This window comes from Nocardia sp. NPDC004722 (genome assembly GCF_053601505.1).
This window is the reverse complement of sequence record NZ_JBSGBY010000005.1, coordinates 1-47,791: the sequence shown is the minus strand read 5'-3', so window position 1 is coordinate 47,791 and position 47,791 is coordinate 1. Positions and strand designations below refer to the sequence as shown.

The window sequence follows — 47,791 nt, the reverse complement described above, 5'->3', positions numbered from 1 at the left end:
AGAAGCCGGCCCGGCGGCTACATGTCATCGAATGAGTTCCCGGGCGAGTCAGCTTCCCGATGTGTTGGTCGAGACCACGCCTGATTGAATATGACCATAGGGATATGCGCAATTAGGCATGAAATCCCTTGATTCGCCGGAAGGCCTCCGGAGAGCCGGGGACATCGGCAAGGTCGACGACCAAGCCCCGCGTGCTCGGAGGTCAAGTCCATAATGCCGGTGCCGCAACGACATCGATTGTCAGCTGACTTTGATCGAGGAAAGCCAGCCGCTGTTTCTCAGGTCGTGCCCGGAACGCCGGGGACGTCTGCGGTGAGCCGGTTAAGTCCAGAAAGGTCGTTTCGGCCTGACTGATCGTGCCAAATACCGGGAGTGGTGGCATGTTGCCTGGGTCATCCATAACAGGATGCCTGAGCAGCTTCCACAGGTAAGCGACCTGATCGGCTAGAAGTCATCACAGGAGATGCGCAATGCCAGATACGTCAGCAATCCTCATCGGCTCCGTCGTCGGGGGAGTCTTGGTCTGCGTCGCCTCCACGGGACTCGCACGAGCGGACTTCATCGACCCGACGCCGTTCGTCGACGTGAACGGTGTGGCGTGGTTCAACATGGCCGGAAACAACTGCACCATCGCTCCAAACGGCGTCGTAGGCTGCGACCTCCCGGCTGCGGCACCGATGATGTCCATTGCTATTCAGGGTGTGACGGCGAGATCGGGGTCCACTATGCCGGTGCCGTATGTGCCCGCGGTGGTCATCGACACCAGCGACGCGCCTGCGCATCCACAATGGAACTCCAACGGCTCGCACACCCAGGCTGGCGGTAACCCCGTGATCTCACCCAGCCCGGACAAATACTCGACCAGTGTGTCCGTCAACGGTGCGACATGTTCTGTCATGGTCCGCACGAGAGTGTTGTGCTCGAACATGTCTCACGCATTCGTGGTGGCCGAGGACGGGGTGAGCGGAGCATGATCTTCTTCACTCGGGGTCCGATGCGTTCCAACGGCCATCCTGGATCGGGTTGATTGGGATACCGGCGCATTCCGTCGACGAGATCGAGGCGCGCCTAGCCCTCGTACGGCCCGCAATTCCGAAGCGATCGCTGCCGGCTCGCCCACCCTCGCAGGTGCTCCAGCGGCTCGCCGCCGAGGCCCTCGAGATCCGCTCGGTTATTCGATGATGCGTTCCGGATCCACCGTGCACGGCAAGGGTATGTAGTCGTAGCCGTATTCCACCGCTGACGGCATCTTTGGGCTATTCAGGATGTTGGTGACTGCGGAGGCGGTGCCCCACACCATCGCGATCTCGGGCAGGGCCGTCGGCGTTGTCCAACGGGGCCTAAGCCGCAGAGGGTGATCATGGTGCGACATGACCTCGGAATCCACGGGCCCGCGCTGCCGGTGCACGACGAACACGGCCGAAGAATCGACGGCGCCAAGGCGCTGGTCCTGGGTGGTCGGGCACCATGGTTCGGGTGAGTGGGTGCAGGAGCGACTACGTCCGCGCGGGCGAGCGGCGGATAGTCTCAGGAGGTGGAGCGCGGCGGGGCTGGACTGTCGGCGCGGCAGAAGATCCTGCTACGCATCGTGGTCGCGGCGCGCAATGCTGGCGAAGCCGATGTGCCCGCCGCAGCCCTGGCGACCTTGGTTCACCGCCTTCGCGCGAGACGGTGGTCGCGGTGATCGAGATCCTCGACGCGGTGGGATTCCAGCGGGGTGAGCGGCGACCGCTGTCATCGCGCGGGTCGAGGCACTGCTCGCCGAGTAGCCGAGCTGGTGAGGGCATCGATTCGTTCGCAGGGCGCCGGGCCCGGCGGCTACCTCCCGGAGCCACCGGTCGGGCATCGTGAACGTTTGTCAGCCCTCCCATAGCGTGTTCAGGACCAGGATGCTCAACCCCAGCGCCGAGGCAAAGGCTCCTGCAGCGGGGATAACCGTTGCGCTCCAGCTGCTTCCGGCGCGATAGGTGAGGATCCCGGCGGTCAGGCCGACGATCACGCTGATGAGGGCGCAGATCGTCACCAGCAGGAACTTGATGAAACGAGCCTGCGACTTGGGCTCAGCGGGCGGGTTCGGATCGGTCATGGTGTGGTATCCCAATTCGGTTGTGACGGAGCCGAATCAAGGCATCCCCATGGGCGATGCTCCGACTCGGCTTGAGTGCTCCAGCACCGTACGAACCGCCTTCTCCACGTGTTGCAGTTGTTGAATCGCGCGTCAACTCGAGCGTGGACGGGTGCAGGCAGAGGTGGGCGGGAGAAGGAACTGCAACAGTTGGTGAACCGACGTGCTGGGCGCGGATCACCGCCGGGCCGACCGCAGGGCCGATCGGTCTCCGGCGGTGAACAACTCCGGAGACGGTGAGACGGCAACGGTACTGCCGCCGAGGCACGAACCCCGTCGCCGAGAATGCCTTCGCAGGGTGTGGTGACCAGCCGGTGGGTAGGTCTGGCACGGCGGGCCAGCAGCCACCAGTGCCAGGGAGTCGGTTCGGTCATGAGGAGAATCGGTTGCGCCACTTGGTCCTCCGGGTCCTGCGAATAGCTCGATCACGATGTCGCTCCCGGCGAGGCTGTGAATGCGCTCGAGATCCGCATCTCGGCCAGACCGCCGGAATAGCTGTTGCGAGATCGTATCCGCAGGTCAGGATAGTATTTTGAGGCCGAGTGCCGCCCCGCAGCCGCGTTGGCGGGGGGCGGTCACGATGCGCCACACATTGCCGGGAGCGACGTCGATGAGGGCACCGGTCGGGATATCGGGGTGGCCGATGTGGTCGGGGTCGACGTCGAATCCGACCCCGCCTTGCAGGGGGACCACGGCGCGCGGCCAGTAGATCATCTGCGGGGTGACCAGGCCGCCGACGCTGCCGATCAGCGGCAGCCCGCGATCGACGATGTTCTGGGCCAGCTCGTCGCTGATGTTCCAGACGGAGGTCATCGCGCGGGCGCGCTGATCGGGAGTGAGCCCGGCCGAATTGTGGTGGTCGTAGCCGGCGTGAGTGCGATAGATCGGCCAGGGCGGATCGCGATGGAAGGCCGGGCTATTGGCGTCCATCCCGATCAGTGAGACCCCGAGGTAGTCGAACCCGAGGGTGCGGTGAGGGTGGCGCAGCAGCAGCATCTCGAGCTCGACGGGGTCTATCCGGACGCGCTTGTTGGTGGAGTGGTTGGTCAGCAGACCGGCCGTGCACAGGGCGCGGATCCAGCGCGTGTGAGCCTTGACGCCGGTCCGGGCACGGATCTCGTCTGCGGCTTGCTGGCTGCTCAGAAACGGCGAGGGCATGACCCGAGTCTAGAATTAGAGACGTCACTACATGTCTTTATCCTTCGATCCCAGTTTCCCGAACTGGTTTAGGTTGCCTTCCTATAAGGCATATTAACGAACGCGAATCACGCCGAATCGCACGTCAATGGCATGATAAGGGGTACGATTTCCCGGGAACACCGACGATTGTCGGTGGATGCCGCTAGGGTACACCGCAAACGCGCCCACGCCCCGGGAATCGGCCGTCACGTGACGACGGTGGCCGTCCGTCGTCTCGGACCCACGGGATCGGGCCGCAGCAGGGAGGAAGATCGTGCGGACCGACGAAGAGGTGGGCGACTTCGCCCGGCAGGCGTTCCGCACGGCCGGGCAGGTCCGGATGCTGGTCGAGCGGATGGCCGCGCTCGGGTTCAACGTCGACGGCTACACCCACGCCGACATCGGCCTCCTTGCCGATTCCCTGCACGGCATGGCGATGCGCGCCGCGATGAGCACCGACAATCCCGACGCCCTGCTGTTCGAGCTGACCGGCCGCCAGGGCCGCCGACTCGACAGCGGCGACTGATTGCCACCCTTCCTACCGACCACGAGGGGAACCCGATGTCCACACCCGCCGAAGTCCTGCGCGTGCTGGTGCCCGACCATCCCGACCTGACCGGGCAGCTCGGCCGTGCCGTCGAGTTCGCCGCGGCCCTGCGTCACGCGAACGACGTCGAGGACCTCATCGACGGTGAGGAGCCGTGGCGGCTGCCGGAGCAGTTCGTCGCGCCGCAGTTGCAGGCGGCGCTGGAGGCGATCGTGTTGCACGACTGGCGATTCGAGGTGGGCAGCGATACCGCGCGCACCGAGATCGGGGTGAACCATGCCGGTGTCGAGCACATGGGCCTCTACATCGCGACCGCGACCACCGCGCAGCTGGCGCTGCTGCGCGGCGCGCTGGAGGCGATAACGCGGGCCGAGACCACCGCGGCCTCGCAGCGCGGAGCCGAGCAGCGCGAGCTCGCTGAATTCCTCGAGGTCTGGTCCGAGGTCGACGAGCGCCAGGATTCCGACGCCTCGCTGTCGGCGTGGCGCACCGTCGTGCGCGTGCTGACCCTCGCCACCGCCACGGCACCGACCGGGGCGCACGAGCGCCCCTCGCGGCTCTACAACGCCGAAGGACACCTGCTGCCCGTCGCCGACGTCGCCGGGTCGAGCCCGGCCGCCGACACCCGGACGCTGCTGGAGGCGATCGACTCTGGCCCGGGGGACTCGGTCGAGCTGGACAATGCCGAGTGGCGGGCCTGGCAGCGCCTGAGCGCCGAATGGCACGCCGCCGTCTACGGCCCCCGATCCGATGATCCGCACGCCCGCCTGAGCTCGTTCGCCTACTGAGAGAAGAGAACTCGATGCCCGAGCCCACGCGGCCCATCCACCCGGGCGACTGGTATTGCCAGGGGTTGGGCGAGCCTCCCGCCGCCAGCGGCGGATGGTGTTTCGTCGCCGCGCCCTACACCCGCACCTGCGCCGATCTCACCGAGTGCCGGGCGGCGATGGCAGGCGCGCGATCGGCCTCCTACCGGCGGGTGAGCGAGCTGGCCGCCGCCGGAGACCCGGACTGGGCCGCGGTCGCGCGCCAACTCGCCCGCCCCGACCAGTTCCACGGCGGCCCCGACTCCGGCGACCCCGCCGACCCCGACCGGTGAGCGAACCCTCGCCCACCGACGCCCCGGCCGGGACGGTACCGCGCCCGCGGCGGACCTCGCCACTGCTGCGGCTGGTCGGCGCGACCGGTGCCGAACTCGCCGACGACACCGCCGATGACCTGGTCGCGTACTACATGGCGGCCGCCGACGCCGACAACACCACCCGCACCTACGCCTCGGCCTGGCGCGGATTCGCCGCCTGGTGCGACGCCCACGGCCACACCGCGCTGCCCGCGACCCCGCGCACCGTCGCCCGCTACCTCGCCGTCAGCGCCGCCGACACCGACCGCAACCTGAGCAAGGACACCCTGACCGTGTGGCGGGCGGCCATCGCCCGCGTGCACGCCGATGCCGGACTGCCGGATCCGACCGCCGACGCCACCGTCGCCAAGGCACTGCGCGGCATTCGCCGTCTGCGCACCAAGGCAGGCGAGGCCCCCGACCAGGCCCCGCCGATGCTGCCCGACGCGCTCACCACCATCGTCACCCACATCCACGACACCGCCGAGACATCGAAGCGCTGGCGACACAAGGTCGCGGCGCGGCGCGACATCGCGCTGCTGGTGCTGCTCTACGCGGCCGCGCAACGTCGCGGCGAGGCCCTGGCCCTGCGCCTGGGCGACCTGGAGGTGGTCGCGGGCCCCGACCCCGACCGCCCGCGTCTGCGAATCCGGTTGCGCGGCAGCAAATCCAGCCAGACCGCCGTCGAGCACCTCTACCTCGAACGCGGCACCGGCGACGCCCTGGTGTGCCCGTGGTGCGCGCTGATCCGCTGGCAGGTCGTGCTGTCGGCCGCCGACGAAGCCCGCAGCAGTGCACACGCCCGGTTCCGAGCCGCCGGATACACCGACGACGAGATGGCCACCGGCGCGCTCGCCGAGCAGATCACCGACGCCGCCTCGATCGCTGTGCAGCGCCTGCTGCGCACCGACACCGCCGACCCGCACGTCCACCGCTGTCACGAGCCGTGGCCCGCCCCGCACCGTGCCCGTGCCCAGCTGTTCCGGGCCGTCTCCAACGGCGGCATCCCGCACGACATCGACCGTGCGCTCACCGGGCAAGCCGCCGCACGCATGATCAACGCCCGCTCGCTGGCCGCCGGAACCGGACCCGCCCGAGGGCATTCCCCACGCGCCGGCATGGCCACCTTCCTCTACGACAACGGCGCGACCGACGCCGAGGTCGGCGCCAAGCTGCGCCACGCCCGCCCCGAGACCTCCCGCCGCTACGACCGCCACGCCCAACAACGTGCGGCCGAGCTGGAGACCGGACTGTGACCGAATCCCTTGCCGCAGTACAGGTTCCGGGCCTGCGAGGTGACGCGGCGCGGGAGTGGCGGCAGTTCGCGCGCTGGGCCGCGGCCGCCGAGTATCCCGTGCTGCCCACCACCGCCGACGCGGTGCTGGCCTACCTCGCCGAGCACCCCGGCACCCCGGCCACGCAGCGCGGCCGCGTCAGTGCCCTCAACGCCGCCCACAAGGCCACCAAGCTGCCGATCCCCGGGGCCGCCGAAGCCGTGCGCCGGGCGCTGAATCCCGGCCGCGCGCACCGACTGTCGCCCCTGCGGGCCCACGCGGACACGATCATCGCGGGCCTGCCGGTCACCGGCTGGCCCGACGCCCTCACCGGCCGCCGCGACGCCGTCATCCTGCAACTGGCCACCGAAGGACTGTCCTGGCACCAGATCTCGGGCCTTCGCCAGGCCGAGATCACCCTCACCGAACTGGCCGTGACCGTGGGCGCGCAGCCCCTGCTCGTCCTGCCCGCCACCGGTACCGCGGCGTGCCCGGTGCGGGTGTTCTCCCGCTGGGCGACTGTCGTTACTCACGCTCCCGCCGCCACCGGCCATATTCGCCTCGAACAGCTCCTCACCGATGCTGACTCGACCGCGGCCGTCGTCGGCGCGGACAGCGGTGCAGCGGAAGTGTATGTGCCGCAGCAGTTTCCCGAACGATACGCAGAGCAGCCATTGCTGTGTACGTTCGATGAGCGCGGCATGGCCTGCGGCTACATCGACGAGCTCGAGCCGCTGAGCCCCGACGCCGTGGCCGATATCGCCACGGGCCATCTGCTGGCCCCGCCCGCGCCCGGCGCAGGTGGCGAGCTCGACAGCGACTGGTTCGAGCGCGGAATCGCCGCTCGCTGGAGATTCAAGGTGATCAGCGACGAGCTCGACGACCTGCTCGATCGCGTCGACGCGATCGCCGCTCGCTATGGCATCTGACGGCTCGCGCCGTCGGTCCGCGCGGCGTTCGACGCCCTGCGGGGTTCAGGGAGGTAGACGCCGCGGACGTGATCTAAATCACCGAAAATGACTGCCCGGTCTCGAAGCCCGCAAATGCAGAACATCCCAGCATTCGGCCAGAGGCATCCGCGGCAGTGTGGCAAATGGGCGGACCTGCCCCGAGTTCTATTGAAACTAAAGGATTTTGTTCTCCTGATCCGCCACCCTGGACGTGTTCCTGGCCAGGAGTCGGGCGGCGGATCGTATCGAGAGCACACGTATCCTAACGCGGTTCGGGTATTTGCCGCGACGCATATTAGGTGTGCTCCACGGCCCAAAAAGACGCGGAAGTGTGAGCTGATTCACATCGAGCGGGGCGGGGCCGTCGGGACGGCAGATCAAGATCGAAAGCGTTGGCGGACAAGACTCTTCGATTCCTTCGTGTCGTGTCCGGTGCCGGGCAGCATGTGCACCGTTCAGCCGTGCCCCGGACCCCTTTGGCCAGGAGTGGGGAGCGGCAGCACCTATCGAGAGACACGGAGTACTGCCTTATGTCCTTCAACCCGACGTTCGAAACCGGCGTCGTCGTCGACGCCCGATCGTTTCGAACCTCCATCCGACAGCACGGTGTCGGCACCGTGCTGTCCGCCGACGTGTTCGCCGTCAGCTTCTCGCACGGCACCGCTCATGGCGTGGCCGCCGGCGGCGCGGTAGTGCTGGCGGGCTTTCTGCTCGGCGACCGCGGCCTGTCGCTGGCCCGCACCATCGGCAAGAACTGGACCAAGCTGCGCTCGGACTGGCGTCAGCTCCGCGCCGACTGGGACAACGTGCGCGGTATGGCCCGCGACGGTGGGGTGTTCCTGCCCCACTCGTACCCGGAAGCACCCGGTCAGGATCCCGAAGACCGGCGATGACGACCGTCCCGGAGTCGAAGGACGCGACGTTCGGTGAGTTCTTCGACCGCAACGTCGCGTCCTTGCGGCGCGTTCTGCGTCGCCAGTTCTCGGCCGACGGCTATTTCTGGTGGCTGGCTGACGCCGACGTCGACGACATCGTGTCGGCGACCATGGAAGAGATGCTGGGCAGGTGGGACACCATCACCAGCCCCTCCTCCTACATGTTCACCGTCGGCTTGCGGTTGGCCAAGCAGTACGTGGCCAACCGCTACAGCCAGCCGGTCGACTTCTCCGCCGTCCCCGACTCGGTCGTCGACATGCTGGGCACCGCGGCCGCCGACCCTAGCGACGCCGCCACCGCCACCGACTACTTGTCGGTCGCGGTGACCACGATGTCCTTCGCCGAGAAGCAGGTGTTCCTGCGCAGGATCGCCGGATACAGCAACCAGGAGGTAGCCCAACAGCTTGGTTCGACCGTTGCGTCGGTCAAAGGCCGCTACCTGCGGGCTCTGGACAAGGCTCGCGACAACCTCGCCGCGACCGACCTGCGAAACCATCGGTGAGACAACAGGAATGGTCCCGCCACCGGCGGGGCCATCCCCTCATCAGCGGGTGCGATCAGTACGACATCGCTGAGGCCACGACCGTGGCAAGGAGCATGCCGATGGCCACGAGCAGCAGCCATGTGGCTTTCCGGAACTTGCGATACCGGTAGAGATGCAGGTGGGAAGCGCGCCATAGCTCATCGAGAGCGCCACGGAACTGTTGCTCGGCCGATTGCCCGACGACGGCCGCGTGGAAGTCCTCGAAGGTCGTCCATTTTCTGCTGATCAGCGAGGGGCTGTAGAGCGTCGAGGCATCGGTGCGTGGCTGAGTGAACCGCCGCTCGGTAGCCCGCAGCATCACCAGTGCCTGGGTCGCGTAGACAACCGATGCCCCGACCAGGACCAACGCACCGAACGCTGGCACGAACACCCAGATACTCAGCGGCTTCGTCCCTTTCAACGAGAAGGCCAGCGCCGTCCCGGCAACTACAAACGTGTTGGCACTCAAAACCGCGCCCGCGCGAGTGGACACCGCGCTTCGTTGGGCATCCTCACGGGCAAGGTGCCAATGAACGGCGTCCAGACTCAGACCACGACGATTACCGCTGGATCCCCCCACACTCATGCACCAATTCTTGCCGAAAACGACCGCCCACACCCGAGCGAGGCGGTGTCGTGTCAGTTCTGGGGTCCTCGTCGTTCTCGCTGCCGCCGCGCACGACGCTCGCGGCAGTTGTCGTGAGGCTCAGCCGGGGTTCGGTAGCCCCCATGGCGGCTCCACTCGGCATCGAGTTCGGCGGCGCTCAGGAACTCGGGATTCCTGAGCGCGAACCTCACCCCCAGGTCGGTAAGCGACACCTCGAGTTCCCCGCTGCTCCATGTCATGGCCGTCGCGACCAGCCCCTTGGCTTCCAAACCCCGGATGGCCCGCCTCCAAGACGACCGCTCGGCCTTGGTGCCAGGGTGGGTCCAGCAGAATCTTTTCCAAGCACCCAGATCCGAGAGGGTCTGCCACTCCGCCCGCTCCCGCATCAGTCCGGCCAGGACCGTCCGCTGAACGAGCCCAAGACCTCGTGACATCTACCCTCCGTGTCCGTGCGCATGCCCGAATTCGTCTGCTGCCGGTGACTCTAAGCGCATCCCCGAGTTACCAATTTTTTTCGCCTCTACCTGCAGAAATATCGAGAGTGTGGGGGTGGGTGGCTTCATACCATGGCGATTCTGCGTGCTCCAATGAAATCGCCTCCCACCCGGGCAAGGGGTGGGAGGCGAGAAGTACTCATCCAGCGTCTCATCCGGAGCGGAGCACAGAATGAGGGTAACCCCTCCTCGAAGTAGAGAACCCGGGTCCGATTCCTCGACCCACCCGCTGCTCGTGGTCGTACTGGCCACGGTCCTGGCCCTCGTGACCGGGGTTCTAGTGAACCCGGCCGCCGCCGTGACCGTCTTCGTCGCAGTCATCGGCCTATTCGCTGCCGCACGACACAGTCCCACCGACCAGTAGCAGACCACGGCGGGTGCGTCTGGATTCTCACCACAGCGCACCCGCCGTTCAGCTGATCACGATCGTACCGAACGTCCTGCTACGTGCGAGAAGATCGGTTGCGTCGCAACATCGTTGGATGGGTGACTACGACGAAATCAACGAGCGCAACGCCGAACGGGCCCGCGCTGCTGGATGGCCGGAACTGATCGGCACTCCCCGACAGGTCCCGTGGGCAACGACGGTCCGGCAGAACAGGATCGACGAGTTCGACGCCGCGCAGATCCCCGAAGCTCAGCGCAGTCAGATGCGGGAGGTCCTGTTGCGCGAGAAGCAGGCCGCGATGTGGATCAACAACCCATGGGCTGCGGTGTGGGTTACCAACCTCACCCCCGACGAACTCGAAGCCACCCAGAACCGGAGCCAGCCATGACCAGCCCCGCCGAGGAGTACGCCGAGATCGAGGCAATCCTCAAGCGCATGCGCGGAGTCCCGCGACGTGAGGATCTGCTGCCGATCTGGGAGCGCATCGAGCGTCTCGACGCGGGCCTGCCCGAGGTCGCAGATCGGGACCGGCATCTCGTCAACGCCAGCGAGCGCGCCCACGAGCACCTACGCGATGCCTGGCAGGAACTGGGCTTCACCTACGAGACTGCTCGGGCTGAGTACCGGGCCTGGGCGGCCGATCGCGAGCATCCGACGTGGCTGTCCACCCCGGACCGTCCGGCACCACAACTCCCGGACGCCCCCCGCCGGTCGGCGCTGGCGGACTATCAGCCGGATCGGTCGGCGCTGTCCGAACGCCCGATATGGGACGGGTTCGACCGGTGAGTTCTCTGCGCTGCTACCCACGCCAGGGATGGCCGGCATTTAACCCCGCCGGCTGGGGCTCAGCGACTCCGGCGGCGGTCGGGAGGCTCTCGTCCGTGATCTGGTCCGAGGACCGTGGGGTGTTCCAGGGCGTAGATGCGCCGTTCCAGCACATCGAAGGCATGCTGGCTGAGCTCGTCGAGCGCCTGGCGGCGGGCACCGGCAGGGATAGCGAGTCGGGCCCGGTCGAGGTCGGCCCATTCCTGGCGTAGCTTGTCGCGCTGCAGGGCCAGCGTCTCGTGATCGAGGTGCTTCACGCGGTCGATGAAGTCCTCGAATTCTTCTTCCGGGCTTCGCAATTCACGTCTCCTCCTCATCGGGCGCGACTCCTCCAGCGTAGGACTTCACCGCAGCGAATCGCAGGCGGGACCGCCTGGCCGCCATCGCCGCCCGCTACGGCGTCTGACTACGAGCCCGCCGAACGTCCGGCCTTCGCGGCGAGGGTTGCCGCGAAGGCCGGATTCGGCGTGTCAGGGCCGAATGATCAGTCGTTCGCGACGGGTGCGGGCCAGCGATGCCACGCACCGACTGCGGGCGGGGCTTCGCCGACCACCGACAGGTGGTGAATGCCAGTGGTGGTGCGGAATTGGTCGACGGTGGCGCAGTTGCCGATGAACGGGGCCCATCCACCCTGCAAGGTGATGGTCTGTCGGGTTTGCTTGTCGGTGATCACCGCGCCGTCGATCTCGATCGACGGGTCTTCGAGATCCAGGCGCCACCGCGGCTGGCCCGCGAGCTCGTCGAGGTATCGGCGGACGCTGTCGGGGTCGCCGGTGGCGTGGACGGTCGGCCCGCCCAGCTGCCGCACGGTGTAGACCGTGCTGTCGGTCGTCGCCGCCGGCGAGGCGGTGACGGTGGTATCCACGAGGACCGCGTAGCCCAGGGCCACGGCGGTCTCGTTGAGCTCGTCGGCGACCGCGAAAGCCGCGCGCGCCGGTTCGAGCGGAGGAACTTGCATCTACAGCTCCCGTAGGTGGAGTAGTTGAGACGGACGAGCGAGCATATCCGGGCCCACCGACACAAACGCTCGACCAGCGGCAACGCAACCTGTCGCCGCGAAACCGGAATCGGGTCCGTAACCGCCTGCGGCCGTGGCAGTCTCGCAGGCATGGCGAAGGGGACGCTGCTGATCGACGTGATGGGCTATCCGCACCCGTGCCGCGAATGCGGCGCGATGCAGACCTGGGTGTGGGCCGTAGCCGCGCGAGCGCCCGGCCGCGACGGCATGACCGAAGCCATCGCCGTCGACCAGGAACTCCCCGTCGACATCGCCCGTGGCGTGCTGACCGCTGCGGGCCGCGCCGAGGTGGCGGCGCTGCTCGGGCAGCGCAGCGAACGCGGCCATGGGTTCAACCCGAACATCTGCGGCCGCTGTGGGCACCAAGAGTCCTGGTACTCACTGGAATCGGTTGTCATCGAGGGATTTCACCGCCCGCGCATCATCATCGCCAGCGCCCCGCACCCCGTCGCCCAGTGGCGCGAGCTCATGGGCGCGCTCCACGAAGGCGCCAGCTACTGGTACGTCGGACGCTGACCGCGCCGCACCGCCCGCCGCTGCACGGGACGGACCGGGAGTGCCAGGCGATGACCTCGCGTGCCTACCTGTATTCCCGAGATGCCAGCAGGGAACTGGTGGGCGAAACTCGTTGGCACCGGCAGCAATCGACGATTGCCGGGATGTCCGGGAACAGTGCGGCGCACTGCGAGCGGCACCGTGCAGGCAAACGCACCCCCGTGTTTCCGGAGGCGGACTTCAGACTCCCGCCCCCGGCAACGCCGCACACCGCCGGTGCCCAGCATGAGCGCAGGGCAGCCACGATGCCCGGATCGGACGGCCCGACGCACCACCTCCGCGGTGCTCGGGCCGTTCGCATTCCAGGTCAACGCTGGTGTCGGCACGCATTGTGATCGACAATGGCCCGGTGAATCGTCAACCCGCCCACCTCGTGCCACTCGTGCCCGAAACCGAGACAGTGTGGCGGCCCGGCGATCTCGTCGTGGATGCCCACGGCAATCTGTGGAGCCGTGCCAGTGCCACCGACACCTCGCAGGGATGGCCGTGGGGATATCCGGGCGAACACATCGGGGTCCCGGGCGATTTCGCCGTCGCCGAGGGGTCCGTCGACGAAGCCACACCGGTGCGGCCACTGACCTTGCTCGTTCGTGAGGGCGTACCGGTCAACACGATCATCGTCGCCCCGCCTGACACCGACGACCGCCAGTAGCCCGGGGTCTCGCGCGACTGGCTAGCTACCCGGCACGGCGTCTGTGACCCGTAGTGCCACAAAGCCCCGCAATCCGTGCCATAGATCGCCGGTCAGAGCGAACTCGAGCGGTCGTCCGGCTACCGTCGATGGCGTGCGAGGCACGCCCGGCAGAGACAAGTAGAGCTGCTGTGGCTATCGCCTCGCACAAGATTGGTGGTCGCTCGCAGTCAGGTGCGTAAGGGGGGAACTGGTCGTTTGCTATGAACAGGTATGAAGGTTGCGCAGAGTCGGGCAGCCGACGGATTCAGTGGTGAGGGCGGCATGCGCCGTCTCGCCGAACTGCGGATACTGCACGAACAGATCTATCGCTGGCGCCATCTCACCACGATCTCCCACGTGCTTGGTGACCGCTATCCCGAGCTCGGGCCAATGCTTGCCGACATGCACAACATGGCGTTCCTCCACGCCGACATCGAGATCCGCCGGGAGCTGGCCGGGGTCGAGACCTTCGACCGCACACGGGATTTCGATTCGATTCCCGGATGGGTTCAACAGCGCTGGAACACCGCCGACGACTCCACCCTCGCGCAGGCGTACGTGCGATACATGGCCGCCGGTGCGGGAGCCGCCTACACCGGGCCGGACTCGCTGGCCGGTCTGGTTGCCACTCGAACCCCACGCCACCAGACGATCGTGTGGGGCGAGAACCCCTGAGCAATGGGCTGGCCATGGGTCCGGCGAACGCCTAGAAGGGGCGGACAACGAGGTCCGCGCTGCTATCGTGGATGCTGCCCCCGCCGGTGAGAGGTCTCGGGGGCAGTGGCGCATCCGCCCGGAATCCGGCGCTAAGCTCAGCCAGGGGTTGAGACCACCTCTACCGCAGATAAATTACCGAGTCGCCCCGGACGGGCGGACCATCGTGGCACGTCGCATGCGACCCGAGGGCAGGTTACCGCAGATAATGCATCATTATCTGCGGTAATTCCTTAGCGCCGGATTCCGCGCGAATGTGCACGGGAAGCCCAAATCGCCAGGTCACCGCGATCCGTCATCGAATGTCAGTAGTTCGCGTCACCGTGGGGTCTGCTTGGTCGGCGAGCGCGCGCAGAATGGTCGCTCGATGCGCCACTCGCTCGATGCGTTTCGCATCATCGGCGTTCTGCACCACCTTGCCGTAGACGCGGTCGGCCATGTAGTCGTCCTCATCGGCCAGCGCGCGCATCTGGGCCACGGTCATCCCCTCGGTGCGCACGAGCTGCCGGGTTTCCTGCTCTACCAGCGCGAAGTCCATTGGTGTGGACTGTGTGCGTCGGCCATCAGGCTGGGTGTGCAGTCCGGCCTCGAACTCCGCGGTCTCGCGCCGATCCCGCTTCCAACTGTCGTGCAATTGCGTCGCGGCCCGGGTGAAGACTTCGGCCAGGGCGCGGTCGTGGTCGCTGGTCTGGGTGTACCGGTCGTAGTCCTCCCACAGCGCATCGCGGGTCTTCCAGTACGCGTCCTCGGCGGGGTGCACCCAATGGCCATCGGTCGCCGAGACGAATCCGTCCTCGGGCTCGACCGCAGCCAGGCGGCCGACCGGGCGGCCGAGGTAGTCCACGACGGTGGCGGCCAGCTGCTCGCCGCGAGCGCGGGCCGATCCTTCATCCGGACCGGCGAGCACATCGGTATACCGCTGCGCACGCCAGAACCGCAGCGACGGATCCGCGGGCAGCGGTCCGCGCGCCTGACGCAGCCGCTCGTCCTGGCGCGCGGTGATACCGACCTCGCGCCGCAACGCGGCGAGCTTGAGCGCGCTCACGTAGTCGTCGATGTGCGCGGTCTCGCGGGCACCGTAGAGAGCACGGGGCTTGTCCCGGAATGCCCAGGCGGCGCGCGAATAGTCCGCGACCAGCGCTGCCCGCTGCTCGGCCAGCAGATCCGCGGCCGCGACCTCGCAGACCTCGTCGCGCTCGGCGATCGGTTGCGGCGCGGCCAGGCTCAGATCCCATGCCGGGCAGTCGATTCCGGGCACATAGTGGTAGAGCTGGCGCTGGTAGTACGTGAGCCGGTCCGCGGCTTCGTTCTCGTCCACAGCCGCGGCCCAGATATCGACATACACCTTCCACCACCGCACCAACCGACCAGCACGGCGCTGCTCCCACGCCTCGACCGCCTCTGCGGCCTGCCAGGCTCGGCGAGCATCCCAGCTGTTGTCCTCGGCGGTGAAGTGCTGTGCATAGTAGGCGCGGGCGTCGTTGACCATCCTGGCCGCGAGCTCCGGAGACGCCCCGGTCAACCGCATCCGCTCCAGGATCGCCGGGTCACCGGCACCACGCGGATCGGTGAAATGCGCTGCGGTGTGCGAGATTCCGGATTCGGCGCTACGCGCCCTGGTAGCGCGTTTGCGGGCCTTGTTCTTCGTCATGGCTGCCTCTGGTCGGCGGCGATCCCACGCATCTCCGCCGTCGGTTCAGAGTGACAGGCAGACGGGATTGTCGAGCATGCACGCGAGTCCGAGACCCTTCGGTCCTCGTCGCCAGTTCCCTGCGTGGGTGAGTCCGGCTCGGAGTCAGGCCAGCGTGTGCGGCCAGGTTCTCCACGATAGCGAGACCGACCGACAAACTCGAGCAGTCCAGCGACGTTCTCTGCTAACCAGCAGTTTCGTCGCCACGCCCCGGGCATCAGTGCGTTAGCGCCGGATTCCGGTCGGTTGCGCCACTACCCCCGGGTCGGCGCGCTCAACGCCGCGCACCGCCTCGCCGACAAGCCGCTGCCCGGCGCCGCCGAAGCGGTCCGCCGCGCGTTGAATCCCGGTCGCGCGCAACGCCTGCACGCCATGGCCGTGCACGCCGACCACCTCATCACCGCGCTGCCGGTCACCGGCTGGCCCGACGCGCTGACCGGCCGCCGCGACGCGGTCATCCTGCAACTGTCCACCGGCGGGCTGTCCTGGCAGCAGATCGCCGCCCTCACCCAGGCCGAGGTCACCGTGACCACGCAGGGCGTGCGCATCGGCTCTCAGCCGCTGCTGGAGCTGCCCACTACCGGCGGACCGGCGTGCCCGGTGCGGGTGTTCTCCCGCTGGGCCCGGGTCGTGGCGCACGCACCCGCCGCGACCGGCCACATCGCCCTCGAACGCGTGCTCACCGCCACCGAAACGCAGCCCGCCGACGAGACCGAAGTGTTCGTGCCGCAACCATTTCCGGCCGAGTACGCCGGATTGCCGTTGCTGTGCGAGTTCGACGCGCGCGGCCTGGCGCACGGGCACATCGACGGGCTCGACCCGCTCCATCCCGAGGTGGTCGCCGAGATCGCCCTCACGCACCTGCTGGACCCGCCCCGCCCGGCGCAGGCCCCGAGATGGGCGGTGACTGGCACGAGCCCGGCATCGCCGCCCGCTGGCGGGACAAAGCCATCGGCGACGAACTCGACGACCTGCTCGACCGCGTGGACGCCCTCACCGCCCGCATCGGCGCCGACCATGCGACGACCTGGGTTTGAGGGCCCGCCGCACACGAAACGCCCCCGAGGTCGATGACCTCGGGGGCGGGGTGAGTCGGCCCGTCGCCGGAAAGGGTTATCGGCGACGGGCCCAACGCGAGAATCGGCGCCATCCCGTGCGCAGCGTCCGCGCCAGGCGGACACCGAGGCCGGCGGCGGCACGGACGCCGAGCCGGACGGCATGCCCGGCGGCGCGCACGCCGCGGTGAACGGCCTGCCCGGCGGCACGCAGGTAGGCCAGGGCCTTGCCGATCACGATCGGCGTATACGGGCTGACCACCACGGCGGCGATACCGGCGGCGATCCGGATCGCCTTGGCGATCTCGGGGTGGCCGAAGAAGTCGAGAATGGCGGCGACGAATCCGGCCGCGTAGCAGATGCCGGTGACCACCTGGGCGATGCGTTCGCGGTGCAGGAGGGTCGCGTCGAGGACGGAGCGGGCGAACTCCGTGCACCGATCCAAGGCGCGGTTGATGGATTTGCGCACGGTGGTCTCGTTCATTTTGCTGCGGCGAGTCTCGTCCACGGTCTTCTCCTACGCGATCAGTCCCCAGCGGCTCGCTGGTTCGGATCAGAGCGTAGACGTGCGGAAATGCGTGTTCAAGTCCGGTGGACTACGAGAGATTATTGCCGCGATGGACCACCCTCGGCGGCAGGAGACTATAAAATACAAACATGCCTCGGCCGCCCAAACCCCTTCCCCCGTCGACACCGGTCGCACGCTTCGCCGCCGATCTGCGGCGACTGCGGGACGCCGCCGGACCCGACGCACCGACAATCGACCAAATCGCCACGCGGACACGGGTTTCGCGTTCGGCGCTGTTCAAGGCATACCGGGGGGAGACCCTCCCGAGCCGGAAAACGCTCGCTGCGTTGGTGACCGCGTTCGGCGGCGATGTCCAGCAGTGGCTGCGGCGGCGCGCCGCGATCGACGCCACACCGCGCCAGTCGGACGTACCCGATGACACCCGCAAGGTCTCCCTGCTGCTGACTGTCGAGGAGGTGCGACGGCTGTGGAAGGAACTGGAAGTCATGCGTCACTTCGACCTCGAGGACGGCGATGACTACTACGAATCCTTCCGCGGTCTCATCGGGTACGCCGTGACCGAGATCGACAAAAGTGCTGACCCGGACCGGCGGTGGAGCTTCTACCTCGAGGAAAACGCCCCGGATCCCGAGCAGCTCACCGACCCCCGGACGCAGTTGTACCAGGAACTCAAACAGCTCAAGGACGACAGCGGGCTCAAACTCCGCCAGATTCAGGCGCGCTCGAACGCACGCGGCGACGGAGTCTCGTTGGGGACCCTCAGCTCCATGTTCAGGCCGGGCATACTCTTGCCCCGCTGGCGGTACATACGCGCCGCGGTACTCGCTCTCGGCGGCGACGAAGACAGATTCCACCGACTGTGGCTCGCGGCATACGAGCAGATGCGCGCGCGACAGGACGAGGAAGACTCAGCATCGGAGTAGGGGTGGACCCGAATACGCCCGAAAGGGGCAACGCCGAATCCGTTGTCTCTCCGGCCCTCTCTGGATACGGTGACCGCGTCGCCTCCCAAATCAGGGCCGATGCTGGTGCTGCGAATCATGATGCGCCCACAGAGCAGGCCGTCGATGCCGTTTGAAGGCCAGAATCAATGTGGCCGATGGAGGCGTAGGCGGTGGTAACGGGTTGTTCAGCGGTGGCCGGTTAGCGAGGTCTGCAGGGGTTGATCGACCATGTCCGGATCCCGGAGCTGGAACGGGGTCGCGGCGGGCGGAGGTTTCGGGGATCAGGGGGCGGGACATAAGCGCCGGGACCAGGGCCAGGGTCGGCGGGGGAGTACCTGCCATCGCACGCCTCCGGGCCTCGACTGGTGTGCGGCCCAATCGGGGGTGGAGGTCTCACCCGCGCGGCCAGGACCTCGGGCTCGCAGGCGGGTGAGACGCTCATGTTCCAGCGCGCCGGATTGCGGTCGGTAGCTGGCGGACACACCGACGGTGTCTGCGGGAGTGTGCCCGCCAGCGGTGGAGCAACTTTCCGCGCACGACAGCATCCCTTGCGGTTGGGAAGGCTGCTGCCGCAGGGACCGCCACGGACGAGTGCGGCGACCCTTCGAGTGAGCCGAACAGGGGCGGCGCTGTGTGGTAGCCACGCATCCCGGACCACCACTCGCCGATTCGGCTCACCCGCAGCGAAAGGTAGTCAGGACCGGTACCGGAGCGGCGCCGATTCCGATGCGCTGGCACGTGAAGACAGTGTGTCCGGCACGATCGGTCACAGATATCCTGAAAATAGCTGCGCGAGCGTGTCAATCGTGCAGAATGCCGGGTGACGCCGTCGGGCGATGGGCAGCGGCGAACAGGAGGGGGTGCGAAGTGAGCGACCGGCTTCCCGGATCGGCTGTGCAGCGGCTGATCAACGAGGTACTGGCCCGCTATGGGTCGATCGAAGCGTTCTGCGACTACCTGCACGGACTGCTCGACGCCCCCACCGAACAGCTCCCGATCGCGGCACCGGCGCTGGTGTCGGGATCGAGCGGTCGGCACCGGCTGCACGAGTGGTGATCCCGCAGATCCGCGCTCGCTCGAGGTCTATTCACTGTTCTCGCGGTAGGGGGCAGTAGAGCGTCGCACGTGCCGACCTCGGATAGCGCGTGATCGGGTGCCCGAGGTGAGTTTTCCGTCGGCGGTCCCGGCGACGACCCTGGTCCCCAGGAGCGGCAGATCTGGTGGTGGATCGGGCTCGGTTGAATAGCGACAACCTTGAGGAATTGTCGACCGAACCCGACCCAGGTTCTGAGCGTAGTGCAGCCGGACCTCGGCGAAGCGAAGTGCCTGACTCGGGGGAGTGTGGAGGTCGACGCATCGCGAGTACCGGTTCTACGACGGCGACAGCCCTCGACACAGGGCATGGCCTGTGATTCGTCATGTGACGGCCCCGGGGCATCGGCAGCCGGTTCGCGTGTGCCAAGGCGGGGTCGTTGTAGATTGCTGATCAGCGGCACTGCACGGTCAACCTCACCTCCAGGACCACGATGGCGCACACAGCCGACCACACCGAATCGAATACTGCACCTGCCGCACACGGGCATGTCACCAGCACTTCGGTTGCACCGGTGCGGATCCCGGGCCTGTCCGGTGAGCAGGCGCGGGAGTGGCGGCAGTTCGTGTGCTGGGCGGCGGCCGCCGAACTGCCGGCCTGCCGACCACCGCCGACACCGCGCTGTCTTACTTGTCGGAATATCCGGGTACCCCGGCCACGCAGCGCGGCCGCCTCAGCGCCCTCAACGCCGCCCACAAGGCCGAGAAGATGCCGATCCCCGGTGCCGCCGAAGCCGTACGGCGCGCGCTCAATCCAGGCCGCGCGCAACGATTGTCGCGCTTGCGCACGCACGCGGACGCGATCATCGCGGGGCTGCCGGTCATCGGCTGGCCCGACGCGCTGACCGGGCGCCGCGACGCGGTCATCCTGCTGCTGGCCACCGAAGGGCTGTCCTGGCATCAGATCTCGGCCCTGACCCAGGCCGAGATCACCCTCACTGAACAAGCCGTCACCGTCGGCGCGCAACCACTGCTCGTCCTGCCCGCCACCGGTACCGCGGCGTGCCCGGTCCAAGTGTTTTCCCGCTGGGTGGCCATCCTCACCCACGCGCCCGCAGCCACCGGCCACATCCGTCTCGAACAACTCCTCACCGACACCGACCCCAGCGCGGCCGCCGTCCACACGGCGGACTGGGCAACGGAAACATTTGTGCCGCAACAGTTCCTCGCGCAGTACGCGGCCCAACCGTTGCTGTGCGGGTTCGACGAGCGCGGCATGGCGCACGGCTACATCGACGAGCTCGAGACGCTGAGTCCCGATACTGTGGCCGATATCGCGACCGGCCATCTGCTGGCGCCGCCCCCAACTGGTGTCGGGGCCGACCCGGACGACGACTGGCACGCCCGAGGCATCGCCGCGCGCTGGCGCGCGAAAGCTGTTTTCGACGAGCTCGACGACCTACTGGACCGCATCGACGACATCGCGGCACGCGCGGACGCCATCGCCGTGCGCGACCAAGACCAATGACTGGCGCACGCAGGGCTGGCTGGTGGGAGATCCGCTGTCCGCTGACGACCGAGATCGAGACGCCGTTATCTTTGCCGAACTCGTCGAGGACTTTCTTGTAGTTCGAGTTCCCCGGATCTGTGCTGTAGACGACGAGGTGCTTGGCGTCGCTGTCCGACGAGGAACACGCTGCGACACCGAGGAGCGCTGCGACGCTTGTGACCAACGCGACCAACGCATGGAACCTGGATTTGGTCATCTTTAACTCCGGCATCGGGGAGTGGAACCGTTCGATAGCCCATCTGGCAACCGTTCGCTGAGCTGTGCGGCTTCCCGCCTTTGCCGCCTCATGGGAACGTCAGGGGGCGTGTTTCTGCAGCTGGCGCCCGCGAGGCCGCCCGGCGGCTGTTCCCAGGCACGGTGCAGCCTGGCTGCCCGTTCATGCACACCTGCAGCGTCGAACCACAATTTTGAGCGGGATTGCCGCCCTTGCGATCCGGCAGCCGGGTCTACCTGCGCCGCCGGGCAGCGGGGTCGGTCTTGGCCTGCCACGCCATCAGCGATTCGGCCGATGGCCGAGCGTATTTGGCCAGGGATCGCACCGAGGAGTGCCCACTCATGCGCATCAGCATCGGTGGGGAGGCCCGGATTTCGGCCGGTTGCGCCACTATCCCCCGGTAGCGGGGAGAACTGTTCCACGACCACGCGCATGGCCCTGACCCTTACACGCGCGTGGCCGCGGATTTACTACGCAGATCGACTGCTCGGACGGTATTGCCGATCTGAAACAGTCGGTCTGCGCCTGGGACCGACTGGGTCCGATCAGCGAACACGGCTGCGGCGCAAAATGTATCGCAGCCGAGTCATGTCGATCGCGCAAGCGGATCATACGATCGTCAGCCGGACGACCGCCTCGACGACTGCTCCCTGGTATGGGAAGTGGCTGGGGCAGGCGAAGGTCCGTCATGGGTACCGTGCGATGCATGCTGGTGTCGAAGAGTGGTCCAACATGAAAATTGCACTCGCGCAACTTGATTGCGCCAGCGATGGCGAGTTGACGAAGTCCTTCGATGCTGTGCGCAATTTCGTCGACGAGGCTGCCGAGTTGGGCGCGGAGTTGACGATCTTTCCTGAGTTGTCTCTGCACGGCTATGCTCGCGACGGGAGGTCGCTGACATCAACCGACTCACGATTGACCGACCTGTCCCGAGACGGCATGGACGTTCTTGTCGGGTTTCGCGAGGACGGCGGCATCCGGCAGTACAACGCAGCGGGCTACTATACCGGCGGCCACAAGCACCATGTTCATCGCAAGTTGTACCTGCCGAATTACCTTGTGTGGGAGGAACGTAAACGCGCCAGCCCAGGCCAATCCATGCAGGCGTTCGACACCCGCTTTGGTCGCATGGCCGTTCTTATCTGCAACGACGCGTGGTAACAAGTCCTGCCCTGGCTGGCGGCCCAGGATGGTGCCGAGGTGATGCTGATCCCTGCCAATAGCGCGGCGGGATTCGGCCCGGAATCACTCGACGTCATCGACTACTGGGATCAGTTGCTCACCTTCGTTGCCCGCATGCACCAGAGCTGGGTCGTGTTCGTCAACAGGGTCGGCGATGAGGACGGCACCCGGTTCTGGGGAGGCTCGCGGGTGATCGACCCTTCAGGACAGGTCACCGCGCAGGTGCCCTTCTGGCATCCTTCGCTCCTCGTCGCCGACATCGATATCGAGGACTGCCGCCGCCGGCGCCACGAGATCCCCTTGCTGGCAGAAGCCCGCCTCGGTCTGATCGAGCGTGAGGTTCATCGGCTGATCCAAGAGGGCGGCGACGCCTGACGGCACAATGTGACGGTGTCTGCCGAAACTGCCCGAGCGCTCGGGCAGTAGGCGGTGGGGGAGAGGGCCGGTTAGTTAGTCGCGGCCCGGTAGGAGCGGAGCAGTTCGCTGGGGATGCGACCGCGAGAAGACACCTGAAATCCGTTGGCCCGAGCCCAATTCCGGGCCGCCATGCTTTCTTGGCGACCGGTGCGTGCGCGCTGGTTTGCCGCCGCGGACTTCCGTCGATTGCCGCGGATCTTGCGTGCGTGCGAGCTCCACAGTATGAACAGTCCACGCAGCTCTTCGGCGTTCGCCCGGGAGAGATCGATCTCGTACTCGACGCCGTCGAGAGTGAATGCGACGGTTTCGTCGGCCACGGACTCACCGTCGAAGTCGTCGACGATGCTGACGACTACTTTCCTTGCCATTTTCTTCTCCTCCGGGTCATCCACACACCGGCATTGCCGGTGTTCAGTCAGTTCTGCACAGCTGCCGGCGACAGGTCAGTCCGGGTATCGGGCTGACGTGACGCTGAGGTCGATCACGTCATCGTGACTTGCGCATCCCTGAATTCCCAACAGCGGGAGGATGACTGCGCTGGCAACGGTAGCCTCGGCCCCCTGTGGAACCTTCCCGCACCGATATCGGTGCCCATCGACACCGCACGCGGCACCGACACGACCGCCGTCCGCGGGCGAGTCCTGTGGTGGGACGGACCTTCTGCCCGAACCCTGGTTCCTAAACCGTCGACCTCGTAGGTACCGAGGCGTAATCGGGTGCGTCATCCGGGGCTTCCCAGATGTGGGAATATCATCGGATCGTCGCTGCCTACAGTCGCTTCGTGCCAGCTCAACGAAGGCTTTTCCTTCGCAATCGGTCCGCTCTGCTCTGTCTCGTCCTTATCGCCCACTTGTTCGTGCCCAGCTTCGTAACCGGCGGGACAGCCGGGGCCGCGGACGGTGATCTGTGTTCCCCGCAACAAACCGCCCTCGTTTCCGGTGGGCGCTACGCGATCCGCAACAACAACTACGGCAAGGCCGCCGAATGCCTTCGACCCTATAGCGACAGCGGGTTCACGGTGACGGAGTCGGCCGCGTCCGGCGGCGGGCCGGACGGCGCACCCGTCGCCTACCCTGAGGTATTCGACGGCTGCCACTGGAATGTCTGTACCCAGAACGCAACGCTTCCGATCAAGGTCGATGAGATCGGCGCCGCTAGATCGAGTTGGTCGACGTCACGAGCCTCCGATACGACCGGCGATTACGACGTGGCCTACGACCTGTGGTTCAACTCGTCCGCGCAGTCGGCCGGTCAGCCGGATGGCGCCGAGCTCATGATCTGGCTCGACCGCCAGCCGCCCGGCCCGCCACCGGCCGACAGCACGGTGTCCTGGGTCAACCGCACGGCCTTCCATACCTGGACACGCACGATCAGTGCCAACAACACGAGTTGGCCGATGATCGCCTACCAACTGGTGAGCCCGTCGAGCAGCGTCGATTTCGATCTGCGCTCCTTCATCCGAGACGCCGTGGTGCGAGGCATCGTCAAGCCCTCTCAGTATCTGGTCGCGGTCGAGGCGGGTTTCGAAATCTGGAGTGGCGGAAAGGGGTTGCGTGTCGATTCGTTCTCTGCGGCCGAACGGAAGGGCTATTTGGTCGGCTCGATCACCGCGGGAACGGCAGACGTGTGCGTGTCCGAACTCGGCGACATCGCCGGTACCGACGGGAACCCGATCGGCATAGATCATTGTGGCGGTGGCTCGAGGCAGCAGTGGACCCTCGCCATCGATGGAACGATCCGTCACGGCGGCATGTGCATGGGCACCACCGGAGCGATGATCGCGCTGCATCTGTGCAACGGCTCGCCCTACCAGGTATGGCTGCCTTCGGGATCGGGCGGATTCTGGAATCTCGGTACCGCCGCACAGAACAACGGAAACGGCCTATGCCTCCGCGATCCGTCCGAAACCGGCACGTCCGGAAAGCAATTGGATCTGGTCAACTGCGACGGCAGCGGCCCCGGGCAGAACTGGTCGTTGCCGGTCTCAGTCCTGCCCAACCCGACTTGATCTCGAGGGCAGAGGCGCGATTCTCGTGAATCCGCTTCTGGCCTGACCCGGTCCGCGCGCCAGCTGATCGTGACGGCTCGATCTGCGGTCGAGCCCACCCCCGCCCCAGGGAGATCGCTTATTCAACGCTCTCGGTAGTCCCTGAGGTAGTCGTTGCAGGTGACGATCACGCGATCACCTGGTATTGGGCACTAGCGAGGATGTTGGCGCGCTACGGCGTCGACCCCGATGATGTGTTCGATGTGATCAACGCGTGGATGACCGCGAAGTGGCCGGTGTGGTTTCGGCCCGCGACCGATCCGGCGACGGGATTGACGACGTTCATCATCTGGGGCCGCGCCGACAGCGGTACCCCGATCGCCGTCTACGCTCACGCAAAGGGGCACGACACCGAGGGGTACATCGCCCGTTACCTCACCGTAGAACAACTCACCGAACTCGAGAAATAGAGGCGAGCAGCCATGACTGGCCCATTCGACGTCATGACGCCCGACGAGGTCGACGCTATGGTGGATCGCCTGGAGTTCACCGGCGACCCGGTAACCGAGGCCGATCTCGGGATCACGGTGGGCCCGAACGCCGAACCAGTGCTGGTTCCTCGTTCGATCAAGATGCCCTACGACCTGGACAAGGCGTGCAAGCAGCGCGCCGAGAGGCTTGGGCTGTCGCAGTCGGCCTATATCCGATCGCTGATCGAACGAGACCTGGCCCAGGCCGGGACCGGTGAGCAGCGGCCCGCCTGGGTGCGTGAGCTCCTGGCGGTCATCGCCCACCACGAGCACGACCGCAAGGCATCCTGACCGCCACCGGAGAGAATCTGTAACGAGCCAACTCCACGAGTCCGACACTGCGGCCGTGCCGGACCTGTCTACGGTTACCGGTGCCCGTTTTCGTGGCAGCGGGCCTCCACCCGGCACATCAATGTGAACGCGTTTCCGTGAAATCCGGCAGATACTTCTAAAGACGGTTACGTGTCGAATACAGTCGCGTCAGCACAACATATCTTGCTGGTAGGCAAGGTATTACGTCGTATGCGGCCGATTTTCTGCGCCAGCTACCAGACCCGATGAGATGTTCATCGGACCTCGTCGCAACCAACCCCACGGACGTACGGGGGCCTTCTTGCTGCGGCATGTGGTGAACGCCCCGTCACGCCATTCGGAATTCTGGACGACGGATTTCAATACCGGCAGCGCCGCCTGCTATCCACCTCGAGCCACGCGAAATGTTCTGTCGCGATTGGTAGTGCAGCGATCCGGGTGGTCCTGACGCTCAGTGGGCCAGCAGCAGTTCCGCCTCGCCTTGATGCCTCTTCGAGCCTAGCTGGACGCACACACCTCGCCGACGAACGGAGTGCTCCCCACTTACCGCCTGGCAGGGGCGGAATCGTGCGAGTTGATCGCCGGGAGCCGTCGGTGTCACTAGTCGGTTCCCAGTGCGGAGAACAGGCGCCAGTTGCCTCTCTGTTCAATGTGCCGTTATATAACGGCACATTATTTTTTATACGCTCCGGGGGTATCCTCCGGAACGTCAGTGGAGGACCACATGTCTGCTTACCTGACCAAGTTCCTCGGCGGATCTCTTGCCGTGATTGCACTGACAGTGATGGCGGCAAGCGTGGCACCGCCGGTTCTGGCCGAGCCGGGTTGTCACTCGAGCGATAGTCGTGGAGGCAGCTCGAGCGGCAGCCGCGAGGGGACCTCGAACGACGGTCGCAGGGGTGCCTCGTACGAAGGTCGCGGAGGGAACACGATCGGCGAGGGATCCCACGGGGACTTCCGCCTCCCCAACGGTGCTGTGTCGCCGCTGGGCTGCATCCCGGGCTCGGTCCAACGCCCTTGCGAAGGGTCCCTGTGATTCTGGCTCGCCTCCGTCTGTGATCTGCCGTTGGAGATCGCTGACAACTGCGGCGGTGTTCGCCGAATCGTGTATCCGGCTGCGCCATCGGTGTCCTGTGGTGGGCAAGACACCGAACACGGCACCTCGCCCGGGTGCGTGGTCTGGTTCTCTGGCGTGCTGCGGGCCGTCGTCGTGACTGGGAACAGCCTTCAGTCGGCGCGCGCGAATGTTGGCATGATGAGCGCGTCTCCGACCGCCACTGCTGAACATTGACGTCGCTATCTTGCCTCTACATAACGGTCCGTTGAATCGTGAAGCCGGGGTGGGTGTTGAAGCACGGTTGACACGGACATCAGCAGCTAAGTGACCGGCAAGACGTTGGGGCGTCGCGGCTTCCTGCGCGGGGTGGGTGCGTTGGGGATCGCGGGCTTGGCGGCGCCCACCGTGGCATGTGGCGAAGGTGACAATGCGCTGACGTTCTTCTTCCAGGCCAACTCGGAAGAGGTAAAGGAGCGTCGTGAGCACCCGGCATTGGGGTGACGGCCCTGGTGATGAGACGGGCAGTTACGGCATATGGGGTCTGATGACGTGAAAAGTCGCGCTAATGGTTCGGGCCGGCTTGCCGCCGATCATCCGCGAGGCTGTGCGCGAAAGCCACGGCGGATTTGGTTGTGTTACAGACAAGTTCGACATGTGTCTACGCCGAGGAAGGTTCGCTCGGCATAGATGGCGTGGTGTCGGCCTTTCACCGGTGGCGACACGCCGACACTCACGATCTCAGGCTGGTGTCTAGGCTCCCGGCATGAGCATGGCCCACGCCGAGGAAAGCCGACCGGGAAACCGACGATTGCGGCCTTGGCTTCGCAGGAATCTTCTGGTCGTCTGCACCGTCGTGGCCTGCCTTGGGATACTCGTCCCGGCGAGCGAGCCGGCCAACGCCGAGCTGGTGTCATTGTCCCCGTTGCAGATCCTCGGGGGGATATTCGTGGCGGTTGTGGTGTGGACCGTGGTCATCGTCTACCTGATCTTGGCAGTGCGATCCCGGCGGCTTCGGGTTCCCGAGTTCGGCCCCCTGGCTGCTTCCGCACTGATAATCGCGCTTACGGCCCTTCTGTGGAGCGCAGACCTGCCAATGGTTGTGCGCTGGCACTGCTCGGCGCACGCCTTCGAGGATGCGGCACAGCAGGTGAGTGCCGGGATCGATCCACGGACGTTCGACGGTGACCGCCTCGGCCTTTATCGAATTCGCGGTCTGGAACGCCTCAGCGACGGCATCTATTTCAGGACTGGCCTCTCGGGCCATTGCTCGATGGGAAGTGGCTTTGCCAATCTTCCTGGCCATCGGCCCGCGAGCGGCGCATCCCGTCACCTCAGCGGCGACTGGTATTGGTTCTGTTTCACCAGCGCGGTTGTATATCCGGACCACTTCAGCGGGGGAGCGTCCTAGCGGGTGACGAAACCGCTAGCCTGACGCGATGAAGGCCAACAGCCCTGCGACGTCCGGCAGTTGTGCACGAGAGTGATTCGATACGAGCAGGTCCGCATCACCACCTGGGTCCAGGTATCGAGATAGACCCCGAAGATACCTTCGGCGTCGCGCAACCCCTGGCCAGGTACATACTCTCTGACGCTACCGCCGGGGCATTGATCCGTACCGATGCCCCGGCTGGGCATCGGAATAAATCTCGTGCAGCAGATGTGGGCATGGTCTCTACCAGGCCGAAGACATCCAGATGGCTGCCGTCTACGTCATGGATATCCCTCGTGAGAGGGAGGCGCGCGTTCCCGAATCTCGCTCTTATGCGTGAGGCCTTTTGGTGTGCGGTGTTGCGAACATCGATTCGTGAATATTGAGGGTGGACGACACCAACCCGCCATTGTGGGCGCGGCAGTCGTCGGATATGCGTTGCTTGCTTTTCTGTTCTCCGGATGCCTGCTGGTGGTGCAACCGCATTCGGGTATCGACCCGGCGGTCCTTTCGCTGACACAGTTCGGTCCGGCGCTCGCGGTTGCCATGGTTGTCCTGGCCGGTGGTGCGCGTGTTCGAGCATTGCTACCCGCGGCTGTGCGATGGTCGACGGTACGAATCGCACTGGTCGCCGTCGTTTCGGCGGGACTGACGGTGGGCTGCCTGATGCTGATCGTCGCTGCCGTCGGCGGTCTGGGATTGCACGGCGCCGTTGCAGTGGGCGGAGTTCCGTTCGTCGTGTTCGTGGGCGCGCAATTGATCGGTGCGGCAGGCGAGGAATTGGGCTGGCGTGGATTCATGCTGCCGGTGCTGGAGCGCCGCTTCGGCCGTACCGAAGCGGTCTTCGGGACAGGTGTCGTGTGGGCGCTGTGGCATGTGCAAGCTTTCGCGGCGGGCCCGCTGGTGGGGTTGGCTTTTCTTGCGGCGGTGCTCGGATTCGCCTGTGTCCTCGGCTATCTCGCTGTGGGAAACACCGTCCAGCGGACCGTGGTAGGCACGGTCGGGCACTGGCTGATCAACGTGGCCCTGTACTTGGCGATGGGAGATGACACCCTGGGATCGCCGCAGCTGTATTACTACGCTGGTGCCGCGGTGCTCGTCGGCACAGTCGTAGCGTTGGGCCGCAAGACGGTCGTCCGTACGGATCGTATGAACCCGCAGACGGTTTCGCGGTATGCGAGTGTTCGAGACGAGTTCTGGCCATGAACGAACCCGTCCGAATTTCTCAGCTCCGAGAACAACTCGCCTGGCAGTGGACCAATGGTCTGCGTCATCGCATCGATGAATCCATCGACCAGGGCTACCTGTGGGAACCGGCGACCGACTGCGCCCAATGCCGCAAGTCCGGCCGAAAATCACACCGTCGCCGCGCAAGTCCACGGTGACCAGGACCGATGCGCGTGATCGACAGTGTGCCACGGGGCTCTGGGCTTGCGGCCTCGGCGAGGTGTTCGGAAGTCGCCTCGACGGGGGAACCGCTCCGGCCTGTACTCAGGATAACGGAGAGGGCCGCCGTGCTGACCCGCATCCGCATCACCAACCGCCGGGCCGAAATCGCCGGCGCCACAGCCTTGTTCGCAGTCCGCCGATTACACCGAGCGGTCCCGTCGAACCAACCGCCAAGCGATACTCTTCCCATCACCGGCCCTCGCGGGCTGACGCGGCGGTGAATCGAGGCGAACGCGCGCAGGGATCGTCGGGGCAAACGCCGCGGTTACCAGACGATGGGCTGGTGCATGGGCGGTCTGGGGACGGGCGGTGTCAGCGCCGAGCCGAGATCGGGTGGGCTCGGGCGGTTCGCGTTCCGAGGCGGGGACAACAACTGCAGTGGGGGCGGCCCGGGGGATGGCGGCGCGGCGCCTCCCGGGGGACTGGTTGTACAGGACTGAGAACCTATGCACGCGGGCTCGGTCGCCGCGTCGGCTTGGGCAATGGCAGGGAAGCATACGGCGAGCGTGAGTGCGGCTGAGCACAGGAGTCCGGAATTCATGGGTGTCACAGCCAGATCGGGTCGCCGTAGACGGCGATGGAGTTGTCGGCCTCAGCGGTGGAGGTGGACACGATGGCATACGAGCGCAGGCTCGCCCCCCCCGCACAGGAGTCGATCTTTATCTGTACCTGATCGACGGTGATCGAGGCGTGGGCGTCTGTGAGTTGCTTTGTTCCCAGCGGCACGGTGGTGATCGTGCCCGGCTTGGGGGAGAAGGACATCATCGGCATCGCCATCGCGCTCAGACCAGCGTTCATGCCGCCCACCGAAATGCCCACGTTGGGCCCGATCATCCCGGTCAACCCGACGGTCATGCCATTGGATACATCGATCTGACATCCGATCTGATAACCCACGGTCAGACTGCCCGACTCGACCGGTAGTCGGCCGTGACCGCTGATGTCGGCGATTGCCTGCACTCCGACGAAACCCTCACGGGTGAACGGTGATCCCGCAAGGTTCGGAACGCGGTCCAGAGTCTCGGCGATCTTGCCGACTCGTACCTGCCAGCCGTCGTCGGTGACCACTTCGCGTGATTTGTCTGCCACCGGCTCCGCGGACGCGGTGCTGAACGTGCCGGCGACCAGCGCCGCCGCCGACAGCCAGGTAAGCGGGATGGCGGTCTTCCTCATTCGAACGTGTCCCTATCTCAGAATTTCCAGCATGTACCAGTGGTGCGGATCTGCGGATCCGAGTGGTCGCGCAGTGCTGGATCGATGTGCCGACCGTCATTGCACCCAGTGCTCTGCGGCGGCCGGGCCGGTGAACGGGCAGACGGCCACACGAGACATCCCGCGCGGGGCGGAGATGATGCTGATGGTCTTCCCCGCATCCGTAGTGGCGCGGGAGCCCCCAGAGCCTTTCTCACGGTATAGCGCCGGGCCGAATGGATCTCGACGTTATGCGCACGAATTTCCGTCGAAATGCGAATTTTTAGGCTATCCAGCGTTCTTTCGGCAAGGCAGGCTGCCAAGCTATTCCCATGAATGGGAATAGATTTCAGGTCGGTGTACGCGGCTATTGGCATGATGAACACGTCCCAACCGCTACCGCTTTACGAGGACCGCAATAGCATGGCAAACACGGAAATTCGTCCCTTTCGCATCGACGTTCCCGAGTCCCGGCTCGACGACTTGGCCGACCGGCTTCGTCGTATTCAGTGGCCGAACGAACTGCCCGAAGTAGGCGATAGCTACGGCGTCCCGAATAAGCGGGTCCAGGCTCTGGCGAAGTACTGGTTGGAAGGCTTCGATTGGCGAGCGCTGGAGGCGAGGCTCAACGCCTACCCGCAGTTCACCACCGAGATCGACGGCGAGGACCTGCACTTCCTGCACGTGCGGTCCCCCCGCGAGGACGCCGTCCCGGCCGTGCTGATCCACGGGTGGCCCGGCTCGATCCTCGAATACCTGGACGTCATCGAGCCCCTGACCAACCCGGCCGACGCCGAGGCCCCGGCCTTCCATCTGGTCATCCCCTCGCTGCCCGGCTTCGGCTTCTCCGGACCGACCCGCAGCACCGGTTGGGGCACCGGCCGCACCGCCCGCGCCCTCGTGGAGCTGATGGTCCGGCTCGGCTACGAGCGCTTCGGCGCGATCGGCAACGACGCGGGCTCGATGGTCGCGCCGGAAATGGCCCGTATCGTGCCGGAGCGGGTGCTGGGAATGCATGTGACACAGCTGTTCTCGTTCCCCTCGGGCGATCCGGCCGAGATGGCGGACCTGTCGCAGGAGGACATGGCGGCGTTGGGGCACCTGCAGTGGTTCATGGACAACAAGTTCTCGTTCAACACCCTGCACAGCCAGCAGCCGCAGACTCTCGCCTTCGCACTGGCCGATTCGCCGGTGGGCCTGCTCGGCTGGAACGCTCAGCTGTTCGGTGAATCCCTCGACGAGGATTTCGTGATCGGCAACGTCGCGATCTACTGGCTCACCGACACCACCGGATCCGCGATCCGCTTCTACTACGAAGACGCGCACTCCACCACCCAACCCACCGAACCGACCACGGTGCCGACGGCATTGGCGATGTTCAGCGGCGACTTCCAGTCGATCCGTCGTTTCGCGGAGCGCGACCACAAGAACATCGTCAGCTGGAACAGCTACGACACCAGCACCCCCGGTGAGGTCGGCCCGAACGATGCTGGTGGACATTACGCGGCACACGAGGCGACCGACACGCTGGTCGGCGATATCCGCCGCTTTTTCGGCCAGCTCTCGTGATCCTGCGAATCAGCGTCGGCCTCGCAGGAATTCGGTCATGACCGTCACCGAAGCATCCGTCGAGGTCGAGGCCGCCGTCGTGCCGCGACGCTGGCTGGGCTTGTTCGCCATCCTGGCGGCCACATTGATGAATCTGCTCGATACGAGCATTGTCAATGTGGCCTTGCCGGCGATCCGCCGCGACCTCGGCGGGTCTTACTCGACGATGCAATGGATCGCCGCCGCCTACACACTGGTGATGGCTGCCGGGCTGCTCACAGGTGGGCGGCTCGGAGACATGTTCGGTCGTCGTCGGATGCTGCTCGGCGGTTCGGTTGGTTTCGTGCTCGCGTCGGTGCTGTGCGCGGCGGCGGTCTCGCCGGAGCTGCTGATCGGCTCCCGCATGCTGCAGGGCGTCTTCGCCGCGGTCATGGTGCCGCAGTGCTTCGGCCTGATCCGGGATCTGTTCCCCGGCGAAGGCCAGGCCAAGGCGTGGGGCGTCTTCGGGCCGGCGATCGGCCTGTCCACCGTGCTCGGACCGATCATCGCTGGCCTGCTCATCAACGCCGACCTCTTCGGCACCGGGTGGCGCATGATCTTCCTGATCAATCTGCCGCTCGGCGCGTTCGCGGTCGTGGCGGGGGCCGTGGCGCTTCCGCACGCTTGCGGGAGCCGGTCCGGCGGGTTGGACGTGGTGGGCATGCTGATCGCCGCTACCGGTATGGGCCTGCTGATCTACCCGCTGGTACAGGGCCGCGAGCTCGGCTGGCCGACCTGGAGTCTGCTCATGCTGGTCGCGGCGGTGGTCGTCTTGACCGTCTTCGTGCTGCACCAACGTTCCCGCACGGCGCGTGGCAACATACCGCTCGTCCGCCTGAGTGTGTTCAACCGCCGGTCCTACAGTGCGGGTGTGCTTTTCGTGGTCTTGTTCCTGGTAGCCATCGCTGGCTTCTCCCTTGCGCTGGGCTTGCTGCTGCAACTCGGTTTCGGCTACAGCGCGATCGGCGCCAGTCTCGCGATGGCGCCGTGGGCGATCGGCGCGTTCGTCGGCTCGGCGGCCGGTGCGATGACGTCGCAACTCGGGCGGAAAACCCTGCATATCGGGCTGGTCATCATGGCTGTGGGGACGACCGGTACCTTCACGGTGTTCCACCTCAGCGGCACCGGGCTGGGTAGCCTGGTGCTGGCGGCACCATTGCTGCTCACCGGGGCTGGAATGGGGATGATCTTCGTGCCGATGTTCGACATCATCATGGGTGAGATCACCGACGACGAAGTCGGATCTGCCTCCGGTGCACTGGAATCGATCCAGCAGCTGGCGGCGGCCTTGGGTGTGGCCGTACTCGGTTCCGTTTTCTTCGACAGATTCAGCCGACCCGGCCCCTTGCGAAGCAATGCTCTGGCCGGTGACGAGACGGTCGCGCTGATCGCGATCGGCCTGCTCATCGCGGCATTCGCCCTGGCCTTCCTTCTTCCGAGAAAGGCTCGCGCCACCGCGCCGAATGCCTGATATCAGGCCTGCGTGTGGGACGCCAGCCGCCCTCGGTTGGTGTCTCACACGTTGTTCGGTCAGAGGGGACGATCGGTTGCGTCGCGATCGCGACACCTGTGAACCGTGTCCCAAGCCATTCCACTCACCGGAAGTATCGGGCGATCGCCGTGATCACCGGAGGAAGGCTGGGGTCGCTGGTCTACTCGGCGGGACGCCAGAGAAAGTCGCGCTTAGACGGTGTCTCACGTCTTTGGGACGTGTCGTAACCGGTTGTGTCGCAGTATGTCTAGCCGTGGTGGACGAGTGGCCGCTGCGGTTGGTGCCGAATGGGCTGTGGGGTTTTGGTCGAGCCCTTGTTGCCGAAACTCCCTGTGGCAGCTCTACCGGGGTGATTCTGGACTGTGCTCTTCGATCGCACGGGAGTTGTTTTGTCCGTGGGTAGTTCGGCGGCCGATACCAACGACACAGCGGCGCTCAACCCTCGTTGCAGGCAATCCCGGCCAGGCATTCACGGCGCGGCTGGCGTCATCGCAAACCGGGAAAACTGCATGCAGACAAGGCAAACGACACCACCGACTGGCTGGCCGACACCGCTGGGTGACCGTACGAACGATTTCCTGGGCGTCTGGTCGGCTCAACATCCGCTGCGACCGCAAGGCCATCCGCTTCCTCGATCTCACCCGGCTGCGACGCTGATCGACTACAAGAAGCTCGCGGCGGCAAAGGAGAAATCGGCGACATGAGGCACGGCCTTTTGGCCAGGTCGGCGATCAGATTGCGCTCGCAGCGCAGCACCTAGCTCGTGATCGGCATGCTGGTGTCATACATCGTGATAACCGATGAGCTGTGAAACGGTGCGAACGCCAGGGGCTGCTGCAGGCGCTGGCTGAGCGTTTTACGGCAGGATTTGAAGGCCGTTGCGGATGGTGTCCAGGTCGGCTCGGTAGAGGTCGATGTCGGCGGCGGCTACCTCGGCGTACAGCCCGATCGGGTATGTTGCGTCGCCGAAATCGTAATCGAAAAAGATGGAGTCGCCGTACATGGCAGTTTCGTTGGCGTTCTGGGCGGGGGTCGTCCCGGCGACTCGACTGCCGGCCCAGCCACATACCTCGATAGTTTCGGATAGCACTGTTTTCCAGCCTGGAGGGGTGGCCAAACTCTCGAGGAAGCCGACAGCGCGCCTGTGCGGTTCTTGAAACGTGACGGTGATCGTCGCGCTGCGGGTTCGTCCCGATTGCGGGTCGGTTCGGCGGATCGTCAATGCGGGGCCGGTATCGTCCCGCTGCTCTTGTCGCCAGCCGGGCAATTGCGGGATCTGAACCGAAAACGGCCGATCCGGCAAACGATCGGTGGTGAATACTGCACCGGCCGGATCGGCGCAGGCCGTTTTGGCAACTGTTGTGGCCGTGGCAGATTCCGATGCCGGTTCCGATGCTGACTCATTGCATGCGACGGCGCAGACTGCGGCGACCCAGGTGAGTGCGAGCCACTGCCCGGTCCTCCGGTATCTGTTCATGGATCTACAGCTTAGAACCGTCGCCGACATCGTCCGACGATTTGCCGGAATGTCGAGATGGGGCCCACATGAGACACGCACTAAGGGGTGAGATCGACACGGTCGGGTGTCCGCGGTGGTTGCTTTAATGAGTCCTTTCTGGCGTGAACGACTTTTGGACCAGCGAGGAGTATGGCGCCGATTGCGACGGTCCATACGGTGAGAGTGTCGAAAGCGAGCCGTTCGATCAGGCCGATGGCGAGGCCGAAATGATCCTTGCTGTAGAGGCCGATGCCGCCGAAGGCGGAGATCAGCAGGGCGAGGCCGGTGAACGGTGCGATAGCGGGGTACCGCCGGCGGTTGGTCGCGGCGAGTACGGCCATTCCGAATATCTGCACCAGCCATTGAGCCAAGGCGAAGGTGTCATGTAGTTCGGGATCGCGGTTCCAAGGCACCGCCCCGCATCCGGCGGTCGCCGCTCCAGCGAGGACCAGCAGTAGACAGCCTGCCCGGTGCCACCGGTCCGGCCGGGCGACCGCCCAGGCCAGCGCGCCGAGGGCGGTCAGCGCGCCGGTGGCGATCATCGCCGAATTCCACAGTGGATGCCAGGGGGAGCATACCCAGCGGCTGTTGCCCTGTTCGGCGACCGTAAGGCAGTCCGTGACGCCGAGATCGCTGATGTAGTTCGCGCCCAGGTGATACCCGTCGGTCCAGGCGGCACCGACCAGAACCGATATCACAAAATACGCCACGGTGGCTGCCCAGCAAACGCCGGCGATCTGCACCCATCGTGGACTGGGCTCGTGGCTGTTGATCACGGTGCCTCCTACCGGCAGAAGTCTTATTTCGGCCAACTGTATGAAATAAACTGTGATAGGACAATCCCTACCGCCACCACGAGGGAGAATCGGGTGCCCAAGGTCGTCGACCATGATCAACGCCGACGAGAGCTCGCCCACGCGGTCTGGCAGGTCGTGCGCGAACACGGCCTCGAGGGCGCATCAGTGCGGGCGGTCGCTCGCCAAGCCGGCTGGTCCCACAGTTCGGTGCAGTACTACTTCTCCACGCAGGCCGAACTGCTCACTTTCGCCATGCGCACCATCGATGAGCAGGCCGCGGAGCGTCTGGCCGGGCTCGAGCTGCCCGACGACCCGCTGGAGTCCACGCTGATCCTGTTGGAAACGTTGCTCCCCGTGGATTTGGACGCGCGAACCGCCACAGAGCTATGGGCCGCGTTCCTGTCCCGAGTCCTTGTCGACCGCACTGCTCGCGAGATCAACACCGGCATGAACGAACGCCTCGCGGAACTACTCCGCGAGTTGCTCGAACGGCTTGCCGCAAACCATTGGATGCCGCCGGACACCGATCTCGACCTCGAAGTCACGCGATTACACGCCTTCTTCGACGGTATCGCCCTGCACGCCGTCACCGACCCCAGCCGCATGCCGCCGGATCGAATCCGGTCACTGCTTCGCCGCCACTTCGAACAACTGCTCCAACCCGCGCCCGCCCTTCCTCAGTCGCCGATCGCTGAGACTCGTGGTGCCGAGGGTCTAAGCGTGTAGCGGCGCCGATCGAAGTCCGGAATCGGTAACCGATTCAGCCTCATCCGCGCCAGGACCACCACCCATTCGGTCGCCGAAGCGGTCGCCCGGTGCGGAGCGAGCATTCTCGCCGACAACGTCCGATGGATACCTTGCCAATCGGAGCACTGATCCATATTCTCCTAACCGGAGCACTGCTCCGATAAGAACTAGGAGGTCGACACATGTCGGATCTAAAGGATTGGCAGCACTCGGTTGGCGGCTTCGTGCCACGCCCTCGCCTCGAGGAGTACTCGGTGAAGTACGCCGACTACGCGCGTTTCGAGCGCCGCGATGGCATTCTCGAAATCGCTCTGCACACCCGCGGGGGGCCGGTGACCGCAGATGAGCACTGGTTCGCCACTCACAATGCGTGGGGGCAGCTGTGGCAGGAGGTGGGCAACGATCCCGACAACGAAGTGCTCATCCTGACCGGAACCGGGGAAGCTTGGTACCAGACGGCCGAGGCGACCGCGCAGGAGCAGAGCGACGGGTTGCTTCAAGGGCAACTCCCCGACGACCACTCCTACGAGCATCTGTACTACGACGGCACAAAGCTGTTGGAAAATCTTGTTTTCGCCGTGGATATCCCGACCATCGCTGCGATCAACGGACCCAGCATCGCGCATACCGAGGTTGCCCTGCTGTGCGACATCACCCTGGCGGCCGAGACTGCCACGATTGTCGATCCCCATTTTCTGGTCGGTGTGGTACCCGGCGACGGCCAGCAGTTGACACTACAAGAGTTGCTCGGCGCCAAGCGTGCCGCTTATCACCTCTACACCGGCCAGCCGATCGACGCACCTACTGCGCTACAGCTGGGTTTGGTCAACGAGGTACTTCCCCCCGAGCAACTGCTGAAGCGGGCGTGGGAACTGGCGGAGCTGATCGCCAGCAAGCCGCGCACAACACGGCGGTTGACCCACGCGGTGGCACAGCGCCCTTGGAAGCGGCGTCTCGTCGACGACCTCGGTTTCGGGTTCGCGCATGAGATGTTCGGAGTCACCGCGGCGCAGAAACCACATTGACCCGCATTTCGTGGCGATTGTTCAGCGCACGGTCAGGCCGTCGAACATCACGTTGAACAAATGCCGTCGGCGCTTCGCGAATGTGGCGGACTGGTCGGCGGTCCAGCCAATGGCCGCGGCGAGAGCGAACAGGTCGGCACTGTCCACGTCGGAGCGGACGGTGCCGGCCTGTCTAGCTCGATCGAGCAGTGCCTGGCCGGCATGTTGCAGATGCGCGCATTCCGCATGCAGTGGCGATTGCTCGTCGTGCAGGGTGTCGAGCATCGTCGCGGGCAGGTCGTGATAGGCGCTGGTGCCGATGCTGAACTCCCATAGCCATTCTCGCAGTGCCTCATGGGCGGGCAGGTCGCCATTGGCAAACTGAGCGGCGCGGTCGGCGAGATCGGCGAAGCGATCGTGTAACAGCTCTGCCAGTAACGCGCTGCGAGTGGGGAAGTGGCGATACAAGGTGCCCAATCCGACTTCTGCGCGGCGCGCGATATCCCGCAGGGAGGCATGGGCACCTTCCTCGGCGAAAACCTTTTTGGCTACAGCCAGGATCCGGTCACGATTCCGCTGGGCATCCGCACGCCTAAGCTGCGAGACCGTTTGCTCTGCCGCATCCACCACAGCCTTGACCATACCCAGCGTCTGCAAGATCGCCTCGGCACGGCTTGGTCATGCTTAAAGGCAGGATTCGACCTCGCTACCGGGTGGATGCATTACACCGCCGTGGCGAGCAGCCGGCGCATGAGGTCACAAGGCGGCCCCAAACCTAGGACGGTTCAGGGCGGCCGAGTGCGAGAACGTCCTGAGGGCCTGCCCGAGCCCGTTGTTCCGCGGAACTAATTGCCGCTCAGCTGAATTTCGAAGAGTCCGGTCAGGGTGGTCAGTTCGCACATGGCTTCGAGGCACTCGGCTCGGTCCCGTGCCTGCGCCAGGGAGGAGCCCCAAGCGGTGATGCCGTGCCCGGCGATGAACAGCACGGGCGGGGCGTCGGGATGTTCGGTGAGGTACTTCTCGATGTCGACGCCGATCTGCGGGACATCGGCGTGGTTGGGGAAAACCGGGATGTCGATGACATCCGGGCGCGTCGAACCGAGACCCTTGATCAGTTCGTAGCCAGCGAAACGTGTGGTGGTGACACCGGATCCGGCGGTTTTGATCGACACGGCCGTGGCGTGCGGTGGATGGACGTGGACGACCGCGTCCGCGTCGCGGGTGCGGTAGACGGCGGTGTGGATGGTGGTCTCGGCCGAGGGCTTGCGGCCGGAGTCGTCGACCGGTTTGGAATCGACGACGGCGACAGTCACCATGTCGGTGGCCGACAGTTCGCCCTTGGACAGGCCACTGGCGGTGATGACGGCCGTCGCACGTCGGCGCACAGAGATATTGCCCGCCGTTCCGGGCATCCAGCCACTCGCGTGGAGACCGCGCGCGATCTCCGCGATCTCGGTACCCGCTGCGATGGTGGCGGCCGTGCTGGGGAAAGACACGTTGATCCTTTCGTCCTTCGTGAAGTTGAGCCTGCGTTGCGGCACAAGCGAGTTGGACACACACCGGTGTCGAGCCGACTGCGCTGCCTTTTCCGGGGCGCGACGATTACTCGTCCCTGGTAACCCGATCCCAGATCCCCGAGTGTGTTGGCCTCGTAGGCCGTGGCGGTATCGATGGAACCGAGTTTTCCAGCTGTTCGGCGACATTGACCTGCCAGCGCTGGGAACGTCAGTACGCATCTACTTTTCAGATATGCAAGTAGATTCCTGGGGAACACTGCTAGGAGCCCGGAGTTTGGCGCTGTGGCGCCAGAACGGCTGTCGCCGAGCGAAATACGCTGAATCAGTCCGACTTCCAAGGACGGCACAAGTGCTTACTCTCCCAACGGCCTTACGGCGCGGACCTCATTGCGGAGGCGCTCCTCAAGACCGGCCGACTGCTTGCACGGTGCTTTCGCTAGCACTGCGGTAGGCGAACCAGGATAGGAAGAATTGGGCGATCGGGCCCACCAGCAAGGCGTACATCACCGTGCCGATACCCACGGTTCCGCCGAGAACCCAGCCCACCGCTAGCACGGCAAGCTCGATCAAAGTGCGGACGAACCGGATGGAACGGCCGGTCGTAGCGGAGGTGCCGGTCATCAGGCCGTCACGGGGGCCCGGGCCGAAGCGCGCGCCGACATAGACGGCGATGGACAGGCCATTGAGAACGACACACCCGATGGCCAGGACAACACGGGCCGGGAGCCCGAGGTGTTGAGGAATGAGCGAGAGGCCCAGGTCGGAGGAGAACCCTACAACGATGATGTTGGCGAAGGTACCCAATGTCGGCTTCTGTGCGAGGGGGATCCACAGCAGGAGTACGAGAACACCCAGCAGGGCACTGATCATGCCGAAGCTCAGCGGGGTGTGACGCTCCAGCCCTTCGTACAAGACGCTCCAGGGATTGACGCCCAGGTAGGTGCGGACCATGACCGAGAGGCTGAACCCGTACAGGGCGAGACCGACGAACAATTGGAGAAGCCGTCTGAACGGCCGCTCCGCGAGGCGGACGTAGGTGAGCGGAGGCAGGGACGGTCGTGCGCGGGACGCTGACGGACCCCCGTCCGGAACCTCCTCAACCGAGTCCTTGCCCATTGACCTTCGCGATCGTCTGCTCCACATCGGTCGGCTGGTGCTCGTGTGCCTGCCGGTCAGCTACGTTGGATGTACCTGTCACATGGAATCGTGTTGGCGCCGTGGGTGATTGGAACAGAAGGATTACACCGGTGTAAAATTCGCCGTTCGCGATCTCGTCCTCGGTTCGACTGAACCGGACGAAGGCCGAATCGACGGCAAAGTCGACCACATAGCGGGAATCGAGCGGGAATCGGTAGTCCTCTTCTCGATCCGACCACTGGCGCAGGTTTACAGCGGGAAAGAGATAGAGCCCAGGCGGCTCGCGCCGATGCAGATACCGGCTCAGGAAGTTGATCCCGGCACGAAGAGATTGTGGCGAAGGCAGAGTGTCCATTCCCTCAAGAGGCAGAGCTAAGCCGGCGACAACACCTGTCCGATTCGATGTGTCGACACCTTGGCAGAGCGCACGAAATGCGCTCGCGCTGTCCGCGAGCAACCGCGAGGGGTCCGTCATGTTCTCGGTGCTGAACCCGAATTCGTCGATGTGGCGGGAAAACAGGCTGTGCTCTGCTTCGTCAGCAACCTGCGAAGCCCACCGTCTGATCGCATCTGGATCAATGGCCATCGATAATGTCCGTCCGTTCTGTTTCGGGAACTCAGCCGTGCCAGTCGGCGCATGTGGCGGCCTTGAATCCGCGGCTGGGAAAGACCGAGTCCATGAAGAAGTCGTGGATTGCCGGGTCTACGTCTGTGCATCCGTCGCGTAGCACGGTGATGTCGTAGTCGCGGTCGGCGGCACCGTAGCAGGTTGCGGCCACCATCGCGGAGGTCGCGACACCGCCGATGGTGAGAGCGGTGACTCCCTGCGCGCGGAGTACAAGGTCGAGGTCGTTTCCTTCGAACGCACTGGCACGCCTTTTCGGCACCGTCACGTCGGTGCTTGCGACCGGCCGATCGATTTCCGATGCGGCGATGTCTCGTGGAAGTTCTCGTCAGCTTCATAGAACGATCTGAGCAGGGTTGCGCGGTGGAATGTCGCTGCCGCTGTCACGGAAGGCGAAGCGCACGAACACGACCAGCGCTCCGGACCCGCGGGCGCGGGGAGTAGCTCGATGAGGGACGCGCGGGGCTTTCGGGCGAAAGCGAAGTTGGTCGTGAGACCCCGCTGCAGATCGCCGATGATCAATGCGGTTCGGGGCATGCTGGTGTCCTGACTGATAGGGAGGATTCAACTCGTTTGGTTCGCCGAGGGCTCGGGCGAACGAGTCCTCCGGGGCGTTGCAACCTTTCAGTTTCGGCCTGAAGTCCGTCAAGCAGCGGAAGCGACATCGATGTCACCGTCGGCAACAGTGCACAACGGATCATCGCTTTCTCTCAGTACCAGCAGATCGAGATCGCCGCAGCCGGGTGTCCCAGTGTCGGGAAGTCGCTGGCGCGGAGCAGATGGAAAGCTAGGTTCCGCCGATTTCCTTGTCGGCGAGAAGATAGCCCAGGTTCGGGGATTTGGGATCCGGTTGATGCCTCGCCACAGAGGCGAAAGGAACAGAGTGTTCTTCATGAGAATCGATCGGCGCGGACTGCTGGCGGGCCTTGCCGTCGCGGGCGCCCTCGCCACCGCCCCGCTCACGGTGTCAATTGCGCCCGCTACCGCCGAGCTCTCGGCGGCGGCGCATGCCGATCCGCAGACATACGATCTCGCAAACTGCGATCAGCCAGAGTTCAAGGACGACAAGGATTTCCAAGACTGGTGCACGAGAGTCCTTTGGGACAAGAATCCCTCGAATCCGGCCAATCCAAACAGCCTGCTCAACCCGAACAACCCGCTCAGCCCCCTCAACCCAATCGGCCCTATGAATCCCAGCAGTCCGATGAATCGGCACTGACGCCTAGGTCCGCGTGAGTTTCTCGGGCGTCTGAAATCGGTTGCGGTGCAGGGTTATTTCCTAGCGCCCAACTGGCCAGCCGTACCTGCCGGCCGAGTTCGAAGCTGGCCCTCGGGCACATTCCAGTGCTCGATAGCATTGGACGGAACGGTGGGCTGTCACACTTCGCCGAAGCTGATGCCGATAAAGGTCGTGGGTGTTACTGTGCCGATACCGTTCGGGGTCCGTGAGGTTGTCATCGATGTTCCTTGGGCGCCAGGCCCTCCGGCCTTCGACAGCGGCGCACACGCTGCCGGGAGGCGCCGGGGTCGCCGCCGGCAGGGGCAATGGGGACCTGTCATCAGTTACATGGGCGCCACATGTGAGTCCGGATTTCACGGGAGCATCTCGTGCCGGTCCAAAGGTCACCCGTTTGGTACTACGAGCAGGTTTCCGCCGACTGGCCGGATCAGCTGATCGAAGTGGCTCGCAACAGCAGTCAACCTTGTCGGGCGGCATGCGGTCGGGGTCGGTAACCGCATGCTGGGCGATACCGTCGAATAGGACATGCAGTCGCGCGTCCTCCAGGTCGAGGTCGAAATCCGGCAGCAGATGCCGGGTTTCGACCAATCGCTCGAGTAGTTCCCTGAGTAGCTCGGCGAGCCGCTCGTTCATCCCGGTGTTGATCTCGCGGGCGGTGTAGTCGACAAGCGCGCGAAAGGAAGGATGCCTACAACTCCGTGGCCGTGCGGGCATCCGGATCCAAGGAAAGCAGCGTTTCCAGCAGCAGAAGCGTGGATGCGAGCGGGTCGTCGGGCAGCTCGAGTCCGGTCAGCCGCTCCTCGGCCCGCTCGCCGATGGTGCGCATGGCGAAGGTGAGCAGTTCGGCCTGGGTGGCGAAATAGTGCTGCACCGAGCTATGGGACCAGCTGGCCTGGCGGGCGACCGCCCGCACCGACGCGCCTTCGACGCCGTGCTCGCGGACGACCTGCCAGACTGCGCGGGCTAATTCGCGGCGGAGCGCTGTCACCGTCTGAAGCCTCACCTGTGGTCGGTCAGTGTCGGGGCTTGGATTTGTTGGCCTGGTTGGCCATTTCCTGGCATGCCTTGCAGTGACGGACGACGGGTACGGGGATCTCGCCCATGGGTGTGATGTCGAGCAGGGCTTGGGGCCGGTCTCCGTCCAAGATCCGAGTCCATTTGGCGTCCAGCAGCATCCAGTCCTCGCCGGGGGCGAAGCGGACACGGGCGCGGGTGGTGGCGGTGTCCTCGACACCGGCGGCCAGGGCGAACACCGCGTTCACGACGGCGAGTTTGTCGCCTTCGTGGAATTCGGGGTTGTGGTGGCGCCAGGCGGCCAGCGGGCTGGTCGGCGACACCAGCCACTCGTGAATGAATCCCGTCTTGAGATCCAGCAGCGCGAGCGCGTGACCTGGAGGAATCGGCATGTGGCGCACGGCTGCGAGGGCGAGGTCGGGGCGGCCGGGGGTGGCGCTAGCGGAGACGTCGGCGACGACCGCGCGGACGCGGCGTTCACCGCGGACGTGGGTGGCGCGGGCGGCAATGAACACGTGGTGGCGTTCGCCGTACTCGTCACGGCTGACCGCGGTGCCCGACCAGCGATCGGCCGGGGTGTCGACGGTGGGCAAGTTGAACATCGCCAGGAACCCGTGGTGGTCGATGGATTCGAACCCAGCGAGGATTTCCGGGATGGTGTGCCCGGTCAACGCGTCGCCGGCCGGGGTGCGCAGCAGGAACATCGCGGCCGGGTTGGCGGAGACGATTCCCGAGCCGTCCCACTCAGCCGCCCCAAGGACCGGAATCCGAGGCAGCGGTTCGCTGATGTTGCCGCACCACATTGCGATGGCCTGCACGACTCCGGCCGGGCCGAGAACGGGCACGCCGATCAGGTGCTGGACGCGCTCGTCGGTGAGGGTGACGTACTTGCTGCGGGTGCGACCGCTGTCGTAGACGTCACGGATGAGTGGTTCCATTCTGCGCGCGACGCTTCCGACGCGGGCGATGGAGGAGCGGTTGAGGCGGGAGAACTCGCGCGGGGCGTCGCCGTCCAGGACGACGCTGGCGTTCTCGGGGCCGTCCATGGTGTCGATGACGACCCACCCCCAGCGGGAGGCGACCGATTCACCGGTGCCGGGCGTGGCGGGCTGGTCGCCGGCGGGTGCGGGAACGAGCTCGGACGGGTCGGGGTGGATGTCGAACATGACGGGACCTCCCTTACGGTGACGTGTTCGTTCGCCGCAAAGCCCGGATGGCGGTGTGCGGTGTCGGGGTGGTGGGGTGCGGAAACGAAACATGGGCGGCCTCCTGGGGTGGGCGTCGGAATCCGATCAGCAAACTCACGCCCCACAGCTGCGGGGTGGAGGTGATCCGGATGTAGTTGGCGACGCCACCAGGGGAAACCGCCCGGCGCAAGATCAGTAGAACACTGCGAAGTTGTGACGTCAATCACTTTCAAGATCGCGGCCGGTTACCGTCCAGTTGCGGATAGGGCGTGGTTATCGCCCTATCCGGGCTCGGGAAATGAGAGCCTCGAGCAATGACCGCTGCCGCTGTGCTGCCCCTGGACCAGTTGCCCCACGCACCAGGGCGGCTACCGATCCTGGGGGACGTGGCCAGCGTGGACCGCCACCATCCGACCCAGCACGAACTGACGCTCTCGCGCACACTCGGCCCGATCTTCCAGCGAAAACTGTTGGCCAGCCGCGTCATCGTCGTCGCCGGAGCCCATCTGGCGACGCAAGCCTGCGACGAGGCGGCGTGGGCGCGGTGTCTGGCCGGGCCGGGGGAGACGCTGCGGCAGATCGTGCCGACCGGGCTGTTCACTGCCAAGAGTCGGGATCCGTTGTGGGGCATGGCGCATCGCATCCTGCTGCCCGGGTTCACGCAAGCGGCGATGCGCACCTACCACCAGGCCATGACGACCGTCGCCGACGACCTGCTCACCGGGTGGGCGGCCGCACCGGGCGGGGTGGTGGACGTGCACGAGTCGATGACGGCCGCCACGTTGGAAGTGATTGCGCGCGCGGGGTTTTCCCGCCGTTTCGGGCTGCTGGGCGAACCGTCACCCGGGACGGTGGATTCTCGGTGGTTCGTCGAGGCGCTGGCGCGGATCCTGCGATGGGCCAGCGATCAGACCAACGACCTGCCCGTGGTCGGCGCGGTCCGCACCCGCCTACAAGCCAAACGGATTCAGCGCGATATCGCGGACGCGCGTGGCTGGGTCGTCGAGATGATCACCGAACGCCGCGGCGAGGCGGTCGCGCAGAAGGATCTGCTCGGGTTGATGCTCAGTCAGACCGATCCCGAGACCGGGAAACCGTTGCCCGACAGCAATATCGCCGACCAGGTGCTCACCTTCCTCGTCGCCGGGCACGAAACCACCGCCGCCCTGCTCGAGGCCGCCCTGCACTACCTCGCCGCCGACCCCGACCTGCAACAGCGATTGCGGGACGAGGTCACCGCGCGGGGCGGGACCGCTACCTACGACGCGGTCGCCGGGATGCGCGGGATCCGCAACCTGCTCAACGAGGTGCTGCGGCTACATCCGCCGGTCCCGGGCCTGTTCCGGGTCGCGCGCGAAGACCAGATCCTGGGCGGCTACCGGATCCCGGCCGGGCAGGCGGTGTTCGTGCTTTCCCTTGCCGCACACCGCGACCCGGCCGTGTGGGGCCAGAGTGCCGAAGTGTTCGATCCGTCGCGGTTCGACGCCGCGTGCCGCCGGGAGTTCCCGGAAGCGTTCTTCAAGCCGTTCGGCTCGGGCCCGCGGGCGTGTATCGGGATGGCGTTCGCGATGCACGAGGCAGCGCTGCTGGTAGCCGCGATCCTGGCCAGCAACAATCTGGCATTCGAGGTCGGTGTCGAGGCACGAAATGTCCGTTCCGGTCTGCGACTGTACGAGCGGGGAACGCTGCGACCTGAGCCCTACACGCTGGTCGCGACCCCGCTCCCGAACGCTGTCTGACTCGAAAGGAACAGGCGTGTGACCTGGTATTTCGTCGAGTGCTTGGCGCTGGCTCCCGAGCCGATGACGATCATCAACAAAGACGGCCAGCCCCGCGAGTGGACCTCGCTGAGAGCATTGCAGCGCCACGAGAACCTCGATATCGACGCCCTCCTGGAACAGGTCCGCGAGCAAGGTAGCGGCGAGACGGTCGAGCAGGTCGTGGCGACCTTCCCGGGCGGGCAGAAGTTCGTGCGGATCGTGCCGGTGGTGGGTCCGACCGGCGACGTGTACGGCATGCGCGTCTGGATCGGTGACCTCGACGAGGACCCCGGCCAGGCGCGCCCGGCGGCGGGATTGTGTTTCCACCTGGCCACGCTGGAAGCGCAGCTGACCGAGGAGTCCTGGGCGATGTCGAACCTGCCCGAGGACGTCGCACCCCACCCGGGCACCTTGTCACCGGCGGAGATGTTCCGCCGGGTGGTGCGCTACGACGCGATCAACGAACTCGTCGGCATGGGCATCGAGCCGGATCCGACCGCGATCCACGACGCCCGGCTCACCGTGCTGCACAACGACGGCCGTCTCATGTTCTGGCAGGCCGCCGCGCGAGGCCGCAAAGACGATGTCCACACCGGCATGCGGGGTCTGAACATCGACATCTCCGACGTGCAGGCCCCCACGATCAGCCCGCTGGAAGCCCTGGGCCTGGGGGAGGCGGCTCCGGCTGACGGGCCCGCGGCCGCGCTGGTGGCCGCGACCGCGTCGGTGGATCGGCCGGTGATCGCCGAATGGATCGGCAAGCCCCCGACCTGGATCGATTGGGAACGCGAGAACGGCGACACCCAGGTCTTCCACCCCGAGGACTGGGACCGCATCCGCAGCGATTTCGGGGCACTGACCGAAGGCCAGGAAAGCGTGCTGTCCGCCCGCATCCGCGCCTTCACCGAATCCGGCTGGGCACCGGTCGAACTGCGGTCGCGCCGCTACCCGGGCGAGGTCGGTGCCAATCTGCACGTCGTGCGCATCATCCGCCAGGACACGACCGGCTAGAACTGCGCTGAGCCGGTAGGGATTTCACCGTTCGGCTGCCCGCCCCCTCCCGCGCGGGCAGCCGAACCACCCCGAAAATCCGGGTGTTGATCGGCCGCTGAAAAAACAAACCTCGCGCCCTGTTGCGTGGGTCACTTTCGCGGGTTTACTCTGAGCCTCACTCGATCAAGAGCAACAGTTCGGCAATCGGGTACTTGTTAGCCAGGGTCTGTGATGGCAGCCCTGAAGGTGTAGCTCGAACCTCCTGGTTCGGCACGCATTCCTTCATCCGATCCCCTTTTCCGCCCAGTGAATTGCTGTGCGTGCGTGGGGATCTCGCCTGCCATCTCCCGAAAGGGGACCCGTCATGCACGCTCACGCGCTCTTTCACCCCACTCTCAAGGGCACCCGGCCCGCTGTCGTGACGCGGGTTCGGGGGTGCTGGCGGCCTCGTCGGTCCAGGTCAACCTCGGGACCTTTGACCGGCGGGGCCGCCGCGCGAATCCCCGCACGTATCCGGGTGTCGTCCCCAATCGAGTTGGTGGCCAGGGCTTTTGCCCTCATGATCTCCGACACGCGCGCCCGCCTCACCCATGCATGGTGTCGGCGGTCGTTGGCGCGCCGGACCAATTGTGCTGCGCCATCAACGCCGATGCGCTGCGCGGGCTTTTCGGTGAGCC

At 65.6% G+C, this 47,791-nt stretch carries 50 protein-coding genes and 1 pseudogene; 31 read left to right on the top strand and 20 right to left on the bottom strand.

The genetic code is table 11. From position 1 onward, the window contains the following. The first annotated feature begins 470 nt into the window (after nt 1-470). Nucleotides 471-974, top strand: coding sequence for a hypothetical protein (locus ACWELQ_RS01885; RefSeq protein WP_452395140.1), 504 nt, complete (start codon nt 471-473; stop codon nt 972-974). 197 nt (nt 975-1,171) lie between these two features. On the opposite strand, the gene ACWELQ_RS01880 is transcribed toward ACWELQ_RS01885, so the two are convergent. The 3 genes from ACWELQ_RS01880 to ACWELQ_RS01870 all read right to left on the bottom strand — a co-directional run bounded on the left by ACWELQ_RS01880 (nt 1,172) and on the right by ACWELQ_RS01870 (nt 3,283). Then, the gene (locus ACWELQ_RS01880; protein WP_452395139.1) at nt 1,172-1,417 is read right to left on the bottom strand and encodes a hypothetical protein; all 246 of its coding nucleotides are present in this window, start codon (nt 1,415-1,417) and stop codon (nt 1,172-1,174) included. A 441-nt stretch (nt 1,418-1,858) separates the two neighbouring features. Beyond that, entirely contained in the window at nt 1,859-2,086 is a 228-nt protein-coding gene (locus ACWELQ_RS01875) for a hypothetical protein (RefSeq protein ID WP_452395138.1), read from the bottom strand. A gap of 558 nt (nt 2,087-2,644) precedes the next feature. Continuing rightward, a complete protein-coding gene (locus ACWELQ_RS01870) occupies nt 2,645-3,283 on the bottom strand; it encodes a hypothetical protein (protein ID WP_452395137.1) in 639 nt (212 codons plus the stop codon). A 295-nt stretch (nt 3,284-3,578) separates the two neighbouring features. Between ACWELQ_RS01870 and ACWELQ_RS01865 the strand changes: the two genes are divergently transcribed. The 7 genes from ACWELQ_RS01865 (at nt 3,579) to ACWELQ_RS01835 (ending at nt 8,633) form a co-directional block, all read left to right on the top strand. Continuing rightward, nucleotides 3,579-3,830 (top strand): hypothetical protein, encoded by a 252-nt coding sequence (locus ACWELQ_RS01865; protein WP_452395136.1) that lies wholly within the window; start codon nt 3,579-3,581, stop codon nt 3,828-3,830. A 35-nt stretch (nt 3,831-3,865) separates the two neighbouring features. Next, on the top strand, nt 3,866-4,639 hold the full coding sequence (locus ACWELQ_RS01860) for a hypothetical protein (RefSeq protein ID WP_452395135.1): 774 nt from the start codon (nt 3,866-3,868) through the stop codon (nt 4,637-4,639). A gap of 14 nt (nt 4,640-4,653) precedes the next feature. Further along, nucleotides 4,654-4,950, top strand: a complete 297-nt coding sequence (locus ACWELQ_RS01855; RefSeq protein ID WP_452395134.1) for a hypothetical protein — start codon at nt 4,654-4,656, stop codon at nt 4,948-4,950. Continuing rightward, nucleotides 4,947-6,227: a hypothetical protein gene (locus ACWELQ_RS01850; RefSeq protein ID WP_452395133.1), complete on the top strand. Its 1,281-nt coding sequence runs from the start codon at nt 4,947-4,949 to the stop codon at nt 6,225-6,227. Before ACWELQ_RS01855 ends, ACWELQ_RS01850 begins: the two co-directional genes overlap by 4 nt. Continuing rightward, a complete protein-coding gene (locus ACWELQ_RS01845) occupies nt 6,224-7,174 on the top strand; it encodes a hypothetical protein (RefSeq protein ID WP_452395132.1) in 951 nt (316 codons plus the stop codon). The genes ACWELQ_RS01850 and ACWELQ_RS01845 overlap by 4 nt, the downstream gene beginning before the upstream one ends. Nucleotides 7,175-7,725: 551 nt before the next feature. After that, nucleotides 7,726-8,088, top strand: a complete 363-nt coding sequence (locus ACWELQ_RS01840; RefSeq protein WP_452395131.1) for a hypothetical protein — start codon at nt 7,726-7,728, stop codon at nt 8,086-8,088. Next, a complete protein-coding gene (locus ACWELQ_RS01835; protein WP_452395130.1) occupies nt 8,085-8,633 on the top strand; it encodes an RNA polymerase sigma factor in 549 nt (182 codons plus the stop codon). Before ACWELQ_RS01840 ends, ACWELQ_RS01835 begins: the two co-directional genes overlap by 4 nt. A gap of 55 nt (nt 8,634-8,688) precedes the next feature. Here ACWELQ_RS01835 and ACWELQ_RS01830 read toward each other — a convergent pair whose 3' ends face one another. After that, nucleotides 8,689-9,240 carry a hypothetical protein gene (locus tag ACWELQ_RS01830; RefSeq protein ID WP_452395129.1) on the bottom strand — a complete coding sequence of 184 codons (552 nt, stop codon included), beginning with the start codon at nt 9,238-9,240 and terminating at the stop codon, nt 8,689-8,691. A gap of 997 nt (nt 9,241-10,237) precedes the next feature. On the opposite strand from ACWELQ_RS01830, the gene ACWELQ_RS01825 reads away from it, so the two are divergent. Both ACWELQ_RS01825 and ACWELQ_RS01820 read left to right on the top strand, forming a co-directional pair. Beyond that, a complete protein-coding gene (locus ACWELQ_RS01825; protein WP_452395128.1) occupies nt 10,238-10,531 on the top strand; it encodes a hypothetical protein in 294 nt (97 codons plus the stop codon). Further along, complete coding sequence (locus tag ACWELQ_RS01820) at nt 10,528-10,929, top strand: hypothetical protein (RefSeq protein WP_452395127.1); 402 nt, start codon at nt 10,528-10,530, stop codon at nt 10,927-10,929. Before ACWELQ_RS01825 ends, ACWELQ_RS01820 begins: the two co-directional genes overlap by 4 nt. Before the next feature lie 59 nt (nt 10,930-10,988). On the opposite strand, the gene ACWELQ_RS01815 is transcribed toward ACWELQ_RS01820, so the two are convergent. Together ACWELQ_RS01815 and ACWELQ_RS01810 are read right to left on the bottom strand one after the other, a co-directional pair. Further along, entirely contained in the window at nt 10,989-11,267 is a 279-nt protein-coding gene (locus tag ACWELQ_RS01815; RefSeq protein WP_452395126.1) for a hypothetical protein, read from the bottom strand. A 185-nt stretch (nt 11,268-11,452) separates the two neighbouring features. Beyond that, on the bottom strand, nt 11,453-11,926 hold the full coding sequence (locus ACWELQ_RS01810; protein WP_452395125.1) for a hypothetical protein: 474 nt from the start codon (nt 11,924-11,926) through the stop codon (nt 11,453-11,455). A gap of 150 nt (nt 11,927-12,076) precedes the next feature. Here ACWELQ_RS01810 and ACWELQ_RS01805 point away from each other — a divergent pair, with 150 nt between their 5' ends. The 3 genes from ACWELQ_RS01805 (at nt 12,077) to ACWELQ_RS01795 (ending at nt 13,889) form a co-directional block, all read left to right on the top strand. After that, nucleotides 12,077-12,502 carry a hypothetical protein gene (locus ACWELQ_RS01805; protein ID WP_452395124.1) on the top strand — a complete coding sequence of 142 codons (426 nt, stop codon included), beginning with the start codon at nt 12,077-12,079 and terminating at the stop codon, nt 12,500-12,502. A gap of 388 nt (nt 12,503-12,890) precedes the next feature. Beyond that, the gene (locus ACWELQ_RS01800) at nt 12,891-13,193 is read left to right on the top strand and encodes a hypothetical protein (RefSeq protein ID WP_452395123.1); all 303 of its coding nucleotides are present in this window, start codon (nt 12,891-12,893) and stop codon (nt 13,191-13,193) included. A 252-nt stretch (nt 13,194-13,445) separates the two neighbouring features. Then, on the top strand, nt 13,446-13,889 hold the full coding sequence (locus ACWELQ_RS01795) for a hypothetical protein (RefSeq protein WP_452395122.1): 444 nt from the start codon (nt 13,446-13,448) through the stop codon (nt 13,887-13,889). A gap of 334 nt (nt 13,890-14,223) precedes the next feature. On the opposite strand, the gene ACWELQ_RS01790 is transcribed toward ACWELQ_RS01795, so the two are convergent. After that, nucleotides 14,224-15,579 (bottom strand): hypothetical protein, encoded by a 1,356-nt coding sequence (locus ACWELQ_RS01790; protein WP_452395121.1) that lies wholly within the window; start codon nt 15,577-15,579, stop codon nt 14,224-14,226. A 285-nt stretch (nt 15,580-15,864) separates the two neighbouring features. Between ACWELQ_RS01790 and ACWELQ_RS01785 the strand changes: the two genes are divergently transcribed. Continuing rightward, nucleotides 15,865-16,692, top strand: coding sequence for a hypothetical protein (locus ACWELQ_RS01785; RefSeq protein WP_452395120.1), 828 nt, complete (start codon nt 15,865-15,867; stop codon nt 16,690-16,692). Nucleotides 16,693-16,731: 39 nt separating this feature from the next. Here the strand turns inward: ACWELQ_RS01785 and ACWELQ_RS01780 are convergent, their stop codons facing one another. Then, the gene (locus tag ACWELQ_RS01780; RefSeq protein ID WP_452395119.1) at nt 16,732-17,181 is read right to left on the bottom strand and encodes a hypothetical protein; all 450 of its coding nucleotides are present in this window, start codon (nt 17,179-17,181) and stop codon (nt 16,732-16,734) included. Between the two features lie 350 nt (nt 17,182-17,531). Between ACWELQ_RS01780 and ACWELQ_RS01775 the strand changes: the two genes are divergently transcribed. The 4 genes and pseudogenes from ACWELQ_RS01775 (at nt 17,532) to ACWELQ_RS01760 (ending at nt 22,519) form a co-directional block, all read left to right on the top strand. After that, nucleotides 17,532-18,125, top strand: coding sequence for a hypothetical protein (locus tag ACWELQ_RS01775; protein WP_452395118.1), 594 nt, complete (start codon nt 17,532-17,534; stop codon nt 18,123-18,125). A gap of 888 nt (nt 18,126-19,013) precedes the next feature. Further along, nucleotides 19,014-19,202, top strand: coding sequence for a hypothetical protein (locus ACWELQ_RS01770; RefSeq protein WP_452395117.1), 189 nt, complete (start codon nt 19,014-19,016; stop codon nt 19,200-19,202). 589 nt (nt 19,203-19,791) lie between these two features. Continuing rightward, nucleotides 19,792-20,706, top strand: coding sequence for a hypothetical protein (locus ACWELQ_RS01765; protein WP_452395116.1), 915 nt, complete (start codon nt 19,792-19,794; stop codon nt 20,704-20,706). A gap of 328 nt (nt 20,707-21,034) precedes the next feature. Further along, nucleotides 21,035-22,519, top strand: a pseudogene (locus tag ACWELQ_RS01760) (nitrilase-related carbon-nitrogen hydrolase). Between the two features lie 71 nt (nt 22,520-22,590). Here ACWELQ_RS01760 and ACWELQ_RS01755 read toward each other — a convergent pair. Next, nucleotides 22,591-22,929 (bottom strand): histone-like nucleoid-structuring protein Lsr2, encoded by a 339-nt coding sequence (locus ACWELQ_RS01755; protein ID WP_452395115.1) that lies wholly within the window; start codon nt 22,927-22,929, stop codon nt 22,591-22,593. A 371-nt stretch (nt 22,930-23,300) separates the two neighbouring features. Here ACWELQ_RS01755 and ACWELQ_RS01750 point away from each other — a divergent pair, with 371 nt between their 5' ends. From ACWELQ_RS01750 to ACWELQ_RS01725, 6 genes are all read left to right on the top strand, one after another. Then, on the top strand, nt 23,301-24,569 hold the full coding sequence (locus tag ACWELQ_RS01750) for a GH12 family glycosyl hydrolase domain-containing protein (RefSeq protein ID WP_452395114.1): 1,269 nt from the start codon (nt 23,301-23,303) through the stop codon (nt 24,567-24,569). A gap of 200 nt (nt 24,570-24,769) precedes the next feature. Then, on the top strand, nt 24,770-25,018 hold the full coding sequence (locus tag ACWELQ_RS01745) for a hypothetical protein (RefSeq protein WP_452395113.1): 249 nt from the start codon (nt 24,770-24,772) through the stop codon (nt 25,016-25,018). Nucleotides 25,019-25,030: 12 nt separating this feature from the next. Beyond that, nucleotides 25,031-25,369, top strand: a complete 339-nt coding sequence (locus ACWELQ_RS01740) for a hypothetical protein (RefSeq protein WP_452395112.1) — start codon at nt 25,031-25,033, stop codon at nt 25,367-25,369. 1,402 nt (nt 25,370-26,771) lie between these two features. Beyond that, nucleotides 26,772-26,948 carry a hypothetical protein gene (locus ACWELQ_RS01735; RefSeq protein WP_452395111.1) on the top strand — a complete coding sequence of 59 codons (177 nt, stop codon included), beginning with the start codon at nt 26,772-26,774 and terminating at the stop codon, nt 26,946-26,948. A gap of 262 nt (nt 26,949-27,210) precedes the next feature. Next, complete coding sequence (locus tag ACWELQ_RS01730) at nt 27,211-27,855, top strand: hypothetical protein (RefSeq protein ID WP_452395110.1); 645 nt, start codon at nt 27,211-27,213, stop codon at nt 27,853-27,855. 432 nt (nt 27,856-28,287) lie between these two features. Next, on the top strand, nt 28,288-29,082 hold the full coding sequence (locus tag ACWELQ_RS01725) for a CPBP family glutamic-type intramembrane protease (protein WP_452395109.1): 795 nt from the start codon (nt 28,288-28,290) through the stop codon (nt 29,080-29,082). A gap of 789 nt (nt 29,083-29,871) precedes the next feature. On the opposite strand, the gene ACWELQ_RS01720 is transcribed toward ACWELQ_RS01725, so the two are convergent. Then, complete coding sequence (locus tag ACWELQ_RS01720; protein ID WP_452395108.1) at nt 29,872-30,498, bottom strand: MspA family porin; 627 nt, start codon at nt 30,496-30,498, stop codon at nt 29,872-29,874. 441 nt (nt 30,499-30,939) lie between these two features. Between ACWELQ_RS01720 and ACWELQ_RS01715 the strand changes: the two genes are divergently transcribed. Together ACWELQ_RS01715 and ACWELQ_RS01710 are read left to right on the top strand one after the other, a co-directional pair. Beyond that, nucleotides 30,940-32,085 carry an epoxide hydrolase family protein gene (locus tag ACWELQ_RS01715; protein WP_452395107.1) on the top strand — a complete coding sequence of 382 codons (1,146 nt, stop codon included), beginning with the start codon at nt 30,940-30,942 and terminating at the stop codon, nt 32,083-32,085. 37 nt (nt 32,086-32,122) lie between these two features. Then, complete coding sequence (locus ACWELQ_RS01710) at nt 32,123-33,574, top strand: MFS transporter (RefSeq protein WP_452395106.1); 1,452 nt, start codon at nt 32,123-32,125, stop codon at nt 33,572-33,574. Between the two features lie 877 nt (nt 33,575-34,451). On the opposite strand, the gene ACWELQ_RS01705 is transcribed toward ACWELQ_RS01710, so the two are convergent. Continuing rightward, nucleotides 34,452-35,072 (bottom strand): hypothetical protein, encoded by a 621-nt coding sequence (locus ACWELQ_RS01705; RefSeq protein ID WP_452395105.1) that lies wholly within the window; start codon nt 35,070-35,072, stop codon nt 34,452-34,454. Nucleotides 35,073-35,152: 80 nt separating this feature from the next. Continuing rightward, nucleotides 35,153-35,869, bottom strand: a complete 717-nt coding sequence (locus tag ACWELQ_RS01700; protein ID WP_452395104.1) for a DUF998 domain-containing protein — start codon at nt 35,867-35,869, stop codon at nt 35,153-35,155. A 93-nt stretch (nt 35,870-35,962) separates the two neighbouring features. Between ACWELQ_RS01700 and ACWELQ_RS01695 the strand changes: the two genes are divergently transcribed. Together ACWELQ_RS01695 and ACWELQ_RS01690 are read left to right on the top strand one after the other, a co-directional pair. Further along, nucleotides 35,963-36,616, top strand: coding sequence for a TetR/AcrR family transcriptional regulator (locus tag ACWELQ_RS01695; RefSeq protein ID WP_452395103.1), 654 nt, complete (start codon nt 35,963-35,965; stop codon nt 36,614-36,616). A 275-nt stretch (nt 36,617-36,891) separates the two neighbouring features. Beyond that, nucleotides 36,892-37,662 (top strand): enoyl-CoA hydratase/isomerase family protein, encoded by a 771-nt coding sequence (locus ACWELQ_RS01690; RefSeq protein WP_452395102.1) that lies wholly within the window; start codon nt 36,892-36,894, stop codon nt 37,660-37,662. Nucleotides 37,663-37,683: 21 nt separating this feature from the next. On the opposite strand, the gene ACWELQ_RS01685 is transcribed toward ACWELQ_RS01690, so the two are convergent. The 5 genes from ACWELQ_RS01685 to ACWELQ_RS01665 form a co-directional block, all read right to left on the bottom strand. After that, entirely contained in the window at nt 37,684-38,283 is a 600-nt protein-coding gene (locus ACWELQ_RS01685) for a TetR/AcrR family transcriptional regulator (protein ID WP_452395101.1), read from the bottom strand. A gap of 203 nt (nt 38,284-38,486) precedes the next feature. Continuing rightward, on the bottom strand, nt 38,487-39,137 hold the full coding sequence (gene mtnB / locus ACWELQ_RS01680) for a methylthioribulose 1-phosphate dehydratase (protein WP_452395100.1): 651 nt from the start codon (nt 39,135-39,137) through the stop codon (nt 38,487-38,489). A gap of 423 nt (nt 39,138-39,560) precedes the next feature. Beyond that, complete coding sequence (gene yczE / locus ACWELQ_RS01675; protein WP_452395099.1) at nt 39,561-40,274, bottom strand: membrane protein YczE; 714 nt, start codon at nt 40,272-40,274, stop codon at nt 39,561-39,563. Continuing rightward, a complete protein-coding gene (locus ACWELQ_RS01670) occupies nt 40,255-40,881 on the bottom strand; it encodes a hypothetical protein (RefSeq protein ID WP_452395098.1) in 627 nt (208 codons plus the stop codon). The genes yczE and ACWELQ_RS01670 overlap by 20 nt, the downstream gene beginning before the upstream one ends. Nucleotides 40,882-40,912: 31 nt before the next feature. After that, nucleotides 40,913-41,188, bottom strand: coding sequence for a cysteine hydrolase family protein (locus tag ACWELQ_RS01665; protein WP_452395097.1), 276 nt, complete (start codon nt 41,186-41,188; stop codon nt 40,913-40,915). Between the two features lie 624 nt (nt 41,189-41,812). On the opposite strand from ACWELQ_RS01665, the gene ACWELQ_RS01660 reads away from it, so the two are divergent. Continuing rightward, nucleotides 41,813-42,139 (top strand): hypothetical protein, encoded by a 327-nt coding sequence (locus ACWELQ_RS01660; RefSeq protein WP_452395096.1) that lies wholly within the window; start codon nt 41,813-41,815, stop codon nt 42,137-42,139. A gap of 60 nt (nt 42,140-42,199) precedes the next feature. On the opposite strand, the gene ACWELQ_RS01655 is transcribed toward ACWELQ_RS01660, so the two are convergent. The 3 genes from ACWELQ_RS01655 to ACWELQ_RS01645 are packed head-to-tail and all read right to left on the bottom strand — an operon-like array spanning nt 42,200 to nt 44,340. Continuing rightward, complete coding sequence (locus ACWELQ_RS01655; RefSeq protein WP_452395095.1) at nt 42,200-42,874, bottom strand: TetR family transcriptional regulator C-terminal domain-containing protein; 675 nt, start codon at nt 42,872-42,874, stop codon at nt 42,200-42,202. Beyond that, nucleotides 42,849-43,148: a TetR/AcrR family transcriptional regulator gene (locus ACWELQ_RS01650; RefSeq protein WP_452395094.1), complete on the bottom strand. Its 300-nt coding sequence runs from the start codon at nt 43,146-43,148 to the stop codon at nt 42,849-42,851. Before ACWELQ_RS01650 ends, ACWELQ_RS01655 begins: the two co-directional genes overlap by 26 nt. Nucleotides 43,149-43,173: 25 nt before the next feature. Continuing rightward, a complete protein-coding gene (locus ACWELQ_RS01645) occupies nt 43,174-44,340 on the bottom strand; it encodes a GAF domain-containing protein (RefSeq protein ID WP_452395093.1) in 1,167 nt (388 codons plus the stop codon). A 335-nt stretch (nt 44,341-44,675) separates the two neighbouring features. On the opposite strand from ACWELQ_RS01645, the gene ACWELQ_RS01640 reads away from it, so the two are divergent. Then, nucleotides 44,676-46,100 (top strand): cytochrome P450, encoded by a 1,425-nt coding sequence (locus tag ACWELQ_RS01640; RefSeq protein WP_452395092.1) that lies wholly within the window; start codon nt 44,676-44,678, stop codon nt 46,098-46,100. 18 nt (nt 46,101-46,118) lie between these two features. Then, entirely contained in the window at nt 46,119-47,132 is a 1,014-nt protein-coding gene (locus ACWELQ_RS01635; RefSeq protein WP_452395091.1) for a GAF domain-containing protein, read from the top strand. The last annotated feature ends 659 nt before the right edge of the window (nt 47,133-47,791 follow it).

Excerpts from the sequence above, each read along its gene's own strand:
- ACWELQ_RS01870 (WP_452395137.1), bottom strand. The coding sequence starts at position 3,283 with ATGCCCTCGCCGTTTCTGAGCAGCCAGCAAGCCGCAGACGAGATCCGT.
- yczE (WP_452395099.1), bottom strand. The coding sequence starts at position 40,274 with ATGGGCAAGGACTCGGTTGAGGAGGTTCCGGACGGGGGTCCGTCAGCG.
- ACWELQ_RS01830 (WP_452395129.1), bottom strand. The coding sequence starts at position 9,240 with ATGAGTGTGGGGGGATCCAGCGGTAATCGTCGTGGTCTGAGTCTGGAC.
- ACWELQ_RS01840 (WP_452395131.1), top strand. The coding sequence starts at position 7,726 with ATGTCCTTCAACCCGACGTTCGAAACCGGCGTCGTCGTCGACGCCCGA.
- ACWELQ_RS01645 (WP_452395093.1), bottom strand. The coding sequence starts at position 44,340 with ATGTTCGACATCCACCCCGACCCGTCCGAGCTCGTTCCCGCACCCGCC.
- ACWELQ_RS01640 (WP_452395092.1), top strand. The coding sequence starts at position 44,676 with ATGACCGCTGCCGCTGTGCTGCCCCTGGACCAGTTGCCCCACGCACCA.
- ACWELQ_RS01685 (WP_452395101.1), bottom strand. The coding sequence starts at position 38,283 with ATGGTCAAGGCTGTGGTGGATGCGGCAGAGCAAACGGTCTCGCAGCTT.
- ACWELQ_RS01795 (WP_452395122.1), top strand. The coding sequence starts at position 13,446 with ATGAAGGTTGCGCAGAGTCGGGCAGCCGACGGATTCAGTGGTGAGGGC.
- ACWELQ_RS01655 (WP_452395095.1), bottom strand. The coding sequence starts at position 42,874 with ATGCCCGCACGGCCACGGAGTTGTAGGCATCCTTCCTTTCGCGCGCTT.
- ACWELQ_RS01790 (WP_452395121.1), bottom strand. The coding sequence starts at position 15,579 with ATGACGAAGAACAAGGCCCGCAAACGCGCTACCAGGGCGCGTAGCGCC.
- ACWELQ_RS01835 (WP_452395130.1), top strand. The coding sequence starts at position 8,085 with ATGACGACCGTCCCGGAGTCGAAGGACGCGACGTTCGGTGAGTTCTTC.
- ACWELQ_RS01855 (WP_452395134.1), top strand. The coding sequence starts at position 4,654 with ATGCCCGAGCCCACGCGGCCCATCCACCCGGGCGACTGGTATTGCCAG.
- ACWELQ_RS01730 (WP_452395110.1), top strand. The coding sequence starts at position 27,211 with ATGAGCATGGCCCACGCCGAGGAAAGCCGACCGGGAAACCGACGATTG.
- ACWELQ_RS01810 (WP_452395125.1), bottom strand. The coding sequence starts at position 11,926 with ATGCAAGTTCCTCCGCTCGAACCGGCGCGCGCGGCTTTCGCGGTCGCC.
- ACWELQ_RS01805 (WP_452395124.1), top strand. The coding sequence starts at position 12,077 with ATGGCGAAGGGGACGCTGCTGATCGACGTGATGGGCTATCCGCACCCG.
- ACWELQ_RS01755 (WP_452395115.1), bottom strand. The coding sequence starts at position 22,929 with ATGGCAAGGAAAGTAGTCGTCAGCATCGTCGACGACTTCGACGGTGAG.
- ACWELQ_RS01750 (WP_452395114.1), top strand. The coding sequence starts at position 23,301 with ATGTGGGAATATCATCGGATCGTCGCTGCCTACAGTCGCTTCGTGCCA.
- ACWELQ_RS01820 (WP_452395127.1), top strand. The coding sequence starts at position 10,528 with ATGACCAGCCCCGCCGAGGAGTACGCCGAGATCGAGGCAATCCTCAAG.
- ACWELQ_RS01670 (WP_452395098.1), bottom strand. The coding sequence starts at position 40,881 with ATGGCCATTGATCCAGATGCGATCAGACGGTGGGCTTCGCAGGTTGCT.
- ACWELQ_RS01705 (WP_452395105.1), bottom strand. The coding sequence starts at position 35,072 with ATGAACAGATACCGGAGGACCGGGCAGTGGCTCGCACTCACCTGGGTC.
- ACWELQ_RS01825 (WP_452395128.1), top strand. The coding sequence starts at position 10,238 with ATGGGTGACTACGACGAAATCAACGAGCGCAACGCCGAACGGGCCCGC.
- ACWELQ_RS01660 (WP_452395096.1), top strand. The coding sequence starts at position 41,813 with ATGAGAATCGATCGGCGCGGACTGCTGGCGGGCCTTGCCGTCGCGGGC.
- ACWELQ_RS01745 (WP_452395113.1), top strand. The coding sequence starts at position 24,770 with ATGTTGGCGCGCTACGGCGTCGACCCCGATGATGTGTTCGATGTGATC.
- ACWELQ_RS01720 (WP_452395108.1), bottom strand. The coding sequence starts at position 30,498 with ATGAGGAAGACCGCCATCCCGCTTACCTGGCTGTCGGCGGCGGCGCTG.
- ACWELQ_RS01715 (WP_452395107.1), top strand. The coding sequence starts at position 30,940 with ATGGCAAACACGGAAATTCGTCCCTTTCGCATCGACGTTCCCGAGTCC.
- ACWELQ_RS01875 (WP_452395138.1), bottom strand. The coding sequence starts at position 2,086 with ATGACCGATCCGAACCCGCCCGCTGAGCCCAAGTCGCAGGCTCGTTTC.
- ACWELQ_RS01860 (WP_452395135.1), top strand. The coding sequence starts at position 3,866 with ATGTCCACACCCGCCGAAGTCCTGCGCGTGCTGGTGCCCGACCATCCC.
- ACWELQ_RS01710 (WP_452395106.1), top strand. The coding sequence starts at position 32,123 with ATGACCGTCACCGAAGCATCCGTCGAGGTCGAGGCCGCCGTCGTGCCG.
- ACWELQ_RS01885 (WP_452395140.1), top strand. The coding sequence starts at position 471 with ATGCCAGATACGTCAGCAATCCTCATCGGCTCCGTCGTCGGGGGAGTC.
- ACWELQ_RS01740 (WP_452395112.1), top strand. The coding sequence starts at position 25,031 with ATGACTGGCCCATTCGACGTCATGACGCCCGACGAGGTCGACGCTATG.